Below are 57,671 nucleotides of genomic sequence, written 5' to 3'. Positions count from 1 at the left end.
CAATTTTTTTAGCCATAAAAAAAAGGTGTTTTTCACCCGCACTCTGTGTAATAAACGGAAATAAAACAAGAAAAAAACACTTTAAAAACCGTGTTTTCGCTCTGATAAGCAGCAACTTAAATACGGAGATTTGTAATGTAAAAATAAAATATTATTAAAACGAATAATCAAACCCTAAAACTTAACATCATGAAAACCTTAAATTATTTTTCGAAAGCAATTATTGCAACAGCCATCTTTTGTTCAACCCAGATAATGGCACAAGACCTCTCGGGCACGCTCGCCACCATAAGCGAAACTCCTGAATACGTTAAAGCAAAAGACCAAGGCGAAAACTTGTTTCAAAGTCTTCGGGAGCATGTTCCGGCTGCGACCCGAAGTCTAATCACAGAACAAATTTTTCTCGAAAAAACAGATATTCCCCCTTACCTCACTACATCGCTCGCACAAGACGGATGGGTGAAGCTCGATTTGACCGATGATGGATCAGCGTTACTCAAATTACCTTTTGCCTTTTCCTTTTTTGATTCAATTCAAAACACAGTTTGGGTAAATGCCAATGGCAATCTAAGCTTTGGATCGTCAGTGGGTAATTTTACTCCCGAATACTTTCCACTAAATATGCAATTGATAGCGCCTTTTTGGGCCGATTTGCAAAAAAGCTCAATTTATTCCAATAGCGGAATTTATCTTCTTCAGGAAGAGAGCAGCCTTAGAATATTGTATCGAAACATGGCACTCTATGATAAAGATGCGGCAAACACAGTTACATTCGAGGTAATACTGAAAGAAAAATCCAACACCGGAGGTGGAAATGTATCTTTTGCTTACCACCATATTTCGCCCAAATTAATGGAGTCACTAATTGGGAATCAGCAAAAAGGTAAACCGCTTTTTATATGCGGAATCAATACAGGCGATTTGGACAATCATATTCTCATTCAGCTTTTTGACAATTTAATCTACTCATTTAGCCTGGCAGATAGTAATGTTTATGGAATGATGAATGCAGATTATTACAGTTTTAATATGGAAACCAAAAGTGAATTTGCTCAAAATTTATTTGTGCATTGAAGGAAAAAACTCATTTGAATATGCCCGAGCAATACTAAGATTAATAACCATAACCAGAGCAACCAGAAGAGCCTGTTTACATGATGTAAGCAGGTTTTTTTGATTAAAATTTACTCTTAATAATCTGAGATTTCTTTTGTTGAGTTAATTATTTAGCAGCCGAACTTTAATTATCTATCATCAAATTTAAAAAAAGAATTGCTTTTTTCTGAAGAAACATTTACCTTGGCGTCTTTAATAACCGATTGACCAATTGTATGTTAACCAAGTTACTCGTCGCCATTTCTTTGGCGATTCTTTCGCCTGTATTTGTTTTTTCCCAATCATTAGATTCGTTTGAACCTCCCTTGGTAGTCTGTCCGGCAGGCGAGCATACAGGCCATCACTACACCCCGCCGGCTCCTGAAATATTAAGCAGATTAGCCATGCGCAGCGCTGATGAACCCTGTGCAACCATTGAGGTTACTTACAATAATTTTCCTCCTGGGGCACAAGTTGCTTTTCAGGCAGCTGTTGATATATGGGCCTATTCCATTAGCAGCTCTGTAACGATTAGGGTTACCGCCAACTGGACTTTTATGGGTAGCGGATTGCTTGGCTCTGCTGGTTCTGCGTATGTGTATAGAAACTTTGCCAATGCGCCCGATAATAAGTTTTATGGTTCAGCTCTCGCCGATAAAATTGCGGGGTACGATCTGGCTCCGAGTCAGCCCGATATTACCGCAAATTTTAACTCAACCCAAAACTGGTATTTCGGAACTGATGGGGAAGGAACCTGGAGTCAATACGATTTGATGTCGGTAGTGCTTCATGAGCTGGGACACGGCTTTGGGTTTGCATCATCTGCATCTATGGTGGCTGGTAATGGAGAGTTTGGAGTAGGATCTGCAGATATTCCCATGGTTTACGACCAATTAATGACTCAGGGAATAAATGGCTCTTTGCTTCTCTCTCTTGCTGAAGGGCCCAATCTGGGCACTGCCTTTACCGGAAATAATGTGTACTGCAACGGTGCTCATGCTACAGCTGCAAATGATGGAGTACGACCTAGATTTTATGCGCCGGCTCTTTTCAGCAATAGCTCTTCTCTTTCTCACTTAAATGAGTTTACTTATCTGGCAGGATCAGAAAATAGCTTGATGACTCCAAGTATGGGGTCAAGTGAAGTGATACACAATCCCGGGCCAATTGCACTCGGTTTATTGCAAGATCTGGGATGGGATATATGCTCAGGCGGTGAACCTGAAAATCTTCCATGTACTGCGTGGACACATCCATCTCCTACTACCAAAAATCTTCAGTTTAACAATCTTTTTGGTGGTGCCCCCTGCGATTATGGGAATGGAAGCCCCTTTAATGAAATTGTAAGTACCCAAATCGTTCCCGCGACCGCTTATGGAGTAGAAAATTTTATTGCCGGTGGTGTTTATACCTTTAGTATATGCAACGGGCCTAACGCGGGAAGCTGGATTCCGGAGTTTACAATTGTCGCACCAAATGGAGATGTGGAAGCTTTTGGAAACGGCACTGGATGTGCTATTACCTGGACTGCCTCTCAATCTGGCACATATACACTTATAGTAAATGAGGCCGGGCAATGTGGGGTTTCAAATGGCCAATTGAATGGATATGCAGCACTTACATGTCAAAGTGGTACCGCGCTTTGCGATCCTGCTAGTTGCGAAACCCCCTCTTTGATGCTCAATGGTGATGAACAAGTTTGTCCCGGACAAACAACCACTGTATCACTTTCAGGAGCAAGTATTCCACCAACCGGAGGATATGGAATTTACTTTCACAACGCTGAACTGAATGACGGGGTTTACATTTCGAATATTACTTTTCCTTATACTTTTGATAATTCCTTAAACGGAGAGCTTCCGCTTAATGGGATTACAGAGCTTGACGGAACTTATCAAGTTTCTGGTTTTGTATATTACGATGCCGATGATTTTGCAAACTCCATTTGCGGAAACGCACCCGGCGGACCAGCTATAACGTTTTTGACTTCACTCGCTCCCGAGTGCGGTGGTGACCCATGTTTGAGTGATATTGAGAATCCGGTGGCTCTATGCCAAAACAAAAATGTTTCGCTCAATGCTTCGGGATTTGTGAATATTAATGTCAATCAGATTAACTCAGGATCTACCGATAATTGCGAATGGCTTGATCTCGAACTGAGCAAAACTAATTTTACCTGTGCTGACTTGGGTATAAACGTTGTGAATCTTACGGTTACAGATGCGAGTGGAAACACTGACTTTTGTACTGCAATTATCACGGTTGTAGACGGAATAAATCCAAGTCTTGCAGCTCCTTCTAATAAAACGGTTGTAGCTGATGTGGGAGAATGCTCGGCGGCAAATGTGATCCTGGGAAATCCTACCTGGGCAGATAATTGCAGCGCAACGGTAAGCAATAATGCTCCTGCTGTTTTCCCTGTGGGAACCACACAAGTTACATGGACAGCCACCGACCAATCTGGAAATACCAAAACTCGGAATCAATATATAACAGTAATGCCAGATGAAACAACTACTTTGTCGATTATGGTAGATGGCTCAACTACAATCTGTCAAGGAGAAATAATCACACTTTCGGCCTCTGAAGGATTTGAATCTTACTTGTGGAGCAATGGTGAAACAACATCTGCTATTAGTGTTAACGAGAGTGGTTTATACAGTGTTGCTGCCAGTCTGTCGAGCGAGTGTACGTCAGATCTTTCTGAAAGTGTTGAAATTACAGTTTTACCAGATTCTGATGGCGATGGAGTTTGCGATGAATTTGATGCCTGCCCTAATGATCCGCTAAAAACCGAACCCGGCGCCTGCGGTTGCGGAACTCCTGATATCGATAGTGATGGCGACGGAATTGCCGATTGTATTGATGAATGCCCGAATAGTCCATTGGCCTTAGGCGACCCCTGCGATGATGGAGACCCGCTAACTACAAATGACAAAATGACAGAAGCTTGTACTTGTGCAGGAATCCAAATGGCGAGTCAAATCGATGGTCTGCTCGATTGGAATTCTATTTGTGGAAGCAGGGAGATAAAAATTAAACTTTACACCCCTGAAACAGCGATTCTTCTTTATGAATATAATGCTATGATTGGCGAAACCGGCGATTACTCTATACCGGAAATTAATTCGGGGGTTTACGATATCTATTTTAAAGTGAAGGGCTATCTAACCAAAAAGGTGGCCTCCTTTACGGTGAGCCCAGGGATCAATACGCTATACTTGGGCGGAATTATTCCCGGCGACATTACAAATACGAATATTGTGAATCTCAACGACGTGTCTGCTTTAAATCTGGCTTTTGGATCGCAAAACGGGCAAGAATCCTATCTTCAAGTTGCCGATTATAATTGCGACGGGTTTATCAATATTATTGATTTATCTATAATTGGCCAAAGGTTTGGAATGGTAGGCGACAGCGCGGGCAATTGAAAATTTGGTTCAATCTTTTGCAATCGTTAATTTTTCTACTTCCCATTTGAAAGTGGCGATTTTAGACGTAGGTTTGTTTAGACTGAATTTTAGATATTGCATTCTTCATAAAAAAGACTATTTAAAATTCCTTTTTTAACGATTCACTAACCAACCGTCACGATGTATTTCAAATCTATTTTTTCAACCACCTTTGTCGTTTTATTAAGTTCATTTACTCACGGTCAGGTTATGGAATCGCTTCCGGGACCTATTGTTGTTTGTCCGCCAGGTGAGTTTGCCGGACTTCATCGCACCCATGCTCCGCAGGCCATTCTCGACAAAATGAATTCGCGGGATGCTGATGATCCATGTGCCACTTTCGTTGTAACTTACGTAGATTTTCCCCCGGCAGCAGAAGCAGCCTTTCAAGAAGCTGTTGATATCTGGTCATACAGCATCAGCAGTCCGGTTACAATCAAAATATACGCTGAATGGAGCAATTTGGGACCAGGGATTTTGGGGAGTGCCGGCCCTGCACTAATATTCAAAGATTTTGCCAATGCACCCGACGGTAGTTATTACGCCAGCGCACTTGCAGATCAGATTGCCGGAACCGACATATCGCCACTAACTCCGGATATTTTAGCGAGTTTCAACTCAAATTTTAGTTGGTATTTTGGCACAGATGGCAACAATCCTTTTAATCAGTACGATTTGGTATCTGTTGTGCTTCACGAAATTGGTCATGGGCTTGGATTTTCATCAACGGCTGCATTAGACCAAGGTACAGGAGATGGCGATTTTGGCCTCGGCACTGCCGACGTAAATTATGCTTTCGATGAGTATCTATTGCTCGGTATAAACGGTGTTGCGCTTACTTCTCTCGAAGAAGGGCTTGTTCTGGCAAATGCCTTTGAAAGCAATAATGTGTTTTGCAATTCACCTACGGCAATTATTGCCAATAGCAACAATCAGCCAAAAATATATGCGCCTTTAAGCTGGAATTCAGGTTCTTCCATTTCTCACTGGGATGAAAATACTTTTAGTACCGGATCTATAAATAGTTTAATGACTCCTCAAATAGCCAATGGAGAATCTATACACGATCCCGGCCCGATAACGTTGGGTCTTTTTGAAGATATGGGCTGGGTGATATGTGGTACAATCGCAAACCCACCCTGTTTAGATTGGATAGATCCTTCTCCTACCGCAGGCTATACAAATTTTAATACTCTTTTTGGCGGTGCACCCTGCGACGATGGTTCTGGATGCCCATTTAATGAAATTACAACTTTCGAAGTGAATGCTGCAGAAGCTTATGAAGTGGAGAATTTTCAAGAAAATGGCGTTTATACTTTTAGCATTTGCAATGGCCCCGGTGCCGGTAGTTGGATTCCGGAGTTTACCATTATTGCTCCTAGCGGAGCGGTAGATGCTTTTGGGGCCGGCACTGGTTGTGCTATTTCATGGATGGCCTCAGAATCTGGCACTTATTTAATTGTAATCAATGAAGCAGGTCAATGCGGAATAGCCAATTCTACCGGCAATGGTTACCCGGCGCTTACGTGCGAAGATGGAACGGCTGATTGCGATCCAATAACCTGCCTTGCGCAGTCATTAATTCTCACGGGTGATTCTGCTATCTGTCCTGATCAATCTAGTACGGTTGCGCTTTCTTCGCCACATATTATTCCTCCGGGCGGAGGTAGAGGTATCTATTTTGAAAGTGCAACTTCACTTTCGGGAATTTATTTAAGCGGAGTGGCTGCTACTTATTCATTTAACAATGATCTCAACGGTTTGCTTTCCGCAAATGGCTATACGCCTTTTTTGGGCGAGTATTCGCTTACAGCCTATGTATATACCAATGCTTCAAATCCCACAAACTCCATTTGTTCGTTTGCTGAAAGCGCTTTGAACGTTAATTTTCTTGATGAAAATGATCCACAATGTTTACCTACTACTTCCGTAAATGGGAATGTAGTGTGGAATCAAAATTGCGGAGAGCGTGCAATCGTAGTTTCGTTTTATCAGCCCGGAACTTCTGTTCTCAATTTGCAATTTTCGGGAATGATGAATGATGCCGGCAATTTTACTGTTCCCGATCTTGATTTGGGAAGCTATGATGCGTTAATCAAAGTAGAAGGATTGCTTGCAAAAATCATAAATGATTTTGAGGTTTCAGCCGGCGGAGATGAATTGATGCTTTCCGGCTTAATAAGAGGTGATATCAATAATAACAACTCCATAAATATTGTAGATTTATCGATATTGAATGCCTCTTATGGCTTTTCGTCAGCCAGCCCGAATTACAATCATTTAGCCGATTTGAATTGCGATGGAGCAGTAAACATTGTTGATATATCTATTTTAAATGTTGGTTTTGGAATGGTGGGAGCTGTTGCAGGCAACTGACAGCATTTCTGATAAGGTATTCTTATATTTCTTAGTCATTTGTTCTTCTTCTCATCCTCTGTTAGGAGGCCAAATAGCTATGAGCGCATACTAAATTTCCTTTTCCTTTCATTTTAAATCTTTTCGCTGTAAATTGCATTGCCAATCAGGCACTTATCAAACCAATAAAATTGATGTTTAAAATTAAATTAACCCTGTTTGTCGCAATATTTTCTGCACTTTCTGTATTTCCTCAATCTGTTATTTGGAAAGATATTTCAGAACCGCAAAATAGTAGAAGTTCAATCCATCTAAAAAAGTATCGAGCAGTATCGGTTGATTTTGAAGCGTTAAAAGCCGAGCTTTTACAGGCTCCTGATGAAAGAGATGTTGCGCTTAAATCATCAGAATTTACAATTTCATTGCCCAATCCGGATGGTGATTTTTTGACTTTCACACTTGTTGAATCTTCTGTGATGTCATCCGAATTACAAGAGCGCTATCCGAATATCCGCACTTTTTCGGGTCAGGGTACAGGTAGCTATAAAAGCGCTTCGATCAAAGTTGATTTTACATTGAAAGGCTTTCATGCACAGGTCTTGATTTCGGGCAAGTCATACTATATCGATCCCTGGTCTGATGCTGATTTAAATACTTATTTGGTTTATACCCGCGAGTCGTTTTACGATTCAAATACTGAAAGTATTTTTTCTTGTGAAGTATTCGGCGAAAGCCTGCTCAAGAAGCCAGTTCCTAGCGGAATTAGGGAAGATGAGCGCATTAGAAAAGAGCGTACTATTCTTGATAAATCAGCAGGCCAAGCTTCAGGTCGGGCAACAAACGGTACGCAATTGCGCACCTACAGGCTCGCGCTTGCCTGCACTGGCGAATACGCCCAATTTCATGGGGGTACAATTCCACTGGTTATGTCGGCTTTTACCACAAGTATGAACAGGGTAAACGGTGTTTTCGAACGCGATGTGAGCCTGCGCATGGTTATGGTAGCTAATACCGATGACTTAATTTATTTAAATGGTAACACTGATCCATACACCAATGGGAATGGAAGTGCCATGCTCAGTCAGAATCAATCTACCTGCAACAGTGTAATCGGGTCTGCTAATTACGATATCGGTCACGTTTTTAGCACTGGTGGCGGAGGGGTGGCGTACCTCAACGCTCCCTGCGGATCTAATAAAGCAGGAGGCGTAACAGGCAGAGGTGTTCCCGTAGGCGACCCTTTTGATATTGACTATGTGGCTCATGAAATGGGGCATCAATTCGGTGCGAATCACACCCAGAATAATCCGTGCAACCGCTCTTTCGGTGCAGCCTTTGAACCTGGATCAGCTTCTACCATTATGGGTTATGCCGGTATTTGTGCGCCAGATATTCAAAGTAATAGCGATGCCCACTTTCACAACCACAGTTATAATGAAATGGTGAATTTTACTGTGAATGGAAACGGAAATTCATGTCCTGTAACCTCTTCCACCGGCAATACTCCACCTTCTGTAACGGTTCCGGCAGGAGGGTTTTTTATACCAAAACAAACACCATTTGAACTTACCGGCACCGCTACAGATCCCGACGGTGATGTGCTAACTTATTGCTGGGAAGAATATGATTTGGGTCCAGCGACTGCCGGTGGTGATAACAATCTGACAAATCCATCTGGCAATGCCCCAATTTTTAGGTCGTGGCCGCCTATGGCGAGTGCCACAAGAGTTTTTCCGAGAATTTCAGATTTGGTTAATAATACAACGGTAATCGGCGAGCTTTTGCCCACTTATTCACGTGATTTGACTTTTAGATGTACTGTGCGTGACAATGCTGCCAATGGCGGAGGGGTAACAGATGCACAAGTTGCTTTTGAGGTTACAAATAGTGCCGGTCCATTTTTAGTGAATTCGCCAAATACAAATGTTTCATGGGTAGGAAATACGTCTAATACTGTGACCTGGAGTGTGGCCAACACCAATTTAGCTCCTGTAAATTGCAGCAACGTTGATATTTTTCTGTCTATTGATGGCGGCTATACATACCCGTTTACGCTGGCTACCAATACGGCTAATGACGGCTCGGCATCGGTTTTGGTTCCCAATGTTTCAACCGGTGATGCGCGAATTAAGGTTAAAGCTTCGAATAATATTTTCTTCGATATTTCAAATCAGGATTTCACCATTTCACTGGGAGCATCTAATGATTATGATGTGGCACTCCAAGCGATTCTTGAGCCATCGGGCGCTATTTGTACAAATGAGATCAGTCCTGTTATCACCTTTATCAATTTAGGAACTACCACCATTACAAGTGCTGAAATTTTATATGATCTAAATGGTGGATCTGCAGCGGTGTATAATTGGAGTGGCAGCCTCACAACCTTTCAGGAAGCGACGGTCAACCTACCAACAACAGTGGCGACTGATGGTGTAAATACTCTCAATATTACTATTCAAAACCCGAATAGTCAGCCAGATCAGGTTAGTTCAAATAACTCTGGTTTACAGATGTTTAACGTTAACGAGCTGGAAGGGCTGTTGCTGCCTGTAGTCAATAATTTTGAAGCCGGCTTTCCAGGGGTAGGCTGGTCAGTGGTCAATCCCGATAGCGATATAACGTGGGAAATTGAAGCGGTGAGTAATGATGTAAATTGCAATTCGAGCAATGCCGCCTCCATCAATTTTTACTCATATAACGAGTCGGGTGAGATCGACGATTTAGTATCGCCCTTGTTAGATTTAACCGGAAACCAACCGGAACTTACTTTTGATTATTCGTATGCACGATATAGCTCTACATTATTTGATAGATTAGAGGTTCAAGTAAAAGAAAGTTGTGAAACAGAATGGCAAACTGTTTGGGAAAAAGAAAATCTTCAATTGGCAACTGCGGGAACCCAAACATCTCCTTTTTCGCCTGGCTGCGGAGACTGGTCGTCAGAGAGCATTGATCTTTCAGCTTTTTCGGGATCTGTGATAGAAGTTCGCTTTCGCGGAACGACCGGATATGGAAATGATCTTTATTTGGACAACATCAATATTTTTTCAAATGCGGTGTTAGATTGTGCAGGTGTATCTAACGGAACAGCAAGCACTGACGAATGTGAAGTATGCTCTGGTGGAACAACTGGCTTAACACCAAATGCTTCTTGCACAGATTGCAACGGGGTAGTGAATGGCACGGCTTTTCTCGATAATTGTGAAACCTGCGTAGGCGGAAATACTGGTCTGGCAGCCTGCGTAGCCGATTGCAATGGAGACTTTGGCGGAACAGCCACCCAAGATGATTGTGGAGTCTGCGACAGCAATACTGCTAATGATAATACTACCTGTTTAGATTGCGCTGGTGTTGTAAACGGAACAGCAAGCATTGACGAATGTGAAGTATGCTCTGGCGGAACAACCGGCTTAACACCAAATGCTTCTTGCACAGATTGCAACGGGGTAGTGAATGGCACAGCTTTTCTCGATAATTGTGAAACCTGCGTAGGCGGAAATACCGGTCTGGCAGCCTGCGTAGCCGATTGCAATGGCGACTTTGGCGGAACAGCCACCCAAGATGATTGTGGAGTCTGCGACAGCAATACTGCTAATGATAATACTACCTGTTTAGATTGCGCTGGTGTTGTAAACGGAACAGCATCAATTGACGAATGTGAAGTATGCTCTGGCGGAACAACCGGTTTAGCTCCAAATGCTTCTTGCACAGATTGCAACGGGGTAGTGAATGGCACAGCTTTTCTCGATAATTGTGAAACCTGCGTAGGCGGAAATACTGGTCTGGCAGCCTGCGTAGCCGATTGCAATGGCGACTTTGGCGGAACAGCCACCCAAGATGATTGTGGAGTCTGCGACAGCAATCCGGCTAATGATAATACTACCTGTTTAGATTGCGCTGGTGTTGTAAACGGAACAGCTTCAATCGATGATTGTGGCGTTTGCTCTGGCGGAACAACCGGCTTAACACCAAATGCTTCGTGTGCTGATTGCGAAGGTATAATTAACGGAGATGCCCTACCTGGTACAATTTGCTACAATGGCACTACAGCTGGAACATATTCATCAGACTGCAATTGCGAACCATTTACCGCCGGTGCGGTAATTGGAAATGTAAACTGGAATATAAACTGTGGAAGTCGGAATGTTACAATTACTTTGGTTAATCTGGAATTCGCGGAATTAAATAATGTTATTATCACTACTATTGATGAAAATGGTCATTTTACTTTGGAAGAAGTACCGGCCGGCGCATATAATATACTCGTAAAAGTAGAAGGGTATCTTGCCAAGCTTTCAGCGGGCATTGTCGTGGCAGAAGGACAAAACTCGTTTAATACCGGAGCCATAATAGCAGGCGATGTAAATGGAAGTAACTCGATAAATATCTCGGATATATCTACAATTAGTGCCTCCTTCGGATCATTATCTACAGACGATGATTATAATTATTTGGCCGATTTTAATTGCGATGGTATTATTAACGTTGTTGATATATCTGTTTTAAATTTGAGCTTTGGAATGGTCGGGGATAGCGTGAATCCATAGAAAAGCAAGTAATAAGTGAATTGTATTTTTTGATTTTATGAAACAGATTGAGCCTGAAGCAAATAAATTATGCTGATGATTAATCATCAAATTTTAATGAATGAAAAGTGAGACTTTTTATCTTATTGAGCAGTCATGGAAAGAGGCTGCTCAAAATAAATCGCCTAAGAATGTATTTACAGAATCACAACTGATGCACCAGGTCATGGGCTTATTTAGTGCAGGAAGTTTTTTTTATACTGTATTTTCGCCAAACGAATTAGACGTGGAATTCTGCAGCCCTTCAGTAAAAAGCTGTCTCGGATATACCGTTGAAGAAATACAAACAGCGTTTTTCTGGTCATGCATTCATCCCAATGACCTAATGGGAATATTAGCATTTGAAAAAGAAAAGAGTTTGTTCTATAAAACGCTACCGACAAACAAAATTGCTAAATACAAAATCAGGTATAGTTTCCGCATGAAAAATTCTGCCGGAAAGTTTATCCGCATTCTATATCAATCACTTCCAATAGAAGTTGATAGTCAGGGGGCGGTTTTAAGAGTGCTTGCTGCATTTACAGATATCAACCATTTAAAGAAAGATGAAATTATGAATCTGTCTTATATAGGCTTGATGGGTGAGTCAGATTTTATAAATGTTAAAGAGTATTCGCCTAACCCAATTGAGAAAAATCCATTTTCAAAAAGAGAGATAGAAGTTTTAAATCTCATTTCAAGGAGTTTTTCAAATGGAGAAATTGCCGATCAATTAAATATTAGTAGTGTGACAGTGTCTAATCATCGAAAAAAAATGTTGCGAAAGACCAAGGCGGGCAGCACGCTTAACTTGGTTCTACGAGCAAGAGACAATGGATGGATTTGAATTAATTCTTAATTTTTATCGTAAGAAACCTTAATTTTAAAGAGATTTATAGCTGGTCTGACTATTAAATGATCTATTTAGATCATTGTCATTAACTATTCTTTGGTATATCTTGCCCTCCCAAATTTATCACTAACCCGGTAGATTTTTAAACCAATTAGTTTACAGATTGACTATGGATCGCAAGAGCTTACTAAATCCTTTTCTGAGCATTTCCAGCTCAGCATGCGCTCCTACTAATTCAAAAATTTCAGCTTTTATTATTCATCCAATACCTTTCTTAAGGGTTCGTGAGCCATTTTATTATGTCTCGCAGCCTCTACCATCTTTTTAATCATAAAAATTCAAACCATTAATCTTATGGAATCCAATTCGACTTTATTGAATTACAAAACAGGCACCACCCTGCAAAAGCTTTTTTCAATTCTCTTTCTATTTCGAAAACGAGATCTGCTTCTTGAAACATTGAAAAGTTTTAGTGCAAACTCTAAAACAAGCTTGCGCCTGTTTACCGGCGTCTTGTTAATGGCTGGAGGACTTGTGTCAATGAACGCGGTTGCACAAAATGTTGGTTTCTTTGAGACCTATGTTGTGCTCGATGACGGCAGTGGCAATGAATTTTATGATTCTGGCGCCACCACCGGAAATCCTGATTTTCAAGGAGCCAACCTCGGCGTATTCAGCTGTGGTTCATCAATGTATTTAGGTGGACAAGGAAAAACTTTCAAATGCAGTTCCTGCGACGTTACTGCCACGAGAATCTTTTGGCGCATTTGGTCGGGAAGCGCTTCAGGTACTTTTTCACCTGTGGAGTTTGGATTTGGATCAAATGATGCTGGTGCTTCATGTTCAGGTGGTCAAAACCAAACGTGGCAGGAACTAGGCGCAGGTAAGGTAGATGTGCTTGATGGACTTACACCCGGAAATTATTCTTTAGAAGTTTATTTCGAAGGAAACAGTTCTGGAGGTTGTACAGATCCATTCTACGACAGCAATTCTGGCAACAACTACATTGCTAGCTTCAGCATTGGCTCTGTTGTGAACACCTCAATCTCTAAAAGCTATTGCTCCATTCAGGCGGCCATCGATGACCCTGCTACACTCGATGGACATACCATCTCTGTATCGGCAGGTATTTACGATGAAGTGGTATCCATCAACAAGCAAATATCTTTGCTCGGCCCGAATTCAGCAATCAGCGCGGTTGATGGAACCAGAGTCTCAGAGGCTCGTTTACTTCAACGCATAAATATTAATGAAGTAGAGAACGTTACGGTGAGCGGCTTTGAATTCTTTGAAGTTACAACAACTACAACATGGACGATATACATTCAAGGCAACACTAATAACTTCACTTTTGAGAATAACCGTTTTATAGATATTGAAAGAGATGCCATCCGTTCAGGAATTACCTCAAGCACAGGGAATATTACAGTGACTGGTAACTTAATTGAGGGGATTACCGATACATTCGGAACGGGGATTCTTTTAGGAGGAATATACGGAACTTCTGTAATTTCTGATAACAAGATAGACCTAACTAACACAGGATATAGTGGGATACAAACCCCATCTGCAACTGGTTTGATCATCTCCGGAAACGAAATTGCAAATACAACAAATCAGGGTTTACAGCTCGCTGGAACTTGTGGGAATGTGGTTATCGAAAACAACAACATTTTCAATACAAATACGAGCGGTGGTGCTGACAAAGGAGCCATCAGACTGTACGGAACTACTTTTACCGGCCCGATTACTATAACCGGGAATATTCTAACTAGCTCTTTCAACGGAGTTGCGGTAAAGGATGGTGAAGATATTACCGGAAAAAATATTGTGGTTGAGAATAACGATTTGTCGGGCAATAGCAATGCTGCTATCTACAATGGAGCATCGGCGGGTACAATAGAGGCTCCATGCAATTGGTATGGTACGGCGGTTTCTGCTGATATTCCAGCCGAAATATCCGGGCAAGTGAATTACGTTCCTTACCTGAATAACGGTACTGACAATGCTCCGACAACAGCTGGCTTCCAACCAGTGCCAGGATCTTGTGAAGATCCGGTACGAGTGTATTCCGATGTGGCAGAAACCATGCTTGTAAGTAGCCATGCCACTATTCAGGCGGCCATCAACGAGGCGACTACATTAGACGGTTATGTTGTACGGGTAGATGCAGGTATTTACGATGAAGTGGTATCCATCAACAAGCAAATATCTTTGCTCGGCCCGAATTCAGCAATCAGCGCGGTTGATGGAACCAGAGTCTCAGAGGCTCGTTTACTTCAACGCATAAATATTATTGAAGAAGAGAACGTTACGGTGAGCGGCTTTGAATTCTTTGAAGTTACAACAACTACAACATGGACGATATACATTCAAGGCAACACAAATAACTTCACTTTTGAGAACAACCGTTTTATAGATATTGAAAGAGATGCCATCCGTTCAGGAATTACCTCAAGCACAGGGAATATTACGGTGACTGGTAACTTAATTGAGGGGATTACCGAATCCTTAGCTTCCGGATTTAATTTTGGAGGAATATACGGAACTTCTGTAATTTCTGATAATAAGATAGACTTGGCATACGGAGGAAACCCAACGGGATACGCTGGGATACAAACCCCATCTGCAACTGGTTTGATCATCTCCGGAAACGAAATTTCAAATACAACAAATCAGGGTTTACAGCTCGCTGGAACTTGTGGGAATGTGGTTATCGAAAACAACAACATTTTCAATACAAATACGAGCGGTGGTGCTGACAAAGGAGCCATCAGACTGTACGGAACTACGTTTACCGGTCCGATCACTATAACCGGGAATATTCTAACTAGCTCTTTCAACGGAGTTGCGGTAAAGGATGGTGAAGATATTACCGGAAAAAACATTGTGGTTGAGAATAACGATTTGTCGGGCAATAGCAATGCTGCTATCTACAATGGAGCATCGGCGGGTACAATAGAGGCTCCATGCAATTGGTATGGTACAGCAGTTTTTGCTGATATTCCAGCCGAAATATCCGGACAAGTGAATTATGTTCCTTACCTGAATAACGGTACTGACGACGCACCAGCAACTGGCGGCTTCCAACCGGTAGCCGGATCATGCGTAGGTCTCGTACGGGTCTATTCCGATCAGGCAGAAACCATGCTTGTAAGCATTCACACTACCATACAGGCCGCTGTTGATGAAGTGACTACCTTAGATGGCTACTTCCTTCGGGTGGATGCAGGAATCTACAATGAGTCAGTAATAGTAGATAAATCGCTTACTATTTTAGGGCCAAATTCTAATATTTCTCCAATTACCGGAACACGCGTTGCTGAAGCTATTTTAGTTAACACAGCTACTGGTCGTTCATTCTCGATTCGGAGTGGCAATACAGACGTAACCATTAGCGGATTCAAGTTTGATGGTGGTTCGCCAATTCATGATGCGCACTACATCAATAATCCCAGGACATCAGATGTAACATTTAGCAACAATTTGGTACTAAATTCTAATTTGATTTTTGCGGGAACCAATACCTCTTGGGCTGACGTTGTTATAAGTGATAATAAATTTCAGGATGTAAATGCTACTCCTACCACAAGTGCATTGTATCTCTTCAATACGAATTCTACAACGGTTACTGGCAACACATTTGTTAATGTAAATTATGCTGCAATACTTATAGATGGAACACCCACCGTTAATATTTCAGGAAACACTATAGACGGTACAGGAGCACAAGCCATTCAGCTGGCAGGTGTTATTGGAAGCACAACTATTGAAGACAACGATATCAATAATGCAAATTTTTCTGAAGGTGTTGATAAAGGCGCCATTCGTCTTTATGGATCTGGTTTTACAGGCGCTGTTTTAATTTCTGGAAACAGTATTACCGGAGGTCATAACGGAATCGCAGTTAAAAGCGGTGAGAACATTACAGGCAAAAACATCACCGTAACCGGAAATAGCATAACTAATCTGACGAGTGGTGTTGCTATTTATCATGGCGGTACGGGAACACTAAGCGCCACATGTAACTGGTATGGCACTACAGATGCTCAGGCCATCGACGATGCCGTAATTGGTAATGTAACCTATTTGCCAGTATTGCTTGATGGTACTGATAACAATCCTGGAGCCATTGGGTTTGATCCTGCCGGTGATTGTTCACAGCCACCATATGCATCGTTTATACTCACTCCCTCTACCACTTCTGTGGCAGAATGTACCGAATTTACTATCCTGGTATCTGTAGAAACTACAGGTCCGCTTAACTTGGCCGAAGCTCATTTCAACTTCGATCCGGCCGAGCTGGAAGTTATTAGCATAAATGCTCCTGGTGGTGGAACATTACCAAGTGCGCCGTTACAAACGACAGCCCAACCAGCCATAATTGACAATGTAAACGGAACATTCGGCTACGGTGCTACAACCACTGATCCAGCAGTTCCAAGTAGCGATTTTGACCTTTTTGAAGTTACGTTTAGGGCTTTGGGTTCTTCGGGATCAACCACTATTACTCATATTCTTACTGGTAATCCAAAATCTCTTATTGCATATAGCGGTTTTGTTGGAGGTATTGCTGTTTCGTTTGATCTTCTTGACGGTACAGATCCTGCTACGGTTAATCTTAGTCCGGATGTAACTGCCCCAAATGCAGTATGCCAAGATCTTACCCTCAATCTCGACGCAACTGGAAATGCTACAATTACCGCAAATGATATTGACAATGGCTCATCTGATGCCTGCGGAATTGCAACCTTAGTAGCAAGCCAAACAACCTTTGATTGTTCAGATATCGCTATATCAAGCGGATCACCATTGATCATAACCGGGATTATTGACGGTGATCTTTCAGGAGGGCTCCCGAAAGCAATCGAACTTTACGTAGTTGAAGACATTAATGACTTGAGTGATTTTGGAATTGGAAGTGCCAATAATGGCGGAGGATCCGATGGTGAAGAGTTGACCTTATCAGGCTCGGCTGTTGCGGGAACATATATTTACGTTGGTTCAGAATCTACTAAGTTCAATGATTTCTTTGGATTTGCTCCTGACTTTACGGATTCAGCCGTTGGAGTGAACGGTGACGATGCAATCGAACTATTTCAAAATGGTGTGGTGATTGACGTTTTTGGCGATATTAATACTGATGGAACAAATGAGGCATGGGAGTATAGCGACGGCTGGGCCTACCGCATAAACGAAACTGGGCCTGACGGCTCTACTTTTGTATCGGGCAATTGGACCTACAGTGGAGAAGGTGCCTTGGATGGAGAGACACAAAATTCGTCTGCTTCGACTCCTTTTCCGTTAAGAACATACAGTCCGGCTCCTGCCGCTGGTACGCAAGTTACACTTACTGTAACAGATATCAACGGAAACATTTCAACGTGTACAGCTAATGTAACAGTATTAGATAATATCGCCCCTTCTGCGATTTGTAATGATTTTACTGTTTCACTTGATGCTAGCGGCAATGCAACTATTACAGCTTCAGATATTGACAATAGTTCTTCTGACGCTTGTGGTATTGCCTCTATGGATATTGATAATTCTGCCTTTACTTGTGCTGATCTTGGCGAAAATACAGTAACACTTACTGTTACTGACGCGAATGGCAATTCATCTGCGTGTACTTCAACAGTAACAGTTATTGATGATATAAGTCCAGTTGTGAATTGTACAAACATTACAGCACAGCTTGATGCTTCTGGAAACGTTACGGTTTCTGCCAGTGATCTCGATGACGACATATCTGATAATTGTGGGTCTGTAAGCTTCGGTATTCTGGGTTGCCCCGGCGATCTTCTATTCGATCAGAATGTTACTCCTGAACTTATAAATGGTTCAGGTATTACCAATGGATCATTCACTATTGATAATGGTGATGGCATTGAACTTGGCCTTAGAGCGAAAGTTCGTTATCCAAGTCCACAAAATGTATTCAATAGCAACAACGATGGAAGTTATAGCCACGCAGTAGGTGCGTATGGAACCGGTAGTGTGCAATCAAGCTGGAATTTTGATTGGTCAATAAATACAGACCAAGCTGGAACATCTGGACTTCATCTCGATGAGCTTACCTACGAACTTGGGCTCGACTATGATCCAACAGATGGTGTTGATTTTGTAGTTTTCGATCCAATTAATATTCCGTATGCCGATCACGCTATTGGAACTAACGGCACTGGAAATGGTGGTGGAGCAATTGCTGCTGACCCAACTGAATATGCTTCTTTTATTGCTGCCAACAACGTAGCTCAAAACTCATGGCGACATAACTTCTTTGGTACCTTTGATGGAACTCAAGACGGTCGATACGAAGTATATCTAAAAGCATTCGATTCTAATGGAGAGGTAGTTGCTCAAACTGCTATTACAGTTATCGCCGGAAACGGGACAGGTAATGCTTACGCAGGATGCCTTATGCCATTAGACTCTATTGAATATGATTGTTCCAATGTTGGCACAAACAACGTGACACTATTAGCTTATGATGCTTCTGGAAATTCAAGCGCTTGTGCTGCCACAATTACAGTAGAAGATAATGTTGCTCCTGTTGCAGTATGCCAGGATATTGATGTATATGTTGATGCTAATGGCGATGCGAGTATTGTAGCTACTGATATTGATGGCGGTTCAACCGATAACTGTGGAATTGCATCTGTTACAGTTGATAGAACGAATTTTGATTGTAATGATATAAGTTCTCCAGTCGCTGCGCCAACATTTGCATTGGTTATTTCGGGACTTTTAGATGGCCCGTTGAGCGGTGGAACCCCTAAAGCCGTGGAGCTCTATGTCGCGCAAGATATTGCTGATCTTAGCATTTATGGTTTGGGGATAGCTTTTAATGGCGACCCTTCCATCAGTCAAAGCTTTGCTTTATCAGGATCTGCGAGCGCAGGTTCGTATCTCTACATCGCATCGGGAAATGCAGATTTCAATACCTTTTTTGGATTTAATCCTGATTTCACAAGTTCGGTAACTGCTTTCAACGGAGATGATGTGATCGCACTTTTCGAAAACGGGACAGTTATAGACACTTTTGGCGAACTCGGTACAGACGGAACCGGCGAAGCATGGGAATACTTAGACGGATGGGCTTACCGAATGAATGGTATAGCACCGAATGCTGGTGTTTTCAATGTCGCCAACTGGTCTTATAGTGGAATAAATGCTCTGGATGGTGAATCAACCAATGCAAGCGCAGCCACACCATTTCCAATAGAAGCGTACAGTTTTGGTGGAACTTCGGGAACCGATGTTATTTTAACAGTAACAGACGTCAACGGCAATTCATCAACTTGCAATGCCGCAGTAACTGTTTTAGACACGATAGCACCTGCTGCTGTTTGTCAAAACATCACCGTTCAATTAGATGGAAACGGACAAGCAATAATAACAACAGCGCAGATTGACGATAACTCAACTGATAATTGCACTATCTCTTCATTTAGCTTGAGCCAAACGACATTTGATTGTTCTCATGTTGGTTCTAATTCTGTAACGCTCACCGTCACAGATGCTTCCGGAAATTCAAGTACGTGCACAGCAACAGTAACCGTTGAAGACAATGTTGCTCCAACCGCGATTTGTCAGGACATTACAGTTCAACTAGATAGTTCTGGGGGTGCCAGCATTGGAGCGGGAGATATTGACAATGGCTCATCTGATGCCTGCGGAATTACATCTCTAAGTGTATCACAAGAAAACTTTACCTGTTCAGATGTAGGTTCTAATGCAGTAACTCTTACTGTTACAGATATAAATAATAACGTTTCAACTTGTACAGCAACAGTAACTGTTGAAGATAATATTGCTCCGGCAATAGTATGTGCTTCTGACGCAAGTCGTTTTGTTGATCAAGCAAACAATACTTATGAAGTGCAGGGCAATGAATTTGATGCTACGGCTTCGGATAACTGTTCGGTATCGACGATTACGCACAATGCAGCTTCGATTGCTGATGCGGTTGCCGGTGCAGATAATGTATCACTCGATGGTTGGCAACTTCCGGCAGGGGTAAATACAGTGACTTTTACAGCTTCTGATGCAAACGGCAACTCTGCAACTTGCGATGTAATAATAACAGTTGAAGAAAACACTCTTTCCGGAAATGTTGCAATAAATGCCGATTGCGCTCCTATTGACATGCGCATATTATTGTATGATGCAGGAACGCCTAATTTAGTTGGCACTTTCATAGCAACCATTGATGCCAATGGAGACTTTAGCGTTGCGCTTTCTGGTGTACTTCCTGGTACTTACGATGTGTTCTTTAAAGCAGAGCGTTACTTACAGCAAGGCTATTTAAATCAGACTATTAGCGGTTCGAATGTCTATGCCCTTACAGGTTTAATACCGGGCGATATATCTGGTGGATCTGATGTGTTTAACGACAATGTGATTAACTCACTCGACTTGTCCTTAATCGTTGGTAGTTACAATACGCAGCCGGGCGATGCAAATTACAATGAAAGATGCGATTTGAATTGTGATGGTCAGGTTGATGGTCTGGATTTATCGCTTTTGATCTTCTTTTATCTGGAAGTAGGTGATTCCAATTAACTAAAAAGCAACAACCATTTAATAATCAATAAAATGAAAATCATGAAAATCACATATAGAACTCAAATGATAATGATGCTGATTGCCATACTCGGAATTTCCGGGTATGCCACGGCACAATCGGCAGAGATGAAGTTTAATGCAAATGAGATCACCGTTCAGGAAGGCGATACATTTCATGTAAAAGTGCTTTTTAATACGAATGAAATGCCTGTATCAGTTTTTGATATTCATTTGCAATACGAAACAGAATACTTGCAGGTAATAGGTCTTGAATCACTAGATGAAGGGTTTTTCAGTTATCATGTTGTACCGAATTTCGATAACTCGCTTGGAAAAGTGGATATGGCTGCATTTCAAATCGGAAAGCAAACTCCATCGGGCAATTTTGAAGTAGTTCAAATCACATTTTTAGCACTTGCACCTACTGGGTTAACGAAAGTATACCACCCGATGGATGTGTTCCCTAAGTCATTGCTGGCCTATGGAGGTACAGATATACTGGAAAATGCTGACGACTTGAAAGTTACCATTACTGAAAGTGGCACAGTGGGAATTGATGATATAAATAAAGTTGAAGGAATGGATTTATCGGTATGGCCAAATCCAAGTTCTGATGTGGCATTTGTTTCATTTAGATTACAAGAGGCAAAACAAGTGGTGCTAAGTGTTTTTGACCTAAACGGCAAATTGATTAAAGAACTTTTTAATGGAAATGCTGCAACGGAAACAGAGTATAAATTTGAAGTAGAGGTAAGTGAATTAGCGAGTGGTTCTTACCAATGCGTGCTAAGAACAGGTGAAACATTATTTACAAAGGCGATAGTAGTTGCCCACTAATGAGGTGATTATAGTTTTAAGCTGAAATGACTTTAAGAACAGGAAAGATAATGAAAAAGGCTAGTAGTGAAACGACGGAATTAAAACCAGACCCAAGCGGGAAAAGGAAAAAAAATCAGATAAGCCAACTAATGGCTAGACCGATATTACTATTGGTTTTTATTCTAGGGTTTCTTTCATCTCAGGCTCAGGGACCATACCCTTTGGTAGATGTTTTGGGTGCACCTAATGTGGTGAATGTTAATTTGGGAGATGATTTTACCATCATCATACAACTAGATGCGCAAGATGCGTTTGTGACTGTGGCAGATATCTTTATGACCTTCGACCCTGCAAAGGTGCAAGTGAACAATACTGCGTACGCATCGGGAAGTTCATTGAATATCCAGACTTTCCCACCCGAACTTGACAATGTTAATGGTAATTGGGGGCGTGGAGGCTTTGGTTTTTCACCTGCTACTACTCTGTTCGATCAATTAATAATAGAGTGTACCGCGATAGGAGGAGGAAACTCTTTAATGGAGCATGTTACCATTGGAGTTAAACGAACCTTGCTGGCCTATGGGGGTGAAGATGTAACAGGAACTACAGAACCAATTCAAATTAATATTACTGGCTATGATTGTCCTGCATTAAGTGTGAACAATGGCGATCCTTGTCAGATAGGATCCGATATTGGTGAATACGTTAACTGCGACTGTGAAGTTTATGATTGTGCTGGTGTACCTGATGGAACTGCCACTTTAGATGATTGCGGTGTTTGCGACAGCGACCCAGCAAATGACAACACAACTTGCCTTGATTGTGCAGGGGTAGTAAATGGAACTGCCACTTTAGATGATTGTGGTGTCTGCGACAGCGACCCAGCAAATGACAACACTACTTGTCTTGATTGTGCTGGGGTAATAAATGGAACTTCTACTTTAGATGATTGTGGAGTCTGCGACAGCGATCCGGCTAATGATAATACAACGTGCCTTGATTGTGCAGGGGTAATAAATGGAACTTCTACTTTAGATGATTGCGGAGTTTGCGACAGCGATCCGGCTAATGATAATACAACGTGCCTTGATTGTGCAGGGGTAATAAATGGAACTTCTACTTTAGATGATTGCGGAGTTTGCGACAGCGACCCAGTAAATGACAACACAACTTGCCTTGACTGTGCAGGTGTAGTAAACGGAACAGCATCTATTGATGATTGCGGTGTTTGTTCAGGTGGCGATACAGGCGTAATACCAGACCAATCGTGTACAGATTGTGAAGGTGTTGTAAATGGAGGGGCTTTACCAGGTACTCCATGCGATATCGAAGGGATTGCTGGAGTGTACGGTTCGGATTGTTCTTGCTTAACACTTCCGGTTGGAAATATTGATGGAAGTGTAGATTGGAATGTAGACTGTGGCTCAAGAAGTATCACTATAGAGATTTATGGTGTTGATGAACCGCATCTAAATGAAACTTTCTACACCATGATTGATGCCAATGGTAATTTTACCAGTCCTGATTTCCTAACGGGTACTTACAATGTATTGATCAAAGTTGAAGGCTATTTGGCGAAAATGCTTCCAGCACAAGTTATTTCTTCAGGAGTGAATACCATCGATTTTGGACATATAATAGCAGGTGATCTAAATGAAAGTAATTCCGTGAATGTATTTGATGTTTCAACTATGAGCGCTGCTTTTGGATCTACAGAATCAAGCCCTAGTTTTAATTTTATTGCCGATTATAATTGTGATGGAAGTATCAATGTTATTGATGTTTCTATTTTGAATAGCGGTTTTGGAATGGTGGGAGATACGGTAAACCCATAAGCTATTTCAGGAATATCAGTTCGGTATTATCCGAATAGATTAATTTTAAGACCCAATTAATTGGCTTTGGCATAATTAATTGGGTCTTTTTTTATTATTGAATATCAAAATTTTATACAATTCACAGGTTGCTTTTATTTGGAGAAGGAGAATAACAAGGAGCAGAAAGCATATTACCCTATTTTATAACCACTCTTTGACTACCAGTGGTTATTTAAAGCATACCTGAATTGCCATAAATTGCGTGAAATTACCATGTGTCTGGTTTAAGCGATCACTGAGATAGCTCCATGTTATAGTTGCCGGGTAAGGTTTGCCATTAACTAAACTTCGCTTTTCGACTTAGCTCCTTAATATGTACCAGTTTGTCATGGCTTCGAAGCAGTTTTATGGATGATTTCAAGCCGAATATAAAATTAGAATTGGTAACTCTTTGGTCAGATACAGAGGCCAGACCTATAAAAGTCATTAAATTAATAGTGAATAGAGAACTCAATGAGAGGTCAGAAGTTCACTTTTTTGAGCTTGATAAGCTAATACAGAGTGCGAAGTCGGATCAAAACGGCAATGAAATAAATTTTGAGAGTCTCTTTCACAATCTTACAAAACGAGAGCAGGAGATACTAATTAGTGTTGCAAAGGGTGCTACATCTATAGAAATTTCCGAGGAGCTATACATTTCTGTAAATACGGTAAAGAATCACCGCAGAAATATCAAAACGAAATTGAATCTGATCGATACAATTGAGTATTCCAAATTTCTAAGATGGGTTTTTCTGAATATCAAGTGATCTCAGTCTCCCGTTGTTCTCTATTTTCAATACCACTCAGTTTAGAAAGTTAGTGCAACTGATTCGCTTTTTGCATTAAAGATCAACTGCATTAAATCCATCTTCATTTAAAAAATTCAGCAGGGGGCCGGCCTAGGTTCATAGACCGCGGAAGCTTGTTATGACAGTGTTGAATGCGAAAAATCATAATACCCGTAGAAGGTTATACGAAGTAAAATGATAGTTTGCATAGAAATCCTTAGGTAGTAAAATAGTCACAATATGACTACTTCTAGTTATTATATAACCAGAAAATATGTCTAATTTAGTGATAACCAAAAAACAACCGAAAATGAGAAGTATCCAACTTGAAAGAACCGATAAAAATTCTTATCAGTTTAATAGAATTTCCCCCTCACCCACCGGCCGGTTTGGTGTAGAAGCGGATGGTAATTCTGAAACCAACCAGTCTAATCTGATTGATGAGGCCTCTCATTTAAGCTTATTAAAAGGGCTGGAGCATGAAGCTATTGAATTGTCCTTTTCTTCCATCAGCGATGTCTCTATAGAATGTGTGAAGATCTACGATGACGCAGCTCGACTAATGGTGAAAGCTCTTTTGCTTTCTGTTTCAAATGTTATTGGCAAACGAAAGTTTTATTTAATTGGTTTAAAAGATCTAATTACTGGGTTCTCAAGAACAGATGAGATAGAGCTGCAAGAAAGCAAAGATGATTTCGAGAATCTTTATCACAATTTAAGCCTAAGAGAGCAGAGGGTATTGCACGAAGTTTCAAAAGGCAATACTTCTAATGAAATTGCTAGTAAACTATTTATCTCCACCAATACAGTAAAGAATCACAGAAAAAATATAAAAAAGAAACTGGATTTTAAAGAAAATCAAGATTATTCCAGATTTCTAAAATGGTCGTTAGAGTACTGTGATAAAGCGGTTTGAGTGATCAATTATTAGTCAGTTTTGCGCCATTTCTCATCATGGAGTCAATTTTCCTGTACCTTAGAGAGGTTTCCGGTATTTTCATATTGAGATCAACTTCAGTTTTGCTCTACCAATATTGAAATCGACCTAATTTCGCCGGAAATCTGAAGAGGATTTACAAATTTAATGCAATATTATGTCAAATTTAATCTACGATATTAAACGCGGATATCTTACCTGGAATGGTAGGTCTTACCGCGCGATCAGTGGGCCATTTAGGAATGGTACGCTTGAAACAGGAAAATATAGAATTGAAACCAAGAAAGTGGTTTCTAATATTTTGAATAAGGTCGGGTTTCAAAGTTCAGGATCTAATCAAGGGTGGTTTATTCCGCTGAGTCCGCTTTTTGATTCAAACAGATTTGGTTTGGGAATTCATCCAGATGGCGGCCAGAAAGGAACAGAAGGTTGCATAGGCATTCAAGGTCAGGCAGCAGAGATGTTTTGGAAAGCCTGGTTGACAGCATCGTTGAATAACCGACCTAATTATTTGGTGGTTGTGGAAGATGCAAAGGCTGAAGCGGTTACATAATAATGGATTTGAGTATTTATTCTTTTAAAACTAAAGATTATTAATCCGGGTTGAATTATGCCACGAGTTTCACTTTTTGATTTGAATGGTTCTAGGTTAGAACTTGCTTCGGATGGGTTTCAAATAAAGAGATGTCGTGTTAGATAGACGAACTACAGAGCCATCCGTTATGAGGGGCATGAATACTTTTACTAGAACGAACTAATTTAAGTCCCATGGCAGCTACCGTAGAAAGAGATTGGGCGACCCGCAATCCAGAGGGGATGTTTCACGAAGACCCAGGTCCGATGTATCTGCTTTATAACTTTGACATCGGCGGAGATCAACCCAAACCGAAACATCAAGAATTCATCGAGAGTACCGACTTTAGTGTGTTTCTAACCCAGCAACTGCATCGCGCTCGATGCATTGAAGTTATTGGAGTGGCAAGCGAGAGCGGCAGGCAGCGCACCAACCTTACCTTATCGGCTCGTAGGTCTGTGGAGGTGAGGCAAAGAATAATCAACCAAATAGAATCACTTCAGAGGCAAGGGCAGTTTGACCGCTTTGATAACGTTTTTTTAAACCGGATGGTCACAGCCTCCGCCCTGGGAGCCAACTCGGTGATCTTAAGGCGAGCTAGTGACCAAATGATTATTCCAGTAAACGAAGAAGGGGAAGGCTATGCTTTAAGCCGCGCCGTGTTGATCAGAGCCAACCCCGCTGGACGATTGACCCCCGCACAAGTGGAAATTATAGGGCGCGAATACATTCGGATGAAGTACCGCAGCCTAAGACTGCCCCGCGACTTCCGATTTAACGATTTGTGGACTCCCTCAACCACCGCCCTTCGAATGTTGGTGCCTGACCTTTACGTACGATTTAACACTTCTCCTCGCCGAAGTAGAGGTATGGGAGTGCCGGACGGTAGGCCCTGGGGGCAATACACTCCCAGTTACCGTGCCATGGAAGCGCTTTTTGGTTCGCGGGATATGCACACCCGGATGGGTAATAAATTCCAGAATATGATGTTTACACCATCAGATGTGCATCGAGCCATTGTTGAGGTGATGAAAGAAGCCGAAGCTGCCAAGAATGTTTTGCACGGCCTGGAGCGGGAATTGTACCAATGGGCGATGCGCAGTGGAGCAACCGGTGGAGGTAGTCTTGGACGAGAATCTCTCAGACATTACCAGCACTTCCGTGACGCGGTCTTTTTGCGGGAAGAGATTTGTCTGTTAAAGTTTAACGGATTTCGCCCAATCCATTTTAGTGGGGTCACTGACACTCAAGGGCGGTCCTCTCTCAGGTAAGCTTCATGGGTCGGAAAAAGCTCGCCGTAAGCAACGAACTTCCCAGATTGAGGACTTAAATCATACCATACGATTACATATAATCAGTTTGCGTGAAATATATCATTACTATGTCAGTTTTGACAATTTGTGGTAGGCTAAAAATCCCACTTCTTACGCTCCTTAGTTACTTCTGTGTCTTTTTTGACTTCGCCTACAAAAATACCGGTCTTTTTCTTCTTTCCAATGTAATCCAAGTTACCCCATTCGCTGATAAGCTTGCCATTTATTTTGCAAAATTGCAGGATTACCTGTAAGGCATCCCGAACATTATAATGGTCGTATTCCAAATCTAATACCCGAGCGTTAATCGCCGTATATTCTCCAGGACTTATATCAATTACTTCTTGAACATAATTCAGAAGCTCTTCTTTTTTATCATTGCTATTTAGCTCAATGGCATTCTTAAATGCCCGTGCTATTTTTTTTGCATTCAACATGAATAACGAAGGCGTTGAATACTCTGAAAACATCCGGATAAAATCGATCTCTTGTTGAATGCTTTGAATTACATTTCGCGTTAAGTCGGCTACCGATTGCGCTAAATTTGTAAGCTGATCTTTGCTGCTTACATTTTTGTTTATTTTAAATAAGTCGGTTTCCAAATCGCCGAGAAACTGTGCGTATTTGAATGCAAATTCACTCAAGTCGCGGTGGCTAGCCATAGCAGCACATGGAGGGATGTAATTTACATCTTCGGTTATTTCACCATTTTCAACGCTAAATCGTGCTATGACTGCACTGTTTTTAAACACATTTTTATTCACGCCATTCACCTGTACGATTTCCACATCTAATGCCCGTTCAAAATAAGGCATTCTGGCTGGCGATTCTTCCTGATCAGGCTCGCCATACAGATGCGGCTCATCGCTATTTGCACGCAAAGTGATATAAAAATCGCCGTTTGTTTCTAAGATGGCCTTATCAAGCTTTACCGTTTTCTCAAAGTTCTGATGACTCGAATTGGATGAATTCGCAATAATTTCTATTCTATCACCTGCAGGACTTATAGCTCGGCATTGCCTTACCTTAATCTTTAAATTGGCAGTATCGTCAACCCTAAAATCGAAGTCTAAAGCATTCTTTGCATTGGCACCGGAAGGGATTAATCCAAAATTATCATTTCGGAGCCCGGTTGCTCTGCTATCTTTAACGCGTGCTTCAATTGCAGATTGCAATTGGTGAAAATGAGCCTGAGAGATTTTCATCCCATCTGCCCAGTTCACATATCCATATTTTATTGGGTCAAACATTAATAATCTTGATTTTGAATGCGTTCAAAATAAATGTGGCAATCTTCTTGTATTCCGTTATCTTCTACTGTAAGCTCTGTGTCAATAAATCTTTTCTTTTTTAAGACCTTCGTAATGCCACTGTTTTCTGTTTTAAAAAACCATCCCAGCGTACCTTGCTGGGGTGTGAGTTCGCCAATGGGATTTTCGGGACTTCTATTCTCGTTATAATCGCGCATAAAAAGATAGATGAGTTCACCAAAATTGGCTTCTTTTGGAAGTTTTACTTTTACGGTAGTTACAAAATTCTCATTCTCTTTTCTACGAAAGTTAAGATTTGAATAGATTACTCTGTCTCTATTCCAGGTAGGTTGTTTTTCTATATAATTTTGCGGAAACTCCCAATATTTATATTCCTTACTTTCAATTTCTGCAGCGTACTCAAAAGCTTCATTAATTAGAAATGGAAGTAAAATTGATATCGTACTCGCAGCTAAAAGAGCTGAAATTGAAAAATTGGTTTCAGATACGTATGAGGGTATTATTTTTGGTAGCACCATTAACATGAGTAAAATCCCACTAAAAACTGCCAGATAAACAGCAAGGCTTAAAAAAAATCGTGGAAAGAATTTACCTGAAGGTGCCCAATCAATTTTTTTGAGCATACGCGTTTTGTGCCAATGGCCTAGAAGAAGACCAAGGACAAAAAAACCAATGAATAGGGTTTTAAGTACGGAATATGATGAGGTTGTGTAAAATGGTATAAAAACTGCTAACCCCATTAAGATCCCTATCAGAAGAAACAATAGAAAGTGCATCACCACGGCCTTATTAACCTTAGCTTGAATACCTTTGGCTTGGCCAAATTTTGCTTTGCTTGTGCGTTTTATACCTTGCGATTCTGCGTAGCCGCTTCTCATTCCTGCTGTTGGGTCGCTCATAATGTACTTGTTAGTCCGAGAATACTTCTCTGATTGGGGTCTTTTTCAAATGAAATAGCGGTGTCTGCTTCTAGTATAATTGTTTTTTCGACAGTAAAATCGAGCGGCACGAATGTTTCAATAATAAAATCAAGTGCTTTGTTGCTTTTTTCGCCCAATGAAAAAGAATTTGCCGTGGATTTACCTATTGGCCCCAGCTCAATATTTATTTGATATTTTGTAATTCTCAAGTTTGAGCCAATGGTAGTATTATTTCCTAAAAAGGAATTTCCCATAATTCGTCCGCCATTTTTAATGGGATATTCTACAGATTTCAATACCTTTTTAATAGAAACATTTATTCCCAAAATCATATTAAAAGTCTGCTGTATCCATGCTACGTTCATTGAAATTTCTTTTGCATAAGGCATTACTTTGCAAAGCATAGCCACTTGCCACTTTTCAAATATAGGAGGAATTCCCCAAAATCGCTGAAGGCTTTTAGAAGCACTTATGCGATCTACCGAATTTTTGCCCGTTTCGTGGGCATAGATGTGGCATTTCATCTTCACCAAATAATGGTCTAAAGGCCAAAAAAACCGACGTGTGTTTTCTTCTATTTCATTATTGTAAATATGATCTTCTCGTATATCTTTTATCGATTTAAACTGCTTTGATTTTTTTGATTTGTGAAATAGAAGCTCGGGAAATCCATCGTAGATTCCATTTCTATTCAACTCAACAATGTCGCGTTCTATCTTAAAGCTGTTTTGATCTGCAGGGTGCGTTTTTTCAATGTCGTTTCTAAAATTGCGCTTAAAACCACCATTTACATAAAGTAGCTTTTTATCATCAAGTAAGCCAGTATAATCAGCTTCAACCATATAAGCTTCTGCTTTTATATCGCCGTATTTAGGTTCTTGTATGTCAGCTCGCTTAATCATTTAAAATAAAAATTTGTAAAGGCATGCTAAAGTTAGATTTCGCTTCTATTTCTGCTTCAAACCTTTGAATAATATAATCTTTTAGAGCATCATCTTCCAAAGAATTTCTAAAGGTGATGTAGATATTCAGCTGCTGAATTAAGCCGATTTTGGGTTGGCTTGATTCAGCAATTTCTTTTCGAACTTCAATTGATGCAATGTCATTTCCGCCAAGGGCGTAGCATAGACTTTTTATATCGGCAATGGTTACAACACTTTCTTTGGCTAGAATAGCATTCTTATAATTTCTAATTAATTCTGCGTCCATAAGGCCATCGGCACCACCCACACTATTCAAAACTAATACGGCTTGCCCATTTTCAGACAGTCCTATAGTTTTACATTCTAGACTGCTATTGGTATTTATAGCATTTGCAAAGTCACCATCAGTTGACCAGAAGTGAACATAAATATTCTCATGATTTTTGATCGGCGTAACCATAATGTAAGGTTCTGAACCGGATGCGCCTGTAAACGAAATCCGTTTCTCTATTTTTTCAATGGTCTGCTCTACGGTATTGAGGTCTTCAATTGTCGAGCTCACATTTGCAGAAGTAAAAGCCTGTTTTTCTTCACGGATTAAATCTAATAAATACTTGAGATAGCCATGGCCATCGCGTTCATCTATTCTGCCTACGCTTCCGGTTCTTACCGTATAAGTGCCTTTTAGTGCTTCATCGAGACGTAGTGAATCTTGCTCAGTGTAAATTTCGCCGCGACTAGTTTCTACCCGTTCCACGCTTAAAAAATGACCTTCAAATTCAAATTTCCGAATATTTAATTCAGGTTGCAGCCTAAACACTTGTCTGCAAAGCTTGCGATTAAGTACCGGGAAACAATTTATTTGGATAGTTACTTCATGAAGTTGCTTCGTATCAATCTCTGGTGGAAATAAAATTTTTATCCAAGTAATTTTTGATTTTTCATCGAGACCGAGCTGTTCTTGAAGACCTTCAAAAGCTGAATTTTCTGTTTTACCGGCTTCTATAATTTGTTCTTTCGAAAGGGATAATTTTATAAACTGATTTTGGTAAAAGCCCATTACAGTGCGCTCAATTTTCAGAAGTGCATTGAATTTTTCATCAAAATAATCACGCTTATTTTCTTTGGCGCTTAATCCCCAATTTGTAGTTACTTTTTTGCCATTTAGCAGAGTCATATTTACTTTGGAGAGAGAGTTGAACAGTATCTTTTTTGATTTTTCAGAAAGCCAATCAAAATACAAATAAAAATCGCCGGCGGATATATTTTCAATTCCTAGAATTATTTCATTACCATGGGTTGCGGTGTCTATTCCGCGCAGGAGCGTTTTATTAAGTGTTTGTACACTGTACCCTTTTTTCTGCTCCAGTCTAAAAAGTATTTTCCCGGTATTAGTTGGGAATGTCCCGGCAGGGGTAAAATTTAAAGTGCGGTTTTCTACGCGATTAAACTTCGCTTTGTTTTGCCATTTTTTCTCAAAAGTAAAGTGGTCATAGCGCGATATTTCCACATTTTCTGAAGGTTGGAATTGCAGAATACTATGCGCGGGAATGGCTGTCTGTAGCTGATCTGGCATGAGCTGTCGCGCAATGCGTTTAAGAATTCTGGCTTCTGAATTTTGTAACTCGTTTCCAACCTTTTCAACTTCTTTTGCCACGCCTTTCATCAGTAGACGCACAAGCGGGTCTATGGAATTAATTTCTGACTCGCGGATATTCCATACTTCCAATGCAACTTTTTGCATTCGTTTATAAACCTCGGCTTCACTGAAATCGTGCTGTAGCATACTTTTAATCTGTTGAAAATGGGCTAATGAAAATACTGTCCTTAAAATAAAAAGGTTCGTTGGTTGAAGTTAAGTTGGCATTGAGATTAATAGTAAGGCATTTTTGCAAGCGCACGGTACTTTGGTTGGTATTATCGCTTTTAAATTCCTTTTCGGTTATTTGAGCTTTTATTACAATATTCATAAGGCGCTGCTCATATTTTTGCAGTAGTGTGGTCATTTGAAGCGACATTCGGTCAATCCAAATTTTGCTTATTTGCGAATGCTCAAACTCGTGCTCCCATATTTCACAGCCAAATTCAGGATCGAAGCTACATTCATCAAACGATGTAAGCAGCAAAAGTCTAATTTGCCCGGCAATGCTATCTTCAATGGCGCACTTAGGCAATATCTTATCCTTTAAAAATGCCGTAGTATCTAGGGGCAGCCTATAGCTTTCTAAAATCTCCGCCATATCAGTTTATTTGTACAATTGCACCTTTTATTGTCGTTAATGCGGCACTTTCAACCAATGTTGTTGCTCCACCTTTGACAATGGCTTCAGTTCCCGCTTGTAAATCAAGTTTCATACTTCCAGAGGCTAATAGGTTGGCGCCAGAAGATAATTCCAAATCCTTACCACTTGAAAGTTCACATTTGCCATCAGCTGTCATTTTGAGGTCTGAACCAGCACCAATGTTTAAGTTGTCACCTGAATTTATCTCGGTATTTCCGCCAACCTTAAAAACCACGTTTTCGCCGACGGAGATTTCCAAATTCGTACCAACATTAAGGGCCATTTTTTTGCCAGTAGTAAATTCCATGTCACCATCCGTCTTGATAACAATTTTACCATCTTCGGCACATATTAACTCAAGACTATTGTGATTATTTCTTATTATGATTTGGCCACCATCATCAAATAAAATCTCATTTCCGCTTTTGGTTTTTATTGATTTTAAGTTGTTGTTGTCTTTAGCTCTTTTACCAAAATTATTCTTTCCATTATAGAGTGAACCCAACACAAAAGGGTAATCAGGATTTCCCATTTCAAAACCTACCATTACTTCATCGCCTTCTTCGGGTACAAAATAAAACCCACGGTTATCTCCTGTATGTGGCATAACCATGCGAAGCCAAGGAGATTGTACATCTGAACTCCAGTCAAATAGCACTTTTATGCGTCCCAGTTTTTCTGGATCTTTATTGTCGGAAACGATGGCAGAGCATTCACGAACTTCAGGAAATGCAATATTCAAACCGGTAGGAAATAAGGCGTCTTTTGGAATAGCAAGAAAATGGTTTGAATATGATTTTGCTCCAAAAGCACTATGCGATATACTGGTCACAGTAAATTCACCACTGTGGTGTGGATGTTCTATTTTAATTGTTGAACCAACAGTAATTCCAGCCACATCACTTTGGCAATTTACAACGAGTAAGCTGGCCATAGCTGAACTCTCTGCCATGTCTAACTGATGTTGAATTTGTTTTTTTTCGTTTTGGAGTCCATCACCTGAAAGTGAAGAAGGATAAAAAACATTTGATGCTTCAGAGCCCGTAAAAACATTTGATGCTTCAGAAAGCGCGTGGCTCGCAATATCATCTGTATACCTTGTTTTTTTTGGCTTTATTTGTTCAACCTCATGTTTTTTATAGTTTCGAAAATTTACCGTAGGTCGTGAGGGCGCCAAAGAATAGTTGTAATCGAGGTGCAAAATTCGATTTTGTTTTAGCACAATCGTGTTCTGAGACGGTTTTAATCCCAGGCAAAAGTTTGAGCCATCATAATAACACCATTCACCATATTGATAGCACAGCCGTTTTATAAAGTCAAAATCGCTTTCGTTGTGCTGCACTGTGTACATCAAATTATCGGTTTGCGTGAGATTGTCTTCCATTTTTATTTCGCTTGAAAGATGCTTGATTACACAATCGCTGTAAATTTGCTTTATCCCTTTCTGGCTGTAAGCCTTAGAGTCTTTAATTCCATCCATCAATATGGTGGGACTACTGCCAGTAACACTTACCATAGCGTGCTCCCAGCGATGACCTATTATATTTACGTTTGTAACAATTCCCTTAAAAACCGATTGGTCGTTTTGTCCGTCACGATCAGCATCTGTAGCCGTACCAATGGTTATTTCTATGGCACGACCAATACACTTTTTGAGGGCTGGAAATGGGTCTTCATCATTTGCAAAATTCACAAGGCTGCTCAAGGGTAATTGCACATCAAAATTATGATGGTCAAAAATGACTTGATTTAAATTGATTGAACTTATGCTCTGGAGTTTTGTGCCATCAAGTATTACGGTTGTTTTAAAATGTTCGGCCATGGGTTTATAAGGTTTTTATTCTTGTTCGTATTCTGCTTTCCAATCTGCAGAATCTGGATCGTCACCTTTTTGTCCGTCCAATTTAAAAACGTAGTTTTTAGCAGGGAAATAAGGAGTCATGTGAATATCTAGGAAAACGCGATCTTTTTGATCTTTATCTTTTTCAAAACGCAAGATTTTGAATTTTTCAATAAGCCTTCCCGGACCCGTGTTTTTATCTAGAAATTTTACAATTTGAGATCTGATTTCACGCTCTGTCTTAGAGTTGAAATTTTCAAATGCGCGACGGTTTAGGAAATCCATCAATACTTTTGAAATATAATCAAAAACGCGAACTACAGAGTAAGTTTGAAGACCGATATTATCTCCATTAAAAAGGGTTTTGGCCGAGAAGGCAAGTACTTTTCCGTACTCATTTACCATGGGTACTAATCCCATTTTTTCGAGTTCAGCGATTTCACTTTTTCTCAAGTCAAATGATACGCCATCAACTTCATTCATCGCACCGTGCTTTTTACCGGCAGTAACCTGCGACATAAGCGAGCTGTAGATTTTTCCCGCGAGGGCAGATGAAGGAGGTACGAGAACATCATTTTCTTCACCGTATTCATCAGCTTTTTTGCGACCAACCAGCCAGTTACAGCCCATTACTACATTTGATTTATACACATCACCACCGGCTAGATTTTCGGCTTGAAAAAGCTCCATTACATCATCCGGATTATCTAAATGTCTGAAATCTGTAACCAGTGTTGCCTTGTTGGAATGGCATATTTTTGCCCATTTTTCTACTACTTTATTAGAACCCAAATAGCCCGGAACTACAACGAGTCCATAATTATCGCGCAGGTCAAGACGGTCAAAGCAATCTTTGAGCTCCTCGTTTACCGTATCGATAAACTTGGGATTGTCAAGATCTGTAAGTTGCTCCATAGAAGCATTCATGATGTTAACATTCTTCAGCTTATCACTCTCTGTATTGGCAAAAAACAGTCCCAGGGAACGGTAAGATTGCTCCATTGCATTGGTTTGATCTAAAACTGTTTTCATGTTTTCACCAAATAGAGCGTCGTACTGAACAGCTTTTGCCTCGCAGGTTTCAATTGTTTGGGCAATATCATCAGATTGACTCAAAATATCTACCCAAAGCGCTAACTTGTTTTTAAGCTCCTTGCGGTGCTTGGCATTGTGCGATTCAGTAAGGAAAATCTGTTTCCGCGCTTTTCTATTTGGATTCAAATTTTGAGTTCCATCTACTGTTGCTTCTATCAAATCAAATCCGCCATATTTTGCCAAAGCATCTACGGCAGTATCTAAATCCTGATATTTTAGCTGCTCCTTATTTTGTAATTTCTCGTCAGACATAGTTGTTGTAGTTTATAGTGTGCTTTATTATGCGTTTTGATCTAGTTCTTGAATAAGTTGTTTTAGCGAATCTACGAGAGCAGCTTTGCTTTCAGAATCTTGCAGTGCTGAGTTCAATACTTTATTTGATCTCAATTGCTTTACAATGCTGTTCATTTCGCTTTTCTTTTGCATCAAATTCTGCATAAATTCGCTTTGGTTGGTAAGCCCTTTTGGAGCAAAATCGCCAATATTCGAAAATTTAAGATTCTCTTTTATCTCTTCACCTTCTTCGCCTTTAAGCGATACGTCAGCATTGGGTTTGTAGTGCTCAAATACTTGATCTACATTGGTCAATCCCTTCACCACTTCTGGTTTTATAGGGTCGTTTTGGGTTAGCTTTTGCGCAAAAAGTGTTTTGTTTTGGGGCAAATCTGCAAATGCTTCGCTAGCATCTGTTGGGCGTTCTGTGCCGCCTATTCCATATTCAAGTGGGCTCATGTTCTTTAGTTTTTAAAATATTAAATTTAATTTCTTCGTTTTCTAATTCTATGTGTATTTCGTCGCCGCTCGCCAATTCTTCGCCTATTATCATTCGCGAAATCGGTCGGCGCAATTGATTCCTGATCACTCCATTTAGCGGTCTGGCACCATATTTTGGTGTAAACCCGTCCATGGCCAGTTTTTTCCTGGCTTCGTCGGTAAAGGTGATTGAGATGTGTTGCTTTTGCAATGCTTTTAATAGGTGCGAAAGCTGTATGTTAAAGATGCGCTCTACCGTATCTTCATTAATGGGTCTAAACGGAATAATCTCTGTTAGTCGTGCTAAAAATTCCGGTCTGAAAAAGTCGGCCATTATTTCCATCAGCTCATTTGAAGCGGGGATATTTCCTTTTCCAAATTCTTCGATAATATGGCCGCTCCCGATATTTGAAGTAAAGAGCACAACAGCATTTGTAAAATCACCCACTTTCCCTAGTCTGTCATGTAGTTTTCCCTCATCGAGAATCTGCAAAAACAGGTCGAAAACAGAGGGGTGCGCTTTTTCGATTTCATCAAATAAAACGATAGAGTAGGGCTGTTGCCTGATTTTATTTACCAGCAATCCACCTTCTTTATAGCCGACGTAACCTGGAGGTGCTCCGTATAGCAATGCCGCAGAATGTTCTTCTTTAAACTCGCTCATATCAAACCGAATAAGACTGCGCTCATCGGCGAATAAGAAGTGCGCCAAGGCTTTCGCTAATTCGGTTTTACCCGTACCAGTTGGCCCTAAAAAGAAAAATGAACCAATAGGTTGGCCTGCCTTGGTCAATCCGGATCGCGATTCCATGATGGCGTCTGAAATAATTTTGATGGCATGGTCTTGACCGATAACGCGGTCTCTAAGTGTTTCTTCCATATTGAGCAGACGTTCTTTTTCCTTGCTCTGCACCTTGCCCATCGGGATGCCTGTTTTGTAGGCTACCATTGCGGCAATATCTTCTTTAGCAATTTCAGTTTTTTCTTCTGTTGCTTTGTCTTTTAGCGCATTGATTCCACGTTTTATATAGTCGAATATTTCTTGAGGTTCTGTGAGCGCACTCGGATCCTGATCGTCGGTAAGCGTGGCAAGCAAAATTGGACTAAGCCGATTTTCAAACTCGTACAAGAGATATTTTACTTCATCTTTTTCTGGATCTTCAATTTCAATGAGTGTGTCGTATCTTTCTTGTAAATGTTGAATATCTGAACCAGACGTATCATTCATCATTTTAATGGCGGCCATAGTTCTGTCTATAAGATCAATGGCTGCATCTGGTAATCTTCTATCTTTTAGGTATCTACGTGCAAGTCTGATAGCTTCCGTAGATGCATCCTTGTCAACCGTTATTTCATGGTGTTTTTCGTAAAAGGGAACGACAATATCGAGCATTTGGCGGCAAACGTGATCGTTTGGTTCTTCAACACGCACCATTTCAAAGCGGCGCATGAAGGCCTCTTCCGGCTCCAGAAATTCGCGAAATTCGTCGTTAGTGGTTGCACCAATTACGGTAATTTCGCCACGAGCTAGTTCGGGTTTTAGTAAGTTTGCCACCCCTGATAATCCGCGATTGGGATCCATCAATGCGTGAACTTCGTCAATGAAAAGGGTGATTTTTTCACTGCCTTTTAATTCAGCGAGTACTTTTTTAATACGGTCTTCTATCTCGCCTTTATACGATGCTCCTGCTACGAGTGCACCAAGATCCAGTTCTAAAAGTTTAGAGCCTGCCAAGTGTTTTGGCACTTTCCCGTTTACAATATCATTTGCCAATCCTTCTATAAGAGCTGTTTTCCCAACTCCGGGATCTCCTACAATAATTACGTTTGGTTTTGATCGGCGACCTAATATTTCGGCTATCATTTTGGTTTCACGATCGCGCCCAACAATAGGATCAATTTTTCCGGCTTTCGCCAATGCGGTTTTATCAATGCAGAATTTTGAAATAGTTTCATTTACTCCATCGTTACTTTTTTGGCCGGTTTTTTCTCCAACATTATTTTGGCCGAGTTTACCATTTCCGGCTTCATCATTTTCTAAAACATCGAGAAGTTCTTCGCGCAAAATTGGAAAGGAGCGCATTTGCTCAAAGCTAAAAGCAACGCCGGGCGTAACCAAAGCTGCGAGTAGCGAAAGTCCATCTACCTCTTCTTTTCCTTGTTTGATTCTTACAAAATCTGCTTCACGAAGAACGGCGTGAATGGTTTTATCTTGCTCAATTTCAGAAACCGGGAAAGAGCTCTTGGGATAACCTTCAATGCGCACATCTGCCCACTCACGTATGTAGCCAACGTCTTTGCCCATGGTGTCGAGAAAGGCTACCAAACCAGCTTCGCGACGCATCATGGCGCGTAGCAAATGCGGACTTGAAAAGTTGCCATGACCATACTCACGAGCTATATTCTTGCTCTGATCGAGTGCTTCTTTTACTTCATTTGTCAACATTAAATTCTGGTTGCTCATATTTTCATTTCTATTTGGTTATACCCCGAGTAGGTGGGCGAATTGAGGTTTTTTGCTTCTGCCAATAGGCACCATTTTATCATCGCTCATTATTACATGACCGCCTTCGCTCCGCACGTATTGCTTTATGTGGTCTATGTTGATTAGGAATGACTTATGCGCTCTAATAAAGCGTTTACTATTGAGCATATTGTCAAAGTGCTTGAGGTTTTTAGAGATTAAATATTTATGATTGTGCGTAATAATTTTGGTGTATTCCAAATCTGCTTCACAGTACATAATATCATCAGGACTCAAAAACACATATCCATTGGTAGTAGGAAAAAGTATTTTTTTGAATTTATAATCTGTTGATGCGGGCACGTAGTGACCAAAGTTTGCAACGCGTCCGGCTTCACGCGCCTCAACTTTGCGCTTTAATGTGCGTCTGAGCTCTATTTGTGAAATCGGTTTTAAAATGCAATCGAATTTGCTTGCTTTTACATTTTGATAAACGTAATTATTGTCTTTTGCCAAAAACACGTAATCGCATTTTGTTGATGAGGTATTTCCGAAAAATTCAGCCCCCGTAAAAAAGGGAAACTCAATATTCATAAAGATCAGATTTGGCTCATCTCTATATATTCTGTTATGCGCTTCTTTATAATCTCTGAAAACGCCTTTCGACTTAAAATTATCTGGAAACGCCTTCAATTCCATCTCCAGCAGGCGAATGGTGTTTTCGTCATTCTCTACAATATAATATGTAATTGGGGCTATTTTCATTGGTTGGTTTGGTTGTCTGCACAGTTGTTGGTTAGGTTAAAATCTTAACAAGACTATGAATATACAGTGTAACATAATGCGGAAGTGTGAAGTGTTACAAATATGACTACTAAATGACCCCTTTGCTTCGCGGTTTTTAGTTCTTGGTGTTTGGTGTTGGGTTTTCGGATGAGAAGGGCATTTAACGCTTGCGCACCCCATCGGAAAGATCTTGACATTTTACTTCAAAGCCAAAATCGTCATTGGCAACTCCGAGCGGGTAGCTGCCGGACCCTTGGAACATGCTGACCGCAGCGTCAGAGCACAATTTCGTTTCATGAATAGATTTATTTCCAAAAATTTCCCTTGATTGTTTTCGCCTGCTGGTACCATTAAGTCCTAGAGCGTAGACAGACTTTGCGGGGGCAAATGATTGATCTGAGAATGGAAGAAAATGTGTGGCTGATGTTTAAATCAAACGACAGAACTAAAGTTTCCATTCAAACCAAAGACCAAAAACAAAGAACCGAAAACCAACTAATACCCAAAATCCCAACCGGATGTATCCTCTTTAGTATCTTCGTGTTTCTGAACGTCTAACGGATTTTTTTCGACTCCTGTTTTTGAAGGTTCTATTACCGAATTGCTCGTAGGCGCTTCATTCACTTCCGGAATTTGAGACGCGGCAAATTTTAACTTTTCACTTCCCTTAAATATTCCTTTCATATCCGTTTTAAGGTCAGAAAATTCGAGCTTATTTTCGTTAAGAGCATATTCTACCAGAAGCCCGTTTTCATCTTCGGCGATAAATGCTTCTATGGGACCAAAAAATTCTTTGAGCTGGTCTCTGTCGCAAGTGGGAAGAAAAACACGGAGTACACGTGGGTCGTAAAACCGAAAATAAAGTTCGCGTCCATCTTCCGTAGAAACTATTAGGAACTTACGCAAGTGGCGATATAATTTGATTGGCTCTGCGCTAGATCGTAAAAATATCCCCCAATCGTTCGTCGGGGCGTTTTTCGCTATCCAGTTGGCAAAGTCAGATTTGGGATCAAAATCAAAAAGCCAAGGTGCTACTACGCTCAAAAATTTCTCGCTATCGCCTTCATAAAGGCATGTATGCTCTGGGTTCAGCTCACGCGCTGTTGCCATTTCGCTGTCCATGCGGGCAGAATCTAGGAGGATGTAGTTTGGTGAATTCAAAGTTTTTATCAGCCTTTGATTGGTCTTTGGATAGGTGTATTTAAGCTAAATGTACTGATTGATAGAAAATATGATTGAAATGAAATCAAATATGACTATTAAATGACCCTTTTCTATTTGAGGGCATTTGTTCGAGCTAAATTTTGTGTAGTCGGTCTTTCATGACTAAAGTATTTCTGATTCTATTTATCCCGAATAAATTACCTGACACCATTTCTCCGAATAGCTTTTATCATGCATTTTACCCGATAGTTTTCACTACGGCTCTCTTGAATGAGCTCGGCATCTATTTCGGGGCTTGGAGGCGTTTTTAGTTCATATTTAATCCAATGGAAAAGTAATTTCTGAATATTAATTTCTTTCTTGATATTTCTTTCTCTACCCAGTTCAATCATGTTTTCAATCGTTGCGCTTATTTGGTCATCTGTTTTAGATTCAGCCCACTTTGGTGTGTTTTCCTTTAGAAAAGCAATCGTTTTCTCAATAAATTTTTCTTTCTTGGGAGTACCGAGAGCTTCTATTTGGGCTGTTCTAATAAGCATTTTAATTGTCTTGAAGTTTGTATTGGCTTGTCTGTCGAGGCGCCTCTGCATTACTGTTAAAGGTCAACACTAACATTGTCCGCAGGTGGTGTTTTTTTATACTCCAGCTAGGTTAACCCTTGTCAAGTTCTATAGTGGTTTGATTAATTATTTCTCCACTTTCTCCATCAATGGTAATTTCAAGTGATTCTGCAGTACCTATTTGCCACTCGATAGTCCATTTAGGTTTGTTTTCAATAGTGTTTCTCGAAATCCGTGTTGTGTTTTTTAATAGGTTGATTTTTTTTTCATCACAAAATTCCAGCACATCTTCCCAAGTATAACTAAAGGGTTCATCATAATCTATTGTGCGTTCTAATTTGCCGTTGTGGTCATAATATTTCCAGACACCTTTTTGAAATTGGTTGTAATACATCAAACCGTGTATCTTAAGCACTCCGTCGGGGTAGTATCCTTTTCGATCTTCGAAAAGCTCGTTTGGAAAACGCGCGTAGTCGAAATACCCACTTTCTGAATCTCCAAATTGAGTTACAATAGCGCCGTCTTCTCTCTCAAAGCGATAAGTTTCATCAGCATCTTTGTTTTGGTCGAATTTTTTTATGTTGAACGTTTCCATTTTAGGTGTTTGCTTTTTGTCATTTAGGTCGTTTTGGCCTTCACTTGTATGCGTGCATGCAATGGAAAGAAATACGATAATGAATAAATAGAAAATTCTCATTTCTCTTTTACTGAATTTTTACGAATTAACGGCCATTGCCATTGCCACGTGCTTATTACATCAAGCGGTGGAACGGCAATGTCTGAATAATCCATAATATTATCTGTCTTGTTTTTCTCAAAGGTAAATTTGCCATCATTGTCAAAACTATGATAGAGACCCATTGCATGAAGGGTTTCGTGAGCTAAAGTACTATCAGCAAAGCCTTTTTTGTAAACTACAACAGCACGATTAGCACCGCCAATTCCGTATGAACGGCCATAAAGCCCTCCGGCATCTTCGTTTATGAAAAAAAGTTTGTAGTGCTTGCTGTATTTAGCTGCGCCATATTTGTCTTCAAATTTTTTTATAATGTGGTCAAGAAGGGCATCGCTACCTGCATTTTTAATTTTGCCGCCGCTAGAATAATTCGTATTGAATGTAGAATCATTAGATAAATTCAAACTCTTTGAGATGTGAGAGGGATTAACAAATGCTTGATTGAGGTATTTTTTTAATTCATCCTCTCTACCCGATGGAGCCGCTTTATTGGGTGTGCCAGTTGCATTAATATCTGTCCACACTTTAACCATCACAAAATCTGCAGTATAGCGCTTAGCTTTGTCATTGGCTTTAAAAATCAGTTTCCCTGCAAACTGACCGTCAGCAAGAATTTCGATTTTTTGGTCTGAGCTGAATTCTTGAACACATGTCACCTCCAAATGGTTTTTTAAACTCCGTTTGCCAATTGACGTTTCAGCCAATTCGGTTATATTTAGGTTGAAAAAAGCAGAGTCAAATTTGAATTCAATTTTACTTACAGCGTTCTTAACTTCCACCTTCAGACTAAATTTAGCTACTTTTCCAGGTAATAAATTTACTATTGCTACTGAGTAGAAATCGTTGGGTCTGGTAGGATGTTTAAGGAGCTCATATTCTCTTGTAAGACTGCTGTAATCTGAGTTGCCTTTAGTAAAAACTCCTGTTGTATATACTTGCTCAAGTGCTCCAGTTGAAGGCTCTCTGTATCTACCTACAATATTCTTGTACCAGTCGTCACCATTATGACCTGTATCACCGGTTCGCATCCAATCAAAACCAAACTCTCCGTTATAACCGCTATGAGGTCTAAAATATACGTGAACTTCAGGTTTAGGCAGTTTTAACGTGCCTGTGCTTGCAGTTTTACTGGTGTCTGATTTTAGAAATACACTTGGCATAATTAATTATTCAGTTTTACTCCGAGTTCAATTTTATGTTTATCTCCACTCACGGCTATAGTGAGTTGATTGTTCTCAATTTCCTTTCCTTGATAGGTAAAGTCGCCCGGATGATCATAAAGATTAACAATGACTTCTTCACCTGATATATTTTCTGACTCGATGACCAGAATAACTTTCTTTTCATCTTCTACTTTGGAAATATTGTTTCCATGCTCGTCAGTAAAATAAATTTTAGCAATCTTTTTTACGATTTCGTCGTTCTCTTGGGGAGCCACCTCAGATCCGGCACCGTTCTCATCTGCTGCAGGCTCATCATCCGGATCACTTTCAGGTGCTTCACACAACTCGCAAAAAGGAAGGCCTTCATCAGATGCTTGCGTTACCGCTGCTATCTGAGAAGCAACCACTTTTATTTTAGTCAAAACTGATTTCTCAACACCTTTTACCTTATCAATTGCGTCAATTAAAACCTGCACTTTAGCCGTAGCGCCTCCACCGCCGCCTCCGCCTGATGATTCGCCAATAAGAACTGTAGGGCAACCAACCACAATTGTACCTCCATGGGCGTTGCTATCACCCATTCGGGCTGCTGGTTTGCCGCCAATAAATACACCTGCAGAGCCTAAAATAATAGTATCGGGAGGCCCCGTACACACGCACATATCACCCATCACGGCTGCTGGCATTCCGCCTATTAACACGGTAGGTACTCCAGGCCCGATTATAGGCCCGCCGACATGAGGTACGGGTGGTGTGCCCGGAGTTACCATCGGGCAAACATGCATATCTCCTACGCGAGCGGCTGGTTTTGACAAAATGTGGTTAGTATCGGTTTAACCAAATGTAAGCCTACTATCCTTTAAAAATAAGGCAGGTATTAGAAAATGACTATTAAATGACTAATTCAAAAAATCGGCCGATTTTATTATTTTAATAACCTTGCAAGTCATCTTCTCCCAATAAATTTCGCTAGAGCTAAAGGGATAGATTTCTAAAAGGGCTATTTAGTAGTCATTTCTGGGGTGTTTGGCTTTTAAACCAAAATTTTCATCTTTTCATCGTCTATATTTGATCACTTGCGGAATGAATGCACTACTTTAAAATCATGCTGTTTATCCCTTAATAATAGATAAATACTTACAAGTAAGCGGTCAGTAAAATCTACTGACCAGGTGAATAGCTTAATCATTTAGAATTAGAAATTGATGAGACCATTAAATAGCAAAGAGAGGCAAAAAGCATTTTGGAAATTTACACTGCTATTCTTTTTGGCAGTTGTGCCCGTTTGTACTGCAATTTATTTATACGGCAGAATAGATAAAGCCGAGAATGCTTTTCTGCGAAGTGAATATGAAAAACGGGTTACTGTAAAAGCCACTGATATCAATGTCAATAAGTATTATGAAGATTTTCATCAAAAAATTGATGACGTAAATTCTCTATTGACAAAATCAGAACCCAAGGTTTTAAATAGCCAGTTGTACGGAGATATAGACGTGGCAATTAAGGGGATAGAAGTGGAGTTACAGAAATTTCAAAAGAATGTAATTGCTTCAAGTAGAGGTTCGGCGGTGGACTCGTTAACTGCAAATATGATATCTTCTCAGATTGATAATCTCAAGATTTTGAATAGAATTTACAGAAAAACAAGCGATAAAATTATTAGTCAGGAAACGGAACTGGAAGATACAAATGACAAATTGACCGAGTGTCAAAGTAAAATGAATTGAAACCAATAGAAATGGAAAGAATCATCTATATACCTTTTCTAATTATCATCCTTTTGGGATTGATAATAATGGGCTTTGCCAAGTCACCAGAAAAATATGCTTCGATTTCGTACGAGATGAATAATGGTGAGGCAGTAGCTAACCTGACATCAGGAAATGAGTATATGTTACGGATTAAAGTGGAAGAAGGAAAGAGCCTGGATAGTGAACAATTATCAAAAGGTTATTTTTGGGATGTTAAAGATCCCAGAGGAGAAAGCTTCCACGCTTATCAATTGGCGCCACTTTTCACATTTGTTGAAACAGGTAGGTATGTTGTAGATACTTATCAGCCAAATGGGAGACTAATTGCAACCGATACCCTCATGGTATCAGAAGGTGAGTATATAGATTTTGAATTGGTTGAGGAGTCGATTGCTGAAGGTGACGATGCTGTGGCGATGAATAAAAGTACCTATAAAAACGTAGAACACGAATGGGTGGTGCTAACAGAGAAAGGCAATGAATTATTTCTGGATGACAGCGACACCTTAAAGTTTGCATCGCCCGATCCAGGCTACTATACTATAATGCTGCGCTTATTCTATGAAGGTGACACTATTGCTTCTGAAAAAAGTCTTACTGTAAATAAAAAGCAGGTAGTCCGGGTGGAAAAACCACGATCTGCGCCAAAGCCGAGAGCGACTCAGGCGGTTGTTCCAAAAGCGACTATCCCCAAACCCAAACCGACCGAAAAATCTACTGATGGGTGGTATAAATCAACGAGCAGCTCGGGTCAATTTGATTTGGGTCCGGCAGTACCATCTAAAAATAATCAGAATTTTTCGGGTGGAACGGTGGTTATTGAGTTAACTCCTAAAACTGATTTACAATTGAGCGAGTTTTCCTTCTGGGGAAATTACAATACCGGAAACTACAGCATTGTTTACGAATGCACCACCTGTAATGACGAGAATCAGAAAAGACTAAATCCATTTGTGTTTCGAACTGGTAACGATTATTATGATCCTCAGGTACGACGGCTTGATTCAAAACGAATTGGGTTTAAGGCAGGCCATACCTACAAGCTGACTTTTGTTACCCAGGAGAATACGCAAATGCAATTCGAGAAGCTTTCCAAAACGAAATATGAAAATTCCAATTTGACGCTGGAGTTCATTACAGATCGCAGTTCCATTTTTGGATTGACTTTCAAAACCAGATAGACAATGAAAAAGTGGACTTTATTTTTAAGTTTTTGCGGATTAATTGCCACTTTGCAGGCACAGCCGCCATGCACTGCGGGAACGGTTTCGTCAAGTCAAACGATATGTTCAGGATCTTCGGCTGCTACGCTATCCATTTCCGGCTTTACAGTCGGAGCTGATTTGCAATGGCAGTCTTCCTTGAACAATATTGCCTTCACCGACATAGTAGGCTCGACCGGATCATCTTTTGCTCCCGGAAGCTTAATGAGCACTACTTATTACAGGGTTGAGGTTAGCGAGGTTTCATGTCTTACGGCATTTTCAGATACCCTATTTGTAACCGTAAACCAACCGCCAACGACAGCGCCTACGGCGATTGCGGGATATACAAGCGCAATCTGCAGCGGCACTTCTTTAATCCTTACTGCATCTGGTGGAAATGTTGGATCAGGAGCTGACTACCAGTGGGGAACAGGTGCCGTAAGTGATGCGAATGCAGTGTTTTTAGGAAACCCATTTACGACAGGTAACCTTACGACCGATATAACTTATTGGGTGAGACTAAAAGGAAATACGGCTTGCCAGCAAGCCACTGCTCATTTCTCTAAAGCAATAACGGTTCATCAGCCACCAACAGCTCCTACAGCTATAGCCGGTGGTGATAATATGGTTTGCAACGGCGCGTCCGTAACGCTTATGGCTACCGGAGGATTAGAAGGTTCTGGCGCTGACTATCAATGGGGTTGGGGAAATCAAGTGGGCACAAATTTGATAACTACCACTGATCTTAATAACTGGCAGGCAACTTCATTGACTTCCGATACTACTTTTTGGGTTAGGCGTATCGGAACCTCTTCCTGTACAACTACTACTGGTGGTGTAAGCAAGCTTATTACCGTTCGTCCGGTTCCGTCTGTGATTATTACCAATCCTGGAGAACTTTGCCAACTGCCCGCACAGCCAATTGTGATTACCAATGCAACAGTCGGTCAGCAGCCATTGCAAATTCAATGGGCAAGTGCAACTGCACAATCGGGATCAGTAAATATTACTTCAGATACTGAAATAAATTTAAACCTTACATCGGCGGGTGACAACAGCAACTTCATTATATCGAGTTACGGATTTACAGATGCGCCCGTTTGTACCAACTCTACTCCAATATCTGCAGTGTTTGGTGTAAAGCCGCGCCCCATAATTACGAGTATTTTGCACAACGATCTAACACCATCTGATAATTCCTTGTGCCAGGGATATGGGCCTGTTGAATTTCTAGTTCAAACACCCGACACAGTTGATTGGGAAGCGAGTTACTTTATTAATAATCAATTTAATGAAGGGGCAATAAGTGAAAATCCGTTTAATGTGCAAATTGATTCGGCAGGGACTCACAAGTTCGTTGTAGATTCACTTTGGTACAATGGAGGATTATCCTGTGGTTATAATCCGGCCGATTATGAACTGCCTGGTTTTTATTCTAATTCTGTAACCATTAAACCTACACCACCGGCAGTAGAATTTATAGATGGTGCACCCTCAATCTTGCAATTTTGTAATTACGCATCTCCGCTTGTCATTGATAGTGTGGCCAGAATTAATGACCTTAATCCATGGGTAGATAATGGTTCAGGCTACAACATTGAATGGAAAGATTCGAATGACAATTCAGCATCGAGTCTCAATAATATTCCTTTGGAAAATGGTGGTGACTATTATCCTGTTTTTGAGTTAAACGGCTGTCATAGCAAACTAAATAGCTCCAGCTTGTCGTTTATTATCAACCTTATACCCTTGCCAGATATGCTGCAGTCAAGTCTGGTATTTCCCACGAGTATCTGTAGCGGAACACCTTTTGATATCTTGTTTAATCCAAGTGAAAATATAAGTCATTTCGCTGTTTCGGATTTCATTTTTAATTCCCCACTGAGTTCTCCAAATATTACAGATGCATCGAGCTATCCCAATATACCGGGATTAAATTTTTCAATTACCAATTCTTCGCCTACCGCAACTAGCTGGGATGCTAATATTTACGCGCAAAATAAAAATGTTTCTGAAACAAACCCTGTAACATGCTGGGCTCTTCCTGTTCCCATTGAAATTTTAGTAAATCCAAATGCGACATTCAACCCCGCTACTGCTAATTTTGAATCTTGCCAGGATGGCCCCAATTTTATAATTGATCCGGGATGGAATGGAATAGGAGATGTTGACTGGGACGACCCTTTGGGTTTACCGGCATCGGTTAGCATTGATCAAATAACCAAAAAAATTACTGTGGATATGAATGCGCAGACTGTGCCTCCCGGTATATATCCTATTCGCATTTCTGGCGGATATCCAGATTCAAATTGCGAAGTAGATACCATTTTTAACGTAAGTATATACGCTTCGCCCGAAATCGCAATGCGCATTCTGGATGTAGACGCTACAATCTGCCACAATGAATATACGCATATAGAAGTTATTGATCCCCATCCAGATTATGAATATCAATGGTCATGTACTGGTTGTGAATCAAGTTCAGCTGCCAGCACTTATTTTTTACCCCACTGGTTAAACCCCGAGCCGCTAGCCGGTATCTGGAGTGATTTGTCGGCCACATATAGTATTACAGTTACAGATGCTTCCACAAGCCAGAGGTGCGCCAGTTCAAAAAATACAACTGTAAATGTTCTCGCCGACTACGCATCTTGTCCCGAAGGGATTGACTTTTTTCTTCCCAACGGACTATCGGTAGTAGATGAACCGGCCTTATATTTTCAATGGTATGACGTAGAATCGGCGGGAGTTTTTTCCGCGATTTCGGGAGCGACAGATCAAACCTATTTTCCAAATGATGCTTTAGAAGGATGCGATACTTCGAAATATATTGTGGCAACAAGTCTGTATTCTGATCGCTGTTGGTCAACTACTGTAAATTGCTTCGATCAATTTGAACTAAGAGCTTGCGATGGGCCAAAATCGAAAGCGACTTCACCAAAATTTTTACTTTATCCAAATCCGGTAGTTGGGAGAGATGTCGTTTTAGAAAATCTTTCTGAAGATCTGGAAGGAAGGTATTCTATAGAGCTTATTGATATTGCCGGGAAAAGCTTGATGTCAGATATTATTCAAATTGAAAAGATTGGTCAGAAGAAAATAATACTTCCAAAGGTTGATAAGGGAGTGTATTTGCTTCGCCTTTCAAATAGCAGGCACAGTGAGACATTTAAAATCATTATTAATTGAGAACTGCGATGAAAAGAATCATTCATAACCGAAAGTTAAGTGATTGGACAATTCTATTTGTGTTCAGTCTCTGTTTATCAACATCACTTTTAGCCGCCCCAACAGATTATCTGCATGGCGATCGCAATTTAAATAGCGGAGAAGATACTCTAAGAGACCGTGCAATAAGTTTGGTTAAGGAACATATGGATGATTTGAAGAATATAAATGCGCGGAAGTTTGACTTTAAAACGAGTTTTACTATGCCAAATCCCACAGTTCCTTGCGACTATTGTGTTCAAGAGAAAGGAATTAAGCTCGATGATTATGTGGTGGATGTTACAGAGCGGTATTCAAAATTTGATTTTGAATATGAGCTAACAGATTCTTACGATGAGATAAATGTAGTAACCAATCAAAAAGGCGACTATATGGTGAACCTGAATGTTAAAAAGACAGTTAAGGGACTTTTAGAGGCTGATAATACGATCAATAAGAAGAGAAGCAAAACGACCTACCTTGTTTATATAATCTCTTTAAATTATAATAAAGATGTTTATGGTATTTCTTCGCTTATCGCAAAAAGGCCTCCCGGCGTGAATGTATGGATGGCCGAGATAAATCCAAATTTAAGAATCTCAAACCCCGATTTTGGAAGTCAGGAAGTGTATTCGCCAAATTCCTCTTATGCCTTTCTCACTAAAATGGGAGTGGTGAAGTATTTTAATCCGTTTGGTGGCGTAAATGCCGCAAATATTTGGTTTAAAGCCGGGCTTAGAGTTAATTTGATTAACAGCAAGTTGCAATCAGACTTTGCTGATTTTTCTACGCAAGGGGTTGAATTAGATGGGGATACAGACGCCAATCCGCACAATATCGATGTGAAGTATAATTTCACTGATGTTGTTGAAAAACAAACTGCCATCCTTTTAGAAATCCCTATTGGCTTCTCTAAGCGCATCAAGTTGAGTAGTACCACCGAACTTTCACTAGAGGCAGAAATTAGCTATTCATTCCCCATTTACAGAAAAGTTTCGGGCGACTATATGTTAGACCAGCTCGGAACCAATCATTTATTTAATAAAGACGTGCAATCAGAAAGTGGAGGCAGCCCTGTAATATATGGAAACTCACCTCAGATGGTGCTAACTGCTAATGGGGAGTTGATCGAATTTTTCAGAAGCCGACGCCAGGATACGGAAATAGACGATTCAAATGGAGATGGATATTTTACTATTTCACTCCGTCCCACGTTCATGATCAGAAAATATGAAGCTTTAAAATATAATATTGGCTTAAATATAGGTTACTCCATAATTGGTAATGAAACCTACAGTATTGATCAATCTTATTTTAACGCTTCTCAAGATAAACCGGTTAAACCGCTGCACGACCTTGATGAAGCTTCAGGGCATATTTATGGGGGAATTGTTTTTGGCGTAAAATTTTAGATATGAAAAGTTTAAACTACTATATAATTTTGCTGATTTTGCTTACTGCAACAAGGCAGGGAGTGGCACAAGATGTATTGGATAAGCCATATGCCTATAGCGAATTACAGTACGATGTAATTAATCAGCGCTATTATTATGAGGGCAATCCTTATGCGAGTTACACCTTGATTTCGGATAAAAAAGCAAATAAAAACCGGAAATGGAATGTGATAACCACACAGTCTGAAACCCCCATTTTAGATAAGCCAAATGGTACGAAAACCACTACTGTAGGTTTCTCAACTTTCTTTTATGTGAGAAAAGTAGATGGTGATTTTTTGGAAGTTACAGCCAATCTATCAGGAAAATCGCTCGGCTGGTGTCATAAGGACAATCTCATTTTGTGGAATAATCCTTTGGTTGACAATACTACAGGGATTGAGTTGAAAGCATTTATGGTCAATAATTTTATTGGCGTAGAGAATTTAAAATTAATTAGAGCGAATAAAGAGTTTTATCAAGTTTATGATGGGCCGGGAAAAGACGCCAAAGCATTAGCACCCAGACTCATTTATGATGTCTTCTTTGTGTTTAAATACATCAACACATCTGGCGAAAGGGGCAAAGGAAGATTTCTCGTAAGTCAGTACTACGATCTCAACGATAATTCTCCACTACTGGGGTGGGTAGATGAAGGAAGAACTGAAATTTGGAAGACGGCTCTATGCCTGGAACCAAATTTTGATAAACCTGCCCTCGAAGAAAGAGCTCAAAAAGATATAATTGCAACTGTTTTTACGAGTGATTTTGGTGGAGTAGACCAGGTTGAAAAATACCGTACAACCGGAGCACGTGGAAGCGCATTGGTAGGTGGACCACTTAGAGATCCCGCTTTGGGTAACTATGAGTTACATCCCAGAATGGACGGTGAAATTTTTAGATATCCGGTGTTTAATGGCGTGAGATATCCCGACAATTCGAAAATATTTACAGCAGTTACCGGTAAAACAAATTTGGGAAACAGTGGAGTTGTGGAAGGGTTTGATGATGCGGTTTACACCCAAATTAGCAAGAAAAGCAAGGAGCTGGCCGAAAACATGAAATTTAAGAATGTGGTTTTTTTGCTCGATGGAAGCGATGGCACCAAACGGTATTTGGATGTTGTGATTGATTTTTTGAATAAAGCTTATGAAAGCAATGTCGCCAGTGGAATTAATACCACTAAATACGGAGCCGTTCTTTACAAAAATGAATTTCCGGACAATACAATAGATGCGAATCCGGAATCTGAATTTTGCCGAATTTATGATTTAAGTACCAATGCCAAAGAACTTGCCAAAAATCTCGGTGAGTACCCAATTGGCGAGGCAGGTTTTAAAACAGAGGGCGAAGCCGTTTACTATGCCATGAAAAAGGCTATTCTAATGCTCACTCCAAACCAATCTAATGTCATTGTGCATATCGGTAATGCGCCTGACAATTCATCGGTTGACCCTTGGTTTAAATCACAAAAACCCGAAACAATGCTTAGCCCAATTGATTTGGGAGACATTTTGAAAAATAATGAAATCGATTTGAATTATATCAATTTCATTGGCTATTCAAAAGAGGTTAGTGCTGGAACCAGAAAGCTATTTTATGAAAATCAATGCGATGAAATTCTTCCTGAACTTGCCACTTCACAGGCCAATAAATACTTCGGTATTGAGTTCGTTATCAGCAACACTCAACCAGAAACCCCGGTGCTTTCTAAAACGACAATAAATGGCGCTAAGGTAGCCAGAATGAATAAAAGCGCTTTCCAAATAAAATCCTATTTTCTGGATGATTACAATGAAAATCTGGTAAGCAATTACATGGCTTTGGAATTAGATTCTTGCGAATTGAAGACAAAAGAATTCCTTTCAAATTTAAAAGAGATTGTAGAAGATGAGTCGGCGTTAAATGATCGGGCAAGTGATTTTAAAATTCCGGTGCTTTCGTTAATTATCGATGAATTGATTAAAAATGATGTAAACAATGAGGAGTTTTTAAATGATTTCAGAGAGTGGTGTGCGGCAGAGAAGGTTCAGCTTTTTATCAAATCAAATACGTATTATAAATCTGATAAACTGAAGTATCCCTTGTTTAAATACGTGCTATTTATGCATGAAGATAAGCTTTCGTCTCGCCTCGCAGATCTTAGAAAACTCACTGGCGAATTCAGAAATGAAACGCAGGCCAATGTGCAGGAAAGTCTGGGGAAGTATTGGAGCAGCCTGGCACAAACAGTACTGGGAGGCGATAAGAAATATGAAAATATAACGATCGAAGAATTGAGAAAGCGCCTGCTGGGAATTGAAAACATGAACCTAATGCTGCCAAATGATTTGGAGCAATTTGGCGGATTGACTGTAGGTGATATCATGAGTAAAAAGAAACTAAGTGATGTGCAAATTGATCAGTTAATGAAGTATTTTAAAACCGCGTATACCAACTTACAAAATATCTACAATGGTGATGTTTATTACCAAATTGAAGGAACGAATTCAAAATTTTACTGGGTACCATTAGAATACGTATTTGGTTAATCCACTTTTTATGCAAAATGATGCTGCATTTTTTTTTAAAAATATTCAATTTGGCTACGACAGCAAAGTCATATTGAATATTCCTGACCTACTCATTCCGCGAGCGGGAATGGTCTTTATTATAGGGCCGTCGGGGATTGGAAAAAGTACGCTGCTAGAAAGCATAGGTTTGATGAGTAATACATTTAAAAATTTTGATGATTCCAGTTCTGAATTTTCTATTTTAAATGAAAATTTCAATCCCGAATATCTTTGGAAGAGAGATGAAAATAAGCTTACATCGATCAGAGAAAAACTCTTTAGTTTTATTTTTCAAACGACCAATCTGATGTCAAATTTCTCTGTTCTTGAGAATATTTTGATGGCGGCTAATTTCACACCCGACGAGCAAAATAAAATTGAGTCAGAGGTAAAACTCCTATTAAAAAAGATGAGTTTACCCGATGATATTCTGGATAGGTCGCCGCAGGAAATATCGGGTGGACAGAAACAGCGAGTAGCATTTGTGAGAGCCCTTGTAGGCCAATTTTCGATTCTACTGGCAGATGAACCAACTGGAAATCTGGATATCGAAAACTCAAAAGCGCTTTTCGGAATTCTCAGTGATCATATAAAAGAGAAAAACAAAGTGGCCGTGATTGTTACCCATCACTCTGAGTTAGCTCATGAATATGGGAATATGATTATTGAGATTCTTCCAACGAAAAATGGATACGCTACTACGCGCGTTCTGAAAAAAGAAGCATTCACTTTTAAGGAAGGAGTTAAATCATGAAACCTGAGCGCTCCTTATTTTTTAAGTTTAAACATCCGAAGGAAAGGATTTTCCATAGGCGAGAATACAATTCTGTAAAAGGTAAGAAGAGTGGAATTCTTGTCATGCTAACGGTACTCCTTTTCTTTTCGTTGTTTTCTGTGGTTTTGGGCAAGGCCGGATTAGACTACCTGAATTATAAAATGAACGACCCATTTATTAAATGGTTTAATATTCCGGTTTCAAATCATAGCTATAGACATAACTATGCCGAAATAAAGAAATTTTTTGATGAGAATGCGGCGAGCCATGAATTCTCATTTTCAAAAAGTACCGGGTCTTATAGGGCTCTCTGGAAGTTTTATAGAAGCGAAGGCGGAGGAACGATATTGGCATTTGTCCAAAGTTTTAACTTTTGGGAAGATAAAGATTTGATAAACAGCATTTGTGAGGAAGATAATTTAATCTACGATTTCGGAGATGTCAAAAACCTGACCCCGGAAAAACTACAGGATGGTGTGATAATAAGTATCAATCTGGTTAAAGATTTAGAATGTGATATTGCCGATTTAAAGACTAACAAAATAATGATTCAGGATGGCGACAACCTACCGCTTACCGTTCTTGCAGTTGTAAAATCTTTGCCGAACAGATCGCAGGTTTTTGCCGAAAACAGACTTGTAGTTACGCTAAATAATTATGGCGAAAGCAATGTCTCTGGCTCTTCTTCTTTCGAAAGTAATGAACTCTCAGTGTACGTAAAAGTAAATGATAATGAAGCTCGCGTAAAAACAGAGATATCAGCACTCTTAAAAAGTGAATTCGGACTGACTTATGGAGACGAGCGCGCAGCGAAGCCTGATTTGAACCTTCTATCACAAAACAAGGTGATGACCTTTTATGACCTTTCCGAGAACTTAGATTTAAGTGCCCGGCGAAGAATTAGTACAAAATTGGCAGAAGATTTATACCCGTACAATGCTGCACTGATGTATGACCATTCTCTGCTTATTCCTCACGAATCTATGGTATATGGCGACCCTGAGAGTAAGGATTACTCTACCGGAAACATGTTTGATATTCTCTCTTTTAAAATAGAAGATCTTTCAGCTATTTCTCCTTTTCAGGATGTGGTTCTGGAGAAGTATAAAATGGAGTTGGATCTCAGTCAAGTAGAAGCAAAAGAGAATTTTGGAGTGGTATCTTTTATGTCCATTTTTCTTATTTTGAGTTTAGTGTTTTTTGCCGGATTCGCGATTCTGATTTATCTTTTCAACCTGATGAAAAGTCACCTTGAGAAAATAAGTATGAATCTGGGAACTTTTCTGGCTTTTGGAATGCCCAAAGAATTTCTTTACAAAGGATATTTGAGAATAATTTTCAGACTTATTGCGAGTGCAACTTTGCTTTCGTTGGTTTTTTTGACGGGAATAATTCTTGCGATTCGCTTGACTATGTATGCACTCCACTTGCCTGAATTTTTAGGCTATATGGAAGTTTTTACCAATATATGGCTCTGGTTGGCCATTGCCGTTTTCGGCGGTGTTTCTTTTGTGTTGTTTAGAAACCTCTTAAAATCTTTCCTTTCATGCCCGCCCGGCGACTTAATTTACAATAGATCATGAGCGCGAATTACATATTTATACGAAACCTATTCGCAACCTGTTGTATGTTGATTTTCCTCGTATTCGGCTGGGGTTGTGGACTTGAGGATTCAAGTGGAAAGGATGAGTCTTTGAAGGATGTTAAGAACGAGAGCGTTATCACTTCAATAGAAAACATTGAGAAAGATACCTTAACAGAAGATGTCATTCAAAATTCGGAAACCAAAAAGGAAGTAGAGAAACTAAAGTCAGAAAGAGTAGAAAAGCTCAAAGATAAAGTGAGTAAATCATCATATAAAGGTTTTAGCGACAGCGATATTAAAATTGAATTACAAAGGAATTTAGAAAGCTATAAGGAATCTTGTGATTCGACATTATATAATCGAATTACTGATCAAATGGCTTACGACGCCGTTTTGTCGTTTTTTAAAGAACGTGAATCTGCTTTTAGCAGAGCTTATTTTAAAGATTTACAACGTGCCCACAGGGATTGCAAAAAATAAAAAATAGCAGCATAACATGATAAAAAAGTTTCATTTTCTAATTCTAATACTGGGCAATCTCTTGTGCTCTTATTCGTATGCCGTGGCGCAGCCCGAGAATGAAACCTATGGTCATTTAATTCAGGCAAATAGTTTGTTTCACGATGGGAAATATGAAGAGGCACTGATAAATTACCAGGTGGTTATTGAAAATCAGCCTTCAAACAATTACGTTTTGGAGCAGATTAGAAGGGCTGAAGAAGAGTTGCTCTATACCGAGATTACTGATGAAACAAATACAGATGAGAACTGCCGAAAATACATTAGCAAATATGGCGAAGAGGGGAAGTATATATTAAATGTAAAAAATATTTTGAGTCAGAATTTATTGTCGGAGGCATATAAATACTACCAAAATAAGGAGATAAATAGTCTGGAGAACACCTATAAAGAATACCTCAGCTTATTGGGTTCGGTAAAATCTAATGAAATGAAGCAGTGGCTTTATTCGCTTTGTATTGAAATGGCAACTGAAGAGATTAGAAAAAAAGAATGGATGAGTTCAAAAGTGCTTTTTGAAAGAAGTCTAAAATATTCTTCTACAGATTTAGAATTTAGTGAAGCTCAGAAAGGAATTGAACGGGCATCTAAAAAAATAAAATAATAATTGTGCTTAATTTAATACTATAGCCATGTTAAACCCATTGAATACGAAAATTTTCTGCCTGTTGATCGGGTTTATGCCTTTTTTTAATACAGTAACTAACAGATTCGAATTAAGAAACGAGTCCAATGACAATATTTACGCCAATCCAGAACAAATTAGCACTGCTGCGTACAGTGATTTTACAGTATTAGATTGTACACAGTCCGAAAGGCAAATTGTATATTCTTCAGAATATGCTAACCCGATCGCTACCACAAGTGCTCCAATTATTTCGGGCAAGGCGGTCTACCTAAAATCGGTCGATTCTCAGGGAGATACAACTCAAATTAATCTTTCTACAAAGAGTATAACTCTTATATTAGATCAGGACATGGAAACGCCCGGATTTCTCGTGTTTAATAAACGCGGAAAATCTTTCTGCTCTATTAATATGGGCTTATTGGATTTTCCAGATCATTTTAGCTATCGCTGCTTAACCAAAGATCGAAAAATTATTACTGCCGGTTATCTTAAATCGAACCCCATAGTGGCACATGAACCAGTAAGAAAACTAGTAAATGATAATATCAATAAGGAAGATATTGACTTAGTTTTAAGTGATAATATCGTTGTAGAATGCTATAAAACAAGCAATTGGATTGGTTCATCATACACCGTAAATGTAAAAGTTTCTCCGCTGGAACTGGACTATTACAGAGACGATATTATTGCCATGCTTAATGAGGGCTACGCTAAAATGGATAACTCAAAAAAGTTGCAAGAGGCAACTGCTGATGAGGACGATTCAGCAGATACGAAAAACATAAGCAGTGATGGCGATGAGGCGATAGTAATTAATACAAATGAAAACGAAAAAGAAGAAACACCAGAAAGTGAAACTCCCATTTTAGCGGATGAAA

General features: G+C 40.1%; 36 protein-coding genes and 1 pseudogene (1 of these 37 only partly in view). 22 read left to right on the top strand and 15 right to left on the bottom strand.

Annotated features, from left to right (window positions below; all coding sequences use genetic code 11):
- Positions 1-189 precede the first annotated feature (189 nt).
- The 12 genes from G3O08_RS08750 (at position 190) to G3O08_RS08695 (ending at position 27,136) form a co-directional block, all read left to right on the top strand.
- Entirely contained in the window at positions 190-1,074 is an 885-nt protein-coding gene (locus tag G3O08_RS08750; RefSeq protein ID WP_163284966.1) for a nidogen-like domain-containing protein, read from the top strand.
- 257 nt (positions 1,075-1,331) lie between these two features.
- Positions 1,332-4,526: an HYR domain-containing protein gene (locus tag G3O08_RS08745; protein ID WP_163284964.1), complete on the top strand. Its 3,195-nt coding sequence runs from the start codon at positions 1,332-1,334 to the stop codon at positions 4,524-4,526.
- 162 nt (positions 4,527-4,688) lie between these two features.
- A complete protein-coding gene (locus G3O08_RS08740) occupies positions 4,689-6,923 on the top strand; it encodes a dockerin type I domain-containing protein (RefSeq protein ID WP_163284962.1) in 2,235 nt (744 codons plus the stop codon).
- A gap of 173 nt (positions 6,924-7,096) precedes the next feature.
- Positions 7,097-11,449 carry a reprolysin-like metallopeptidase gene (locus G3O08_RS08735; protein WP_163284960.1) on the top strand — a complete coding sequence of 1,451 codons (4,353 nt, stop codon included), beginning with the start codon at positions 7,097-7,099 and terminating at the stop codon, positions 11,447-11,449.
- 100 nt (positions 11,450-11,549) lie between these two features.
- Positions 11,550-12,314: a LuxR C-terminal-related transcriptional regulator gene (locus tag G3O08_RS08730; RefSeq protein ID WP_163284958.1), complete on the top strand. Its 765-nt coding sequence runs from the start codon at positions 11,550-11,552 to the stop codon at positions 12,312-12,314.
- A gap of 360 nt (positions 12,315-12,674) precedes the next feature.
- A complete protein-coding gene (locus tag G3O08_RS08725) occupies positions 12,675-20,885 on the top strand; it encodes an HYR domain-containing protein (protein ID WP_163284956.1) in 8,211 nt (2,736 codons plus the stop codon).
- 42 nt (positions 20,886-20,927) lie between these two features.
- Entirely contained in the window at positions 20,928-21,725 is a 798-nt protein-coding gene (locus G3O08_RS08720) for a T9SS type A sorting domain-containing protein (protein ID WP_163284954.1), read from the top strand.
- 131 nt (positions 21,726-21,856) lie between these two features.
- Complete coding sequence (locus tag G3O08_RS08715; RefSeq protein ID WP_163284952.1) at positions 21,857-23,542, top strand: dockerin type I domain-containing protein; 1,686 nt, start codon at positions 21,857-21,859, stop codon at positions 23,540-23,542.
- Between the two features lie 389 nt (positions 23,543-23,931).
- Positions 23,932-24,333 (top strand): response regulator transcription factor, encoded by a 402-nt coding sequence (locus G3O08_RS08710; RefSeq protein WP_163284950.1) that lies wholly within the window; start codon positions 23,932-23,934, stop codon positions 24,331-24,333.
- Positions 24,334-24,664: 331 nt separating this feature from the next.
- Positions 24,665-25,270 carry a helix-turn-helix domain-containing protein gene (locus G3O08_RS08705; RefSeq protein WP_163284948.1) on the top strand — a complete coding sequence of 202 codons (606 nt, stop codon included), beginning with the start codon at positions 24,665-24,667 and terminating at the stop codon, positions 25,268-25,270.
- 178 nt (positions 25,271-25,448) lie between these two features.
- On the top strand, positions 25,449-25,844 hold the full coding sequence (locus G3O08_RS08700) for a murein L,D-transpeptidase (protein ID WP_163284946.1): 396 nt from the start codon (positions 25,449-25,451) through the stop codon (positions 25,842-25,844).
- Positions 25,845-26,059: 215 nt separating this feature from the next.
- Entirely contained in the window at positions 26,060-27,136 is a 1,077-nt protein-coding gene (locus G3O08_RS08695) for a hypothetical protein (protein ID WP_163284944.1), read from the top strand.
- A gap of 137 nt (positions 27,137-27,273) precedes the next feature.
- On the opposite strand, the gene G3O08_RS08690 is transcribed toward G3O08_RS08695, so the two are convergent.
- The 15 genes and pseudogenes from G3O08_RS08690 to G3O08_RS21165 form a co-directional block, all read right to left on the bottom strand.
- On the bottom strand, positions 27,274-28,428 hold the full coding sequence (locus tag G3O08_RS08690; protein ID WP_163284942.1) for a hypothetical protein: 1,155 nt from the start codon (positions 28,426-28,428) through the stop codon (positions 27,274-27,276).
- Entirely contained in the window at positions 28,428-29,348 is a 921-nt protein-coding gene (locus tag G3O08_RS08685; RefSeq protein ID WP_163284940.1) for a TssN family type VI secretion system protein, read from the bottom strand. Before G3O08_RS08685 ends, G3O08_RS08690 begins: the two co-directional genes overlap by 1 nt.
- Positions 29,345-30,271, bottom strand: a complete 927-nt coding sequence (locus tag G3O08_RS08680; protein WP_163284938.1) for a type VI secretion system baseplate subunit TssG — start codon at positions 30,269-30,271, stop codon at positions 29,345-29,347. The genes G3O08_RS08685 and G3O08_RS08680 overlap by 4 nt, the downstream gene beginning before the upstream one ends.
- Entirely contained in the window at positions 30,264-32,078 is a 1,815-nt protein-coding gene (locus tag G3O08_RS08675; protein WP_163284936.1) for a type VI secretion system baseplate subunit TssF, read from the bottom strand. The genes G3O08_RS08680 and G3O08_RS08675 overlap by 8 nt, the downstream gene beginning before the upstream one ends.
- A gap of 4 nt (positions 32,079-32,082) precedes the next feature.
- Positions 32,083-32,532, bottom strand: a complete 450-nt coding sequence (locus G3O08_RS08670) for a GPW/gp25 family protein (RefSeq protein ID WP_163284934.1) — start codon at positions 32,530-32,532, stop codon at positions 32,083-32,085.
- A 1-nt stretch (position 32,533) separates the two neighbouring features.
- Positions 32,534-34,396 carry a type VI secretion system Vgr family protein gene (locus G3O08_RS08665; protein ID WP_163284932.1) on the bottom strand — a complete coding sequence of 621 codons (1,863 nt, stop codon included), beginning with the start codon at positions 34,394-34,396 and terminating at the stop codon, positions 32,534-32,536.
- 15 nt (positions 34,397-34,411) lie between these two features.
- On the bottom strand, positions 34,412-35,761 hold the full coding sequence (locus G3O08_RS08660; RefSeq protein ID WP_163284930.1) for a DUF5458 family protein: 1,350 nt from the start codon (positions 35,759-35,761) through the stop codon (positions 34,412-34,414).
- Positions 35,762-35,788: 27 nt separating this feature from the next.
- A complete protein-coding gene (locus G3O08_RS08655) occupies positions 35,789-36,241 on the bottom strand; it encodes a type VI secretion system contractile sheath small subunit (protein WP_163284928.1) in 453 nt (150 codons plus the stop codon).
- Positions 36,228-38,726, bottom strand: a complete 2,499-nt coding sequence (locus G3O08_RS08650; RefSeq protein ID WP_163284926.1) for an ATP-dependent Clp protease ATP-binding subunit — start codon at positions 38,724-38,726, stop codon at positions 36,228-36,230. Before G3O08_RS08650 ends, G3O08_RS08655 begins: the two co-directional genes overlap by 14 nt.
- Before the next feature lie 18 nt (positions 38,727-38,744).
- Positions 38,745-39,491, bottom strand: coding sequence for a LytR/AlgR family response regulator transcription factor (locus tag G3O08_RS08645; RefSeq protein ID WP_163284924.1), 747 nt, complete (start codon positions 39,489-39,491; stop codon positions 38,745-38,747).
- A gap of 516 nt (positions 39,492-40,007) precedes the next feature.
- Positions 40,008-40,673 carry a DUF4123 domain-containing protein gene (locus G3O08_RS08640; protein ID WP_163284922.1) on the bottom strand — a complete coding sequence of 222 codons (666 nt, stop codon included), beginning with the start codon at positions 40,671-40,673 and terminating at the stop codon, positions 40,008-40,010.
- Positions 40,674-40,873: 200 nt separating this feature from the next.
- Positions 40,874-41,266: a hypothetical protein gene (locus tag G3O08_RS08635; RefSeq protein WP_204336819.1), complete on the bottom strand. Its 393-nt coding sequence runs from the start codon at positions 41,264-41,266 to the stop codon at positions 40,874-40,876.
- 61 nt (positions 41,267-41,327) lie between these two features.
- Positions 41,328-41,933, bottom strand: a complete 606-nt coding sequence (locus G3O08_RS08630; RefSeq protein WP_163284918.1) for a toxin-antitoxin system YwqK family antitoxin — start codon at positions 41,931-41,933, stop codon at positions 41,328-41,330.
- Positions 41,930-43,132, bottom strand: coding sequence for a hypothetical protein (locus G3O08_RS08625; RefSeq protein ID WP_163284916.1), 1,203 nt, complete (start codon positions 43,130-43,132; stop codon positions 41,930-41,932). The genes G3O08_RS08630 and G3O08_RS08625 overlap by 4 nt, the downstream gene beginning before the upstream one ends.
- Positions 43,133-43,653: 521 nt before the next feature.
- Positions 43,654-43,950, bottom strand: a pseudogene (locus tag G3O08_RS21165) (PAAR domain-containing protein); the annotation flags it as partial.
- Positions 43,951-44,340: 390 nt separating this feature from the next.
- Here G3O08_RS21165 and G3O08_RS08615 point away from each other — a divergent pair.
- The 10 genes in view from G3O08_RS08615 to G3O08_RS08570 are tightly spaced (at most 44 nt apart) and all read left to right on the top strand, a layout consistent with a single transcriptional unit that may run on beyond the window.
- The gene (locus tag G3O08_RS08615) at positions 44,341-44,865 is read left to right on the top strand and encodes a hypothetical protein (protein ID WP_163284914.1); all 525 of its coding nucleotides are present in this window, start codon (positions 44,341-44,343) and stop codon (positions 44,863-44,865) included.
- An 11-nt stretch (positions 44,866-44,876) separates the two neighbouring features.
- Positions 44,877-46,070: a hypothetical protein gene (locus tag G3O08_RS08610; RefSeq protein ID WP_163284912.1), complete on the top strand. Its 1,194-nt coding sequence runs from the start codon at positions 44,877-44,879 to the stop codon at positions 46,068-46,070.
- Between the two features lie 3 nt (positions 46,071-46,073).
- A complete protein-coding gene (locus G3O08_RS08605; protein WP_163284910.1) occupies positions 46,074-49,283 on the top strand; it encodes an Ig-like domain-containing protein in 3,210 nt (1,069 codons plus the stop codon).
- A gap of 8 nt (positions 49,284-49,291) precedes the next feature.
- A complete protein-coding gene (locus G3O08_RS08600) occupies positions 49,292-50,713 on the top strand; it encodes a hypothetical protein (RefSeq protein ID WP_163284908.1) in 1,422 nt (473 codons plus the stop codon).
- A 2-nt stretch (positions 50,714-50,715) separates the two neighbouring features.
- Positions 50,716-53,265: a hypothetical protein gene (locus G3O08_RS08595; RefSeq protein ID WP_163284906.1), complete on the top strand. Its 2,550-nt coding sequence runs from the start codon at positions 50,716-50,718 to the stop codon at positions 53,263-53,265.
- A 10-nt stretch (positions 53,266-53,275) separates the two neighbouring features.
- Positions 53,276-54,040, top strand: coding sequence for an ATP-binding cassette domain-containing protein (locus G3O08_RS08590; protein ID WP_163284904.1), 765 nt, complete (start codon positions 53,276-53,278; stop codon positions 54,038-54,040).
- Positions 54,037-55,644 carry a hypothetical protein gene (locus tag G3O08_RS08585; RefSeq protein ID WP_163284902.1) on the top strand — a complete coding sequence of 536 codons (1,608 nt, stop codon included), beginning with the start codon at positions 54,037-54,039 and terminating at the stop codon, positions 55,642-55,644. The genes G3O08_RS08590 and G3O08_RS08585 overlap by 4 nt, the downstream gene beginning before the upstream one ends.
- A 44-nt stretch (positions 55,645-55,688) precedes the next feature.
- Positions 55,689-56,126, top strand: coding sequence for a hypothetical protein (locus G3O08_RS08580; protein ID WP_163284900.1), 438 nt, complete (start codon positions 55,689-55,691; stop codon positions 56,124-56,126).
- 16 nt (positions 56,127-56,142) lie between these two features.
- The gene (locus G3O08_RS08575; protein ID WP_163284898.1) at positions 56,143-56,769 is read left to right on the top strand and encodes a hypothetical protein; all 627 of its coding nucleotides are present in this window, start codon (positions 56,143-56,145) and stop codon (positions 56,767-56,769) included.
- Positions 56,770-56,809: 40 nt separating this feature from the next.
- A protein-coding gene (locus G3O08_RS08570; protein WP_163284896.1) for a hypothetical protein crosses the window boundary here: on the top strand, positions 56,810-57,671 show its 5' portion. The gene runs 674 nt beyond the window's last position; only the first 862 of its 1,536 coding nucleotides appear in the window; its start codon is at positions 56,810-56,812; its stop codon lies off the right edge, out of view.

The organism is Cryomorpha ignava (assembly GCF_010686655.1).
In the GTDB taxonomy this organism is placed as follows: Bacteria; Bacteroidota; Bacteroidia; order Flavobacteriales_D; family Cryomorphaceae; genus Cryomorpha; species Cryomorpha ignava.
The sequence above is the reverse complement of the archived record's forward strand: the minus strand, read 5'-3'. Positions and strand labels throughout refer to the sequence as shown.

What these genes read in the sequence shown, in the direction of transcription:
- G3O08_RS08750 (WP_163284966.1), top strand. Translation starts at nt 190, where the DNA reads ATGAAAACCTTAAATTATTTTTCGAAAGCAATTATTGCAACAGCCATC.
- G3O08_RS08745 (WP_163284964.1), top strand. Translation starts at nt 1,332, where the DNA reads ATGTTAACCAAGTTACTCGTCGCCATTTCTTTGGCGATTCTTTCGCCT.
- G3O08_RS08740 (WP_163284962.1), top strand. Translation starts at nt 4,689, where the DNA reads ATGTATTTCAAATCTATTTTTTCAACCACCTTTGTCGTTTTATTAAGT.
- G3O08_RS08735 (WP_163284960.1), top strand. Translation starts at nt 7,097, where the DNA reads ATGTTTAAAATTAAATTAACCCTGTTTGTCGCAATATTTTCTGCACTT.
- G3O08_RS08730 (WP_163284958.1), top strand. Translation starts at nt 11,550, where the DNA reads ATGAAAAGTGAGACTTTTTATCTTATTGAGCAGTCATGGAAAGAGGCT.
- G3O08_RS08725 (WP_163284956.1), top strand. Translation starts at nt 12,675, where the DNA reads ATGGAATCCAATTCGACTTTATTGAATTACAAAACAGGCACCACCCTG.
- G3O08_RS08720 (WP_163284954.1), top strand. Translation starts at nt 20,928, where the DNA reads ATGAAAATCACATATAGAACTCAAATGATAATGATGCTGATTGCCATA.
- G3O08_RS08715 (WP_163284952.1), top strand. Translation starts at nt 21,857, where the DNA reads ATGGCTAGACCGATATTACTATTGGTTTTTATTCTAGGGTTTCTTTCA.
- G3O08_RS08710 (WP_163284950.1), top strand. Translation starts at nt 23,932, where the DNA reads ATGGATGATTTCAAGCCGAATATAAAATTAGAATTGGTAACTCTTTGG.
- G3O08_RS08705 (WP_163284948.1), top strand. Translation starts at nt 24,665, where the DNA reads ATGAGAAGTATCCAACTTGAAAGAACCGATAAAAATTCTTATCAGTTT.
- G3O08_RS08700 (WP_163284946.1), top strand. Translation starts at nt 25,449, where the DNA reads ATGTCAAATTTAATCTACGATATTAAACGCGGATATCTTACCTGGAAT.
- G3O08_RS08695 (WP_163284944.1), top strand. Translation starts at nt 26,060, where the DNA reads ATGGCAGCTACCGTAGAAAGAGATTGGGCGACCCGCAATCCAGAGGGG.
- G3O08_RS08690 (WP_163284942.1), bottom strand. Translation starts at nt 28,428, where the DNA reads ATGTTTGACCCAATAAAATATGGATATGTGAACTGGGCAGATGGGATG.
- G3O08_RS08685 (WP_163284940.1), bottom strand. Translation starts at nt 29,348, where the DNA reads ATGAGCGACCCAACAGCAGGAATGAGAAGCGGCTACGCAGAATCGCAA.
- G3O08_RS08680 (WP_163284938.1), bottom strand. Translation starts at nt 30,271, where the DNA reads ATGATTAAGCGAGCTGACATACAAGAACCTAAATACGGCGATATAAAA.
- G3O08_RS08675 (WP_163284936.1), bottom strand. Translation starts at nt 32,078, where the DNA reads ATGCTACAGCACGATTTCAGTGAAGCCGAGGTTTATAAACGAATGCAA.
- G3O08_RS08670 (WP_163284934.1), bottom strand. Translation starts at nt 32,532, where the DNA reads ATGGCGGAGATTTTAGAAAGCTATAGGCTGCCCCTAGATACTACGGCA.
- G3O08_RS08665 (WP_163284932.1), bottom strand. Translation starts at nt 34,396, where the DNA reads ATGGCCGAACATTTTAAAACAACCGTAATACTTGATGGCACAAAACTC.
- G3O08_RS08660 (WP_163284930.1), bottom strand. Translation starts at nt 35,761, where the DNA reads ATGTCTGACGAGAAATTACAAAATAAGGAGCAGCTAAAATATCAGGAT.
- G3O08_RS08655 (WP_163284928.1), bottom strand. Translation starts at nt 36,241, where the DNA reads ATGAGCCCACTTGAATATGGAATAGGCGGCACAGAACGCCCAACAGAT.
- G3O08_RS08650 (WP_163284926.1), bottom strand. Translation starts at nt 38,726, where the DNA reads ATGAGCAACCAGAATTTAATGTTGACAAATGAAGTAAAAGAAGCACTC.
- G3O08_RS08645 (WP_163284924.1), bottom strand. Translation starts at nt 39,491, where the DNA reads ATGAAAATAGCCCCAATTACATATTATATTGTAGAGAATGACGAAAAC.
- G3O08_RS08635 (WP_204336819.1), bottom strand. Translation starts at nt 41,266, where the DNA reads ATGCAGAGGCGCCTCGACAGACAAGCCAATACAAACTTCAAGACAATT.
- G3O08_RS08630 (WP_163284918.1), bottom strand. Translation starts at nt 41,933, where the DNA reads ATGAGAATTTTCTATTTATTCATTATCGTATTTCTTTCCATTGCATGC.
- G3O08_RS08625 (WP_163284916.1), bottom strand. Translation starts at nt 43,132, where the DNA reads ATGCCAAGTGTATTTCTAAAATCAGACACCAGTAAAACTGCAAGCACA.
- G3O08_RS08615 (WP_163284914.1), top strand. Translation starts at nt 44,341, where the DNA reads ATGAGACCATTAAATAGCAAAGAGAGGCAAAAAGCATTTTGGAAATTT.
- G3O08_RS08610 (WP_163284912.1), top strand. Translation starts at nt 44,877, where the DNA reads ATGGAAAGAATCATCTATATACCTTTTCTAATTATCATCCTTTTGGGA.
- G3O08_RS08605 (WP_163284910.1), top strand. Translation starts at nt 46,074, where the DNA reads ATGAAAAAGTGGACTTTATTTTTAAGTTTTTGCGGATTAATTGCCACT.
- G3O08_RS08600 (WP_163284908.1), top strand. Translation starts at nt 49,292, where the DNA reads ATGAAAAGAATCATTCATAACCGAAAGTTAAGTGATTGGACAATTCTA.
- G3O08_RS08595 (WP_163284906.1), top strand. Translation starts at nt 50,716, where the DNA reads ATGAAAAGTTTAAACTACTATATAATTTTGCTGATTTTGCTTACTGCA.
- G3O08_RS08590 (WP_163284904.1), top strand. Translation starts at nt 53,276, where the DNA reads ATGCAAAATGATGCTGCATTTTTTTTTAAAAATATTCAATTTGGCTAC.
- G3O08_RS08585 (WP_163284902.1), top strand. Translation starts at nt 54,037, where the DNA reads ATGAAACCTGAGCGCTCCTTATTTTTTAAGTTTAAACATCCGAAGGAA.
- G3O08_RS08580 (WP_163284900.1), top strand. Translation starts at nt 55,689, where the DNA reads ATGTTGATTTTCCTCGTATTCGGCTGGGGTTGTGGACTTGAGGATTCA.
- G3O08_RS08575 (WP_163284898.1), top strand. Translation starts at nt 56,143, where the DNA reads ATGATAAAAAAGTTTCATTTTCTAATTCTAATACTGGGCAATCTCTTG.